Annotated in this window: 43 protein-coding genes and 1 tRNA gene; 25 read left to right on the top strand and 19 right to left on the bottom strand. The window is 44.3% G+C overall.

Annotated features, from left to right (window positions below; all coding sequences use genetic code 11):
* Positions 1-953, top strand: a 953-nt coding sequence (locus tag EJN84_RS03995) for a transposase (RefSeq protein ID WP_129594224.1), incomplete at its 5' end; no start/stop codon positions are given.
* Positions 954-1,011: 58 nt separating this feature from the next.
* Here EJN84_RS03995 and EJN84_RS03990 read toward each other — a convergent pair.
* Positions 1,012-2,283 carry a peptidase U32 family protein gene (locus EJN84_RS03990; protein ID WP_129594223.1) on the bottom strand — a complete coding sequence of 424 codons (1,272 nt, stop codon included), beginning with the start codon at positions 2,281-2,283 and terminating at the stop codon, positions 1,012-1,014.
* 300 nt (positions 2,284-2,583) lie between these two features.
* On the opposite strand from EJN84_RS03990, the gene EJN84_RS03985 reads away from it, so the two are divergent.
* Entirely contained in the window at positions 2,584-5,802 is a 3,219-nt protein-coding gene (locus tag EJN84_RS03985; RefSeq protein WP_129594222.1) for a glycoside hydrolase family 2 TIM barrel-domain containing protein, read from the top strand.
* A 107-nt stretch (positions 5,803-5,909) separates the two neighbouring features.
* On the opposite strand, the gene EJN84_RS03980 is transcribed toward EJN84_RS03985, so the two are convergent.
* From EJN84_RS03980 to dnaB, 8 genes are all read right to left on the bottom strand, one after another.
* On the bottom strand, positions 5,910-6,305 hold the full coding sequence (locus tag EJN84_RS03980) for a DUF302 domain-containing protein (protein ID WP_238943919.1): 396 nt from the start codon (positions 6,303-6,305) through the stop codon (positions 5,910-5,912).
* A gap of 6 nt (positions 6,306-6,311) precedes the next feature.
* Positions 6,312-6,821 (bottom strand): thioredoxin, encoded by a 510-nt coding sequence (gene trxA, locus EJN84_RS03975; protein ID WP_394343078.1) that lies wholly within the window; start codon positions 6,819-6,821, stop codon positions 6,312-6,314.
* Positions 6,822-6,844: 23 nt separating this feature from the next.
* Positions 6,845-7,069, bottom strand: coding sequence for a DUF6132 family protein (locus EJN84_RS03970; protein ID WP_101487537.1), 225 nt, complete (start codon positions 7,067-7,069; stop codon positions 6,845-6,847).
* A gap of 12 nt (positions 7,070-7,081) precedes the next feature.
* Positions 7,082-7,372, bottom strand: coding sequence for an ArsR/SmtB family transcription factor (locus tag EJN84_RS03965; protein ID WP_101487538.1), 291 nt, complete (start codon positions 7,370-7,372; stop codon positions 7,082-7,084).
* 92 nt (positions 7,373-7,464) lie between these two features.
* The gene (locus EJN84_RS03960) at positions 7,465-8,154 is read right to left on the bottom strand and encodes a porin family protein (protein ID WP_129594220.1); all 690 of its coding nucleotides are present in this window, start codon (positions 8,152-8,154) and stop codon (positions 7,465-7,467) included.
* Complete coding sequence (locus EJN84_RS03955) at positions 8,151-10,172, bottom strand: LysM peptidoglycan-binding domain-containing protein (RefSeq protein WP_129594219.1); 2,022 nt, start codon at positions 10,170-10,172, stop codon at positions 8,151-8,153. The genes EJN84_RS03960 and EJN84_RS03955 overlap by 4 nt, the downstream gene beginning before the upstream one ends.
* A gap of 131 nt (positions 10,173-10,303) precedes the next feature.
* Complete coding sequence (locus EJN84_RS03950; protein WP_129594218.1) at positions 10,304-10,579, bottom strand: hypothetical protein; 276 nt, start codon at positions 10,577-10,579, stop codon at positions 10,304-10,306.
* 30 nt (positions 10,580-10,609) lie between these two features.
* Positions 10,610-12,145, bottom strand: a complete 1,536-nt coding sequence (gene dnaB / locus EJN84_RS03945; RefSeq protein WP_129594217.1) for a replicative DNA helicase — start codon at positions 12,143-12,145, stop codon at positions 10,610-10,612.
* Positions 12,146-12,407: 262 nt separating this feature from the next.
* Here dnaB and EJN84_RS03940 point away from each other — a divergent pair, with 262 nt between their 5' ends.
* The 3 genes from EJN84_RS03940 (at position 12,408) to arsB (ending at position 14,368) form a co-directional block, all read left to right on the top strand.
* The gene (locus EJN84_RS03940; RefSeq protein WP_101487543.1) at positions 12,408-12,728 is read left to right on the top strand and encodes an ArsR/SmtB family transcription factor; all 321 of its coding nucleotides are present in this window, start codon (positions 12,408-12,410) and stop codon (positions 12,726-12,728) included.
* A gap of 141 nt (positions 12,729-12,869) precedes the next feature.
* Positions 12,870-13,295, top strand: coding sequence for an arsenate reductase ArsC (locus tag EJN84_RS03935; protein WP_101487544.1), 426 nt, complete (start codon positions 12,870-12,872; stop codon positions 13,293-13,295).
* Positions 13,292-14,368 carry an ACR3 family arsenite efflux transporter gene (gene arsB / locus EJN84_RS03930; RefSeq protein WP_129594216.1) on the top strand — a complete coding sequence of 359 codons (1,077 nt, stop codon included), beginning with the start codon at positions 13,292-13,294 and terminating at the stop codon, positions 14,366-14,368. Before EJN84_RS03935 ends, arsB begins: the two co-directional genes overlap by 4 nt.
* A gap of 198 nt (positions 14,369-14,566) precedes the next feature.
* Here arsB and EJN84_RS03925 read toward each other — a convergent pair whose 3' ends face one another.
* Entirely contained in the window at positions 14,567-16,603 is a 2,037-nt protein-coding gene (locus EJN84_RS03925) for a TonB-dependent receptor (RefSeq protein WP_129594215.1), read from the bottom strand.
* Between the two features lie 554 nt (positions 16,604-17,157).
* Between EJN84_RS03925 and EJN84_RS03920 the strand changes: the two genes are divergently transcribed.
* From EJN84_RS03920 to EJN84_RS03910, 3 genes are all read left to right on the top strand, one after another.
* Positions 17,158-19,182, top strand: a complete 2,025-nt coding sequence (locus EJN84_RS03920; protein ID WP_129594214.1) for a protein-disulfide reductase DsbD family protein — start codon at positions 17,158-17,160, stop codon at positions 19,180-19,182.
* A gap of 61 nt (positions 19,183-19,243) precedes the next feature.
* The gene (mazG, locus tag EJN84_RS03915) at positions 19,244-20,029 is read left to right on the top strand and encodes a nucleoside triphosphate pyrophosphohydrolase (RefSeq protein WP_129594213.1); all 786 of its coding nucleotides are present in this window, start codon (positions 19,244-19,246) and stop codon (positions 20,027-20,029) included.
* 19 nt (positions 20,030-20,048) lie between these two features.
* A complete protein-coding gene (locus EJN84_RS03910; protein WP_129594212.1) occupies positions 20,049-20,249 on the top strand; it encodes a hypothetical protein in 201 nt (66 codons plus the stop codon).
* A gap of 20 nt (positions 20,250-20,269) precedes the next feature.
* Here the strand turns inward: EJN84_RS03910 and EJN84_RS03905 are convergent, their stop codons facing one another.
* Genes EJN84_RS03905 through EJN84_RS03880 form a run of 6 tightly spaced genes read right to left on the bottom strand, consistent with a single transcriptional unit; the run spans position 20,270 to position 27,598 of the window.
* Entirely contained in the window at positions 20,270-20,833 is a 564-nt protein-coding gene (locus EJN84_RS03905) for a DUF2179 domain-containing protein (RefSeq protein WP_129594211.1), read from the bottom strand.
* A gap of 23 nt (positions 20,834-20,856) precedes the next feature.
* On the bottom strand, positions 20,857-21,888 hold the full coding sequence (locus EJN84_RS03900) for a threonine aldolase family protein (RefSeq protein WP_129594210.1): 1,032 nt from the start codon (positions 21,886-21,888) through the stop codon (positions 20,857-20,859).
* A 26-nt stretch (positions 21,889-21,914) separates the two neighbouring features.
* A complete protein-coding gene (gene metH, locus EJN84_RS03895) occupies positions 21,915-25,610 on the bottom strand; it encodes a methionine synthase (protein WP_129594209.1) in 3,696 nt (1,231 codons plus the stop codon).
* Positions 25,611-25,624: 14 nt separating this feature from the next.
* Positions 25,625-26,566 (bottom strand): nucleoside recognition domain-containing protein, encoded by a 942-nt coding sequence (locus EJN84_RS03890; RefSeq protein WP_129594208.1) that lies wholly within the window; start codon positions 26,564-26,566, stop codon positions 25,625-25,627.
* Between the two features lie 27 nt (positions 26,567-26,593).
* Positions 26,594-27,046: an SsrA-binding protein SmpB gene (gene smpB, locus EJN84_RS03885; RefSeq protein WP_101487553.1), complete on the bottom strand. Its 453-nt coding sequence runs from the start codon at positions 27,044-27,046 to the stop codon at positions 26,594-26,596.
* Positions 27,047-27,598 (bottom strand): DUF1282 family protein, encoded by a 552-nt coding sequence (locus EJN84_RS03880; RefSeq protein ID WP_165004064.1) that lies wholly within the window; start codon positions 27,596-27,598, stop codon positions 27,047-27,049.
* A 131-nt stretch (positions 27,599-27,729) separates the two neighbouring features.
* Here EJN84_RS03880 and pssA point away from each other — a divergent pair, with 131 nt between their 5' ends.
* Positions 27,730-28,440, top strand: coding sequence for a CDP-diacylglycerol--serine O-phosphatidyltransferase (pssA, locus tag EJN84_RS03875; RefSeq protein ID WP_129594206.1), 711 nt, complete (start codon positions 27,730-27,732; stop codon positions 28,438-28,440).
* 72 nt (positions 28,441-28,512) lie between these two features.
* The gene (locus tag EJN84_RS03870; RefSeq protein ID WP_101487555.1) at positions 28,513-28,752 is read left to right on the top strand and encodes a hypothetical protein; all 240 of its coding nucleotides are present in this window, start codon (positions 28,513-28,515) and stop codon (positions 28,750-28,752) included.
* A 348-nt stretch (positions 28,753-29,100) separates the two neighbouring features.
* On the opposite strand, the gene EJN84_RS03865 is transcribed toward EJN84_RS03870, so the two are convergent.
* Positions 29,101-29,382, bottom strand: coding sequence for a hypothetical protein (locus EJN84_RS03865; RefSeq protein WP_129594205.1), 282 nt, complete (start codon positions 29,380-29,382; stop codon positions 29,101-29,103).
* A gap of 611 nt (positions 29,383-29,993) precedes the next feature.
* The gene (locus EJN84_RS03860; RefSeq protein WP_129594204.1) at positions 29,994-30,788 is read right to left on the bottom strand and encodes a DUF6261 family protein; all 795 of its coding nucleotides are present in this window, start codon (positions 30,786-30,788) and stop codon (positions 29,994-29,996) included.
* A 1,412-nt stretch (positions 30,789-32,200) separates the two neighbouring features.
* Here EJN84_RS03860 and EJN84_RS03855 point away from each other — a divergent pair.
* From EJN84_RS03855 to EJN84_RS03790, 14 genes are all read left to right on the top strand, one after another.
* Positions 32,201-35,620, top strand: coding sequence for a helicase-related protein (locus EJN84_RS03855; protein ID WP_129594203.1), 3,420 nt, complete (start codon positions 32,201-32,203; stop codon positions 35,618-35,620).
* Between the two features lie 462 nt (positions 35,621-36,082).
* Positions 36,083-39,718, top strand: coding sequence for an Eco57I restriction-modification methylase domain-containing protein (locus EJN84_RS03850; RefSeq protein WP_129594202.1), 3,636 nt, complete (start codon positions 36,083-36,085; stop codon positions 39,716-39,718).
* A 38-nt stretch (positions 39,719-39,756) separates the two neighbouring features.
* Complete coding sequence (locus EJN84_RS03845) at positions 39,757-40,362, top strand: transposase (protein WP_129594201.1); 606 nt, start codon at positions 39,757-39,759, stop codon at positions 40,360-40,362.
* Between the two features lie 174 nt (positions 40,363-40,536).
* Entirely contained in the window at positions 40,537-41,331 is a 795-nt protein-coding gene (locus tag EJN84_RS03840) for a thymidylate synthase (protein ID WP_129594225.1), read from the top strand.
* Between the two features lie 544 nt (positions 41,332-41,875).
* Positions 41,876-42,385 (top strand): dihydrofolate reductase, encoded by a 510-nt coding sequence (locus EJN84_RS03835; RefSeq protein WP_129594200.1) that lies wholly within the window; start codon positions 41,876-41,878, stop codon positions 42,383-42,385.
* A gap of 23 nt (positions 42,386-42,408) precedes the next feature.
* Positions 42,409-45,444 carry a golvesin C-terminal-like domain-containing protein gene (locus EJN84_RS03830; protein ID WP_129594199.1) on the top strand — a complete coding sequence of 1,012 codons (3,036 nt, stop codon included), beginning with the start codon at positions 42,409-42,411 and terminating at the stop codon, positions 45,442-45,444.
* A gap of 36 nt (positions 45,445-45,480) precedes the next feature.
* Positions 45,481-46,932 (top strand): glycosyltransferase family 2 protein, encoded by a 1,452-nt coding sequence (locus tag EJN84_RS03825; protein ID WP_129594198.1) that lies wholly within the window; start codon positions 45,481-45,483, stop codon positions 46,930-46,932.
* A gap of 28 nt (positions 46,933-46,960) precedes the next feature.
* Positions 46,961-48,277 (top strand): SpoIID/LytB domain-containing protein, encoded by a 1,317-nt coding sequence (locus tag EJN84_RS03820; protein ID WP_129594197.1) that lies wholly within the window; start codon positions 46,961-46,963, stop codon positions 48,275-48,277.
* A 12-nt stretch (positions 48,278-48,289) separates the two neighbouring features.
* The gene (locus EJN84_RS03815; RefSeq protein ID WP_129594196.1) at positions 48,290-49,582 is read left to right on the top strand and encodes an MFS transporter; all 1,293 of its coding nucleotides are present in this window, start codon (positions 48,290-48,292) and stop codon (positions 49,580-49,582) included.
* A 7-nt stretch (positions 49,583-49,589) separates the two neighbouring features.
* A complete protein-coding gene (locus tag EJN84_RS03810) occupies positions 49,590-50,831 on the top strand; it encodes an exo-beta-N-acetylmuramidase NamZ family protein (protein ID WP_129594195.1) in 1,242 nt (413 codons plus the stop codon).
* 15 nt (positions 50,832-50,846) lie between these two features.
* Positions 50,847-52,025 (top strand): acyltransferase family protein, encoded by a 1,179-nt coding sequence (locus tag EJN84_RS03805; protein WP_129594194.1) that lies wholly within the window; start codon positions 50,847-50,849, stop codon positions 52,023-52,025.
* A gap of 20 nt (positions 52,026-52,045) precedes the next feature.
* Positions 52,046-52,882, top strand: a complete 837-nt coding sequence (locus EJN84_RS03800) for an ATPase (RefSeq protein ID WP_129594193.1) — start codon at positions 52,046-52,048, stop codon at positions 52,880-52,882.
* Between the two features lie 50 nt (positions 52,883-52,932).
* Entirely contained in the window at positions 52,933-53,760 is an 828-nt protein-coding gene (gene murQ / locus EJN84_RS03795) for an N-acetylmuramic acid 6-phosphate etherase (RefSeq protein ID WP_129594192.1), read from the top strand.
* A 5-nt stretch (positions 53,761-53,765) separates the two neighbouring features.
* A complete protein-coding gene (locus tag EJN84_RS03790) occupies positions 53,766-54,107 on the top strand; it encodes a hypothetical protein (RefSeq protein ID WP_101487782.1) in 342 nt (113 codons plus the stop codon).
* A gap of 93 nt (positions 54,108-54,200) precedes the next feature.
* Here the strand turns inward: EJN84_RS03790 and EJN84_RS03785 are convergent.
* A tRNA-Gly gene (locus EJN84_RS03785) sits at positions 54,201-54,276 on the bottom strand.
* Between the two features lie 336 nt (positions 54,277-54,612).
* Between EJN84_RS03785 and EJN84_RS12340 the strand changes: the two genes are divergently transcribed.
* Positions 54,613-54,830: hypothetical protein (locus tag EJN84_RS12340; protein WP_238943918.1), on the top strand; the 218-nt coding region annotated here is incomplete at its 3' end.

Genomic DNA, 54,830 nt, shown 5'->3' with positions numbered 1-54,830 from the left:
GTGATCGTAAGGCGATAGCCATTGACCCCGGCTACATATCCAAATCAGGAAAGTGTACTCCCTGGATTGGTTACTTCCGGTCGGGTACAGCCGGACAGGCAAAAAGAGGATTAGAGATTCTTGGTGTAGGTCTCATTGACATAGACAGTAAAGATTGTATCAGTCTTCAGGCTGTTCAGACACCGGACAGTCAAACTTTGGAAAGCAACGATATTGGCCTAATCGACTGGTACCTTCTTGTATTAAAATCAATGGAAGAGAAACTTCACAAGATAAGCCCTTATGTGGTAGCCGATGCCTATTTCTCCAAAAGCAATTTTGCAACCGGTTTAAAAGAAATGGACCTACATCTTATCAGCCGTTTCAGAGATGATGCCGTTTTATTTTATCCTACACTGGAAAAGCCAACGGGTAAAAGGGGCAGGCCTAAACTCTACGACGGCAAGATTGATATGGATAATCTTGATAAATCAAGAGCTGAGAAAATCGACATTGACAATGGAGAGCTTTATACGCTGGTAGCCTACTCTAAATCACTGAAGCAGATGGTACGACTTGCAATTTGGTATTCAAAAGACGGCAAAAAGCCTAAACTGTTTTTCTCTACCAATCCTGATATGAGTGGTAAAGATGTAATAGAATATTATCGTACTCGTTTTCAAATTGAATTTTGTTTCCGGGATGCCAAATCTTTTACAGGACTTATGCAATCACAGGCAAGGGATGTTTCGAAGCTTTCTTTTAACTTTAATGCATCTCTCACCTCGGTCAACCTTGCTAAGGTGTTGGCCAAGGAAAGAGGTATCCCTTTTTCTATGGCATCGTGTAAAACAATGATTCACAATGCCTATCTGCTTGAACGATTTATTTGCGTGTCCGGCATAAAGCCGAACAGAAGATTAAATGATAAACTTGTTAAAGAACTCGTCGAGTTTGCAGCAATTGCTGCATGATTCGTATATTAAATAATTAACGAACTATTGTGATTTGGAAAGAAATAATTTTGATTTGCTATCGTTCGTGAGCAGTACCGCGCCGCTCGGCCGCCACCATTTTATAGAGCTGGTCGTTGGGACGAATTTTTTCGGGAGTCTTGATGGAAAAGTGTTCACCTTTCGAAACGGTATCAACCGTTTTCAAATCGACGCGCATATCGTCGGCTGTCAAAAATAACGCACCGGTCGTCGGCCCGGTAATCAGCAACTCATCACCCTGTTTCAATGATTGTGTTTCGACCAAAAATTCAGCCACACCCAAATTCCCGAAATATTTGATTGCCTTTCCCACATATACTTTGCGTTTGGTGGCTCCCGAACCATACCGATGCGTCCACTCGCCCAGACGTTGTCCCAAATAATATCCGTCCCAAAATCCGCGATTGAAGACCGTAGCGAGGCGTTCGTCCCAATTTTCGATTTTCTCGTCGGTATAGTTTCCTTCGCAATAAGCCTGTACGGCTTCCTTGTAGCATTCGGTTACGATGCGCACATATTCCGGTCCTCGTGCTCGACCTTCGATCTTGAAAACGCGCACACCGGCATCCATCATTTTATTCATGAAATGAATGGTTTTCAAGTCCTTGGGCGACATGATGTATTCGTTGTCGATATCCAATTCTATTTCGCTGTCTCGGTCTTTCACCGTATAACCTCGCCGGCAGATCTGGTTGCAAGCACCCCGATTGGCGGATAAGTTTTTTTCGTGCAAACTCAGGTAGCATTTTCCCGAAACGGCCATGCACAAAGCACCGTGGGCAAACATTTCGATACGGATAAGTTCTCCCGAAGGGCCTTTGATTTGCTGTTCATCTATATCGCGGTGGATGGCAGCCACCTGATCGAGGTTAAGTTCGCGAGCAAGCACCACTACATCGGCAAACTGAGCATAAAATTTCAGCGATTCGGTGTTCGTAATATTCAGTTGCGTGGATAGATGCACTTCAACGCCAATACTTCGGGCATACATCAGTGCAGCTACGTCGGCAGCGATAATGGCCGAAAGCCGAGCTTCCTTTGCCGCATCGATGATGCGTTGCATGAGCTGCATGTCGTTGTTGTAAATAATCGTATTGACGGTGAGATAGCTTTTGATATGATGTTCACGACAGATTTGTGCTATTTGGTGTAAATCGTCGATCGTGAAGTTGTTGGACGACTTGGCGCGCATGTTCAGCCCTTCGATTCCAAAGTAGATGGAATCGGCACCGCCCTGAATGGCTGCCATCAATGACTCGTAAGAACCAACGGGCGACATGATTTCGAAATCGCTTACGGAATGTTGCATATTTTTTGCGACTGTGATTTGGCATACAAAAATACAAATTTTAGATGAGAATACCGATAAATATACGTCAACCAAAAAACAGAAAACGGCCAACGCAATTCTAATCCCGAAAAATTCTTTACGAAAAGGCAACAGAGTTGAACAGAATGAAATAAGTCGAAAAAGCCGCTTGCTCCGATAATTTTCCCATTGAACTTACTTTTCATCATTCCTACAAAAAATAAATTCCTTTTTTACACTCATTCAAGTTTTTTTCGCTTAACTTTGCGATATTTCAAAAACCAATTTAAAATAGTGCACATGAAAAAAATGTTTCTCATTACGTTGATCGCGTGCGTCGGAACAACATTCGCTCACGCGCAGAAACAAGAAAATCGTTACCGGGAAATCACCAATCCCAAACTCCTGGAGATAAACAAAGAAAAGGCCAGAGCCAGTTTCTTCTCGTATCGCAATGCCGATGAAACACTCAATGCGAATACTACTTCCAAGGGGAGCGAGTATATTATGTTAAACGGTACTTGGAAATTCACCTACACCGATGATTTTGATACCCGTCCTAAAGAGGATTTCTACGATCTGAATTTTGATGATTCGAACTGGAAAAATATTGCCGTTCCGGGCAACTGGGAAGTACAGGGATTTGGAGTCCCAATCTATGTCAATACCAGCTACGAATTCACTTCTCCCGGATTTCCCCCATACTGGGACAAACCAAATCCTCCTCTTGTTCCGCGCGAATTCAATCCTACGGGTACCTATCGCAAAATTTTTGAGATTCCTCAGGCATGGCAAGGCAAGGATATCATCCTCTCTTTCGACGGAATAAAAGGAGCTTCCTATTTCTACCTCAACGGCGAGTTTCTGGGAATGAGCAAGGACAGCAAGCTACCCGTTCGCTTCAATATCTCCGATAAAGCCAAAGCAGGCAAAAACGTACTTGCCATACAAACTCATCGATGGAGCGACGCTTCCTATCTGGAATGTCAGGATTTCTGGCGATTGAGCGGTATAGAGCGCGATGTATATGTATATGCACGGCCCAAAATTCATATCGCCGATTTTTCGTCTCTTGCAACACTCGACAAGACTTACACCAACGGTGAATTTTCACTTCAAGTCAAACTTAAAAATTCAAAAGACGGAAATCAAAATGTTACGGTGGCTTACTCGCTTTTAGACAATATGGGGAAAATAATTTCTTCGGAGAGCAAACCGGTTTCGATGGGAGATAAAGCTACAACTCAATTCGCAGCCTCTATCCCTCACGTAAAAAAATGGTCAGCCGAAGAACCCAATCTCTACTCGCTTGTCATCGAAGTGAAGGACGGCAATTCCAATGTGATCGAAGCTACCGCCATAAAGGTCGGCTTCCGCACTGCCGAAATCAGAGACAAACAATTTCTCGTCAACGGAAAACCCGTCCTGGTAAAAGGTGTAAACTTACACGAGCACAACGAACATACCGGCCACTACGTTACAGAGGAATTGATGCGAAAAGATTTCGAGCTTTTCCGCAAATACAATGTGAATACGGTTCGTACCTGTCACTATCCACAATCGGAATTATTCTATCGCTTGGCCGACGAATACGGAATTTACGTCATTGGCGAAGCCAATATCGAAAGTCACGGCATGGGTTACGACCTTCGTCAAGGAGGAACGCTCGGCAACAATCCACTGTTTCTCGAAGCCCACCTCTACAGGACAAAGAGCATGGTCGCACGCGACAAAAATCATGCCTGTATCGTCACCTGGTCGCTCGGCAACGAAGCCGGAAACGGATATAATTTTTACGAAACTTATCGCTGGATCAAAGCTCACGACTCTTCACGACCCGTACAGTACGAACGTGCCGGTCTGGAATGGAATACCGATATTTTCTGTCCCATGTATGCTTCACCGGCCGATATCGAAAGATATGCACTCAATCCTCGTTCGGACAGACCTCTCATTCAATGCGAATATGCGCATGCAATGGGCAACAGTCTGGGCAATTTCACCGAATATTGGAATCTGATCCGAAAATATCCGATTTTACAAGGCGGATGTATCTGGGACTGGGTTGATCAGGGATTGGCCGAAAAAGATGCCGATGGCAATGATTATTGGGCATTTGGTGGTGATTATGGACCGAAGGGAACGCCCTCGTCCGGCGATTTCAATTGCAACGGAGTTGTATTGCCCGACCGAAGTCCCAAAGCTCATGCCGAAGAAATGAGAAAAGTTTATCAGAATATCTGGTTTAAAAATTTCGATGCTCAAAAAGGCACGATCGACATTTACAACGAAAATTTCTTTATCGACCTCAGTCAATACAATTTCGAATATGAGGTGAAATCGAACGGAAAAGTTATTGCTTCAGGCAAATTTGCAGCAAATGCCGAGCCTCAACAGCATACTACCATTACAATACCTGGAATCTCGAAATACCTACAGGGAGGAATGCAAAAAACCATTCAGTTTTATGCAAAGCAAAAATCGGACACTCGGCTGATTCCTTCAGGTTGGGTTGTAGCTCGCGACCAATTCATCATTCACGATTATCCTGCACTGAAACTGAAAAATACCCAACCTGCAAAACTGACGCAAGACGATAATAAAATTATTGTTAGCGGTAATCGGTTCGAAACAGTTTTCGATAAAGCTTCAGGCACCATGGTTTCCTACAAATTCGACGGAACGGAATACATCAGTGATGGATTCGGTTTTAGGCCTTTCTTCTGGCGCGCTCCCATCGATAACGATTACGGAGCACGTTTGCCTCAAAAATTGAAAGCTTGGGAAAATTGCAGCTATCAGGACTTGAAAGCCGAAAACCTGAAAATCGAAAAAGGAGAACAAACCGTGATCAGCTGTCAATACAACTATCCCGAAACAAATGCTGTATGGGAAGTTAAATATACCATATTTCAGGATGGAAAAGTAAAAATAGACAACCATTTCGATGCTACCCGCAACAATACGCTGCCTCTGATTTTCCGTGTAGGCATGCGTATGCAGATGCCGGGCACTTTCGTAAATGCTGAATATTATGGGAGAGGACCTCTCGGAAACTATTGCGACAGAAAAACAGCATCCTTCGTCGATCGATATCGCTCTCCGATAATAGATATGGTGGATAAATATGTTCTCACGCAAGAAAATGCTCATCACACCGACGCTCATTGGTTGGCAATAACCAATAAATCGGGAAAAGGCTTTGTTTTTGCTGCCGACCAAACTTTCGAATTTAATGTTTCGAACTATCTGCTCGAAACCCTTAGCAACGGGGATGATTTGCTCAACGATGCACCTGTGGGATTAGCACCCGAAAGAAAGCACGTGAATGCTTACAAAGCATCGGACAAGGTAGATGTTTTTATCGATTATCGTATGCAAGGTGTAGGTGGCAACAACAGTTGGGGCGCTTGGCCTGAAGAGCCTTATCGGATTGTTCCCGCGAACACCAATATCGACTACGGGTTCTTGATGATCCCTATTAAACAAGTATCGGACGTAGATGCGCTTTTCAAATAAAGCGAAGAACTCATTATCACAATCTCCATAAAACACGAAAACGGTCAGATTCATAACGAATCTGACCGTTTCATTTTATTTACGAAGAATAAAAACGGTAGTCGATTCTATTCGGAGATTGCTTTTACAAATGTTTCGGCATCGCCGAAGGAATTGGTCATCACCTCCTCTACTACACCTCCTATTTGCGAAGCAAGCATTGCAGTATTCAGTCTCGAAATATATGTAAATCCGTCGGCCTTGCGATAGATCGAAATACGGCAAGGCATCATGTTTGAGTAAATTCGTTGTTCGTCATCCGAAAGAATTCTGTAGGCATAATCGGGTTTGCACAATTCGATTACCTTGACGGGTAAAACTTCAAATCCGTTTTTCCTCATTGTTTCCTCCAGATCATGCGTGTAAATAACTTTCCATCCACCCGAAACAATTATTTCGGAAAGTTTCGAGACAGTCTCTTCAAAATCGAATCGACTCTTGCTTTCGAAAAAAAATTCGTTCATATCCATTTAGGATTTTTTGAGTAAAACTTCGTTGATCGCTTGTTTAAATGCATCTTTGGGAAGCGCACCCTGTGCCATTTGAGGAGCTTCACCCATCGGGCAAAACAAAAGAGTCGGGATACTGCGAATTCCAAAATCGGAAGCAAGTTCCATTTCTGCTTCGGTATCTACTTTATAAATATAGATTTGACCATCGTATTCTTGTGCCAGTTCTTCGAGAATTGGAGCTACCATTTTGCATGGACCGCACCAGTCGGCATAAAAATCGATGATACAGGGTTTGTCTCCCAGATAAACCCATTTGTCAGGATTGGCCTCGTAATTGGCCACCTTTTGTAAAAATTCTGCTTTTGTTAAATGAATTGGTTTTGCCATTTTTTTATCTGATTTTTGAATGTTGTTTTCAGTTTCCAAACTCTCGGTCTTTTGTTGAGAGCTTTGCTTCTGATCTTTGCTACTGCATGCAGTGATCGACAAAACTGCCGAGATTGTCAAAACAAGAAGGTTAATTTTCATTTTTATGAGATTTTTTGAGTGAGTTATTTATTCGAGTTGATATCATCTTTCGATTTTTGAGGTTCTTTTCTGAACATGTCGAACAGCAACATTCCCAATAACGATCCGTAAAGTGTCATACGCCAAGGGTTGGAGGTGATGGGACATGTGCCCGTCGAGCATCCGACGAAATAATAATAAAGGTATCCACCGACGGCCCCCACGAGAAAACCGATAACGGTCAAACGATATTTTTTGAGTATTGTCATTTTTCTATATTTTTAGTTTTGCTGAAAGAGACAATGAAGAAGTTGCAGCACTTGTTTGTTGCGAATGGAGTAAAAACAATTTTTACCACTTTTGCGGCAATTCAAAATTCCTTTTGCCCGCATGTCGGTAAGATGATGTGATAATAGCGACTGTTCACACTGCATATCTTCCATCAATTCGGTTACCGATTTTTCTTCTTTCTTCGAAAGCTGCATAATTATTCCCAAACGTGTTTCGTTTGCAACCGCTTTCAAGAGATAAGCAGCTTCTTCGAATTGTTGTCGTGTCTCTTCCTGCTCCATTTTCAATAAATATCAATACATGAACATGTATTCATATATTTTTGTTCAAAAGTACAGTATTTTTTTTGATCCGAAATCAAAAAAATCGTTATTTAAAATATTTTAATATAATAGGTAAGTTTGGCTTCAATCACACGATGAGCAGAGCGAGAGTAGTAATCGCTTACGGTGTTGTTGAAAACATCACCCAATCCGAAATAATATCGGCCTTCAAGATCGAAATCACCAATTCCCGTTTTAAATTGGAGTCCTGTTCCGGCGATGATTCCGTAATCGAATTTTTTATTTGCTTCGTCATATCTTTGCTCGGGAATCGGTTCCCCTTCTTCGGCTGAAGCTGTTTGTGCATCCACATATTCTTTCAAAGCCTGACTCATATCCGAGCTGCTGCCAAGCAAAATGCCGATTTGAGGACCAATATTGAAGATAAACCGCACTTTGTTGCCTGCATAGACATGCGTCATAAGCGGAATTTCCAGATAATTAAGCGTACGTGTATAAGCATAGTCGGAATTGGCATCAAAACTCTCTTTCCATCCACGCTGAGCAAAATTAACTTCGACGAGTAATCCCAAATACTTTTCCGATATATATTTAGCCGATATGCCACCCGCAACTCCATTTTTCATGACTTGCGACACTTTAGGCTGAAAATCTACTTTTGAAAACATATATCCGCCACCGGCCCCAATATACAATTCTGGTTTAAAGGTATTTTTCTGCGCATCCGCCCACAGAACAACCACGAAAAAGATTGTGAAAAAAACAAATATTCGTTTCATCGACTCTTATTGATTTTTATCACGCGCTGATCGGGCCCGTAATAAACAAGAAATAAACTGTTGTTGACGAATCCGCCCCAGTTGGATACGCGCTCGAACTGAAATGCATACTGAATAGTGCTTGCCCTGACTCGATTGATATTGGGTTCGAAATTTTTCCCGTACTGGTGCAGTGCACTGATGAAGTAAAGACCTGTGTCATATCCCCATAAACCATAACGGGGATAAAGGTTGATTGGATCGCGCTTATACCATTTGCGGAAGTTTGCCAAAAATTCATTAGTTTCCAAGTCGTCTTCGTCCACGAAAAACGGAGTGAAAAAATAGGTTCCAAATTGATGGTAATCTGTTTTGAATTTCGAATCATACGTCTGCCATTCGGGATATCCGAATAATCGGATAGTGTATTTACCATTTTCTTGTGGCAATCTTTTCACGATGTCGAGTAACATACGTAGTGATGCCATATCTCCGGAAGTGGGCACAATAATATTTTCTTTGGTTTGAACCATTACATTCGGCAAATTATCTTCGAACGATGTATCCAGCGTAAGTGTCCGGAAAGAAACTTTTGCTTTCTTCAGATCATTTTGAAGCGTGTTTACGAAATCGGTTTTGTCTGATTTTGAGGGTATGTTTACCAAAATGATATTTTGATCTCGAAACATTTCCACAAATACTTCAGATGCGCGCGAATACGTATTCGATAATGGCGGATTGACCTGGAAAAGCATCGGATTGTTCAATACTTCGCGATTGCTTTGCGAAAAAGGAACAACGTATTTTATGTTGTTTTTTGAAGCAAAACTCGAAATGGTTTTAATTTGTGCATCGCTGATACCTCCAACAATCAGGTCGAGTGCCTGCATTTCCATTGTTCCGAGCAAACTATTTAGTTTTCGTGTATCGCTTCCACTGCCAATATCGAATGCATAGAGTTCTATATTCGCGCCCTGATCTTTCAGCTTGAGTATGGCGAGTAAAAAACCTTCATAATATTCTTGCAAACGCACATGGCCGTTATTGGTCTTATCAAGAAAAGGAAGCAATAGGCCCACACGTATTACTTGCAATTTCTCCGAAGGCCGATTTGACCGAAGCAGTTGATTGGCTCGAGCTTCTGCAACTTTCGGATCTTCAACTTCGGTAGCATTCGTGCGAACAGGAATGTTAATTTCCTGATTTCTTTTCAGATTTGTTGAAAGACCGGGATTGGCTTTGAGGATATCGTCCTGCAATATATTGTATTTCCGGGCTATGCTGTAAAGGGTTTCCCCTTTTTCAACCCTGTGGACGATATTTTTCACCGCTTCACGACCTGTTGCCGACCGCGATGTGGTTGACAAATCCGTCGGAATGCGAATCGTTTTCCCTGCCTGAAAAGTGTCGGCCGACAAGCCGGGGTTCACGGCGATGACATCTTCGGGGTGCATATTGTAATATCGTGATACGGAGTAAAGTGTTTCTTTGGGAAGAATCGTATGAAAACGAAAATTCTCCCCATCGTTTTCACTCTGTGTTTGCCTTTGAGGAATCGTGAGCGTATCTCCTACATATATTCCATTCTGTGCTGAAGCATTGAGTCGATAGATTTCTTCAACGGTAGTATCGTAGATATTCGCAATCGAGTACACAGTTTCACCACGTGCCACTATATGTTGGAAAGATGTTTTTCGATTATCGTCGGCAAAAGATTGTCGTTCAGAAAACGTTTGAATATTGGAACGAGCCGCCACCGAAGCATCGGATTGACTTTTTGCAGGTACGTTAAGCGTTTGTCCCGCTTTAAGACCACTTTCACATCCGGGATTTGATTTGATGAGTTCGTCCACCGAAACCGAGAAAGTTCGAGCGATGGAATATAACCCCTCTCCTGCCCTGACGGTATAAACATAATAGGGCTTACCTTCGATATATATTTTGGCATACGATGACTCCTGACACGAGGCACGAAGCGACGAAACTGAGAGTAACAGAATCAATGCCGTTAACTTGCAAATGAAGAGAGAATGGCGCATGAATCGTTTTGGTGTTTAATAGTTTGTATGAGGCAAAATTACGAAAAAATCAAATACGCTTCTTCTTCCAACAGGATTATACTTTGTTTATTTTGTTTTGAGCTGTTGGATAAGCGTCATGAAAAGAGCGGTTACTGATGAATGTACTTACCTTCGTCCCTATACTTTCGGTATAAGGGCATGAATTCATCCGCTTTCCCTTTTTCCTCATATTTTCGAATAATATCCTGTGCTTTTTTGTAGGAAATTTGTGCTTTGTCGAGCTTGAGTGTGGCCATCTCTTCGATGGATTGATTGGTGAGCTGCGCTGCTTTTTTCGCATCGCTGTCCATCGAATTGCACGAGACAAGAAAAATAAAAATGACTGCTATCGAAAGCGAAGCGTAAAAATTGTAAACGAATTTCATATACACATGTATTATAGTTGACATTCTGAATCAAAAAGGCAATGGTTCTTTGTCATTTGCCAATAAATCGGAAGAACCATTTGACGGCATGGTCGCATGATTTTTTTTGTTCATCTTTGATGAAAATTCTACATATCCTTTTCCGGAAGTTGAAGTAACTACATTATCGTCAATGTTCATAAATTTGGCATATTCGTTGTCGAATTTCATGCGCACCAAGTCGGTAGGTCCATTTCGATGTTTTGCCACAATAATTTCCGCAATACCGTTGGTTGGATTTCCGTATTCGTCCTCTGTAATTTTATAATATTCAGGTCTGTGAATAAAACAAACAATGTCGGCATCCTGTTCGATTGCCCCCGATTCGCGAAGGTCTGCCAGTTGAGGTCGCTTTCCTTCGGTTCCTTGTCGGTTTTCCACGCCACGATTCAACTGCGAGAGTGCAATGATCGGGATGTTTAGCTCTTTTGCCAAGCCTTTGAGCGAACGAGAAATGGTGCTCACCTCCTGTTCGCGACTGCCAAAAGACATTCCGCTTGCGTTCATCAATTGCAAATAATCGATGATGAGGGCCTTCACTCCATGCTCGCGAACCAAACGGCGAGCTTTGGTTCGAAGTTCAAAAACCGACAGGCTGGGTGTATCGTCTATAAAAATTGGTGCGTCGTATAGATCTTTGATATTTTTATCCAAACGCTCCCATTCATCGTCAGACAATCGACCACTTTTGATACTTTCGCCTCTGATTTGGCACACATTCACGATCAGCCGGTTTACCAATTGAACATTCGACATTTCGAGCGAAAAAATGGCTACCGGCGTGTGGTAATTAAGAGCCATGTTTTTGGCCATCGACAACACGAATGCCGTTTTACCCATTGCCGGGCGTGCTGCTATTATAATCAGATCAGAATTCTGCCAACCCGATGTAATTCGGTCCAATTCTTTGAAACCACTCGGCAATCCACTCATGCCGTCTTTTCGATTGGCGGCTGCCTGAATGTTATTCATAGCCTCCTTGATGATCGGATTTATTTGAATAACATCCTTTTTTACGTTACGTTGCGAAATTTCAAACAAACGACCTTCGGTTTCCTGCATCAAATCATCCACGTCCACTGTTTCGTCGAAAGCCTGTTGAACAACTTCCGACGAAAAAGATATGAGCTGTCGTGCCAGATATTTTTGAGCGATAATTCGGGCATGGTATTCGATATGAGCGGCCGAAGCTACCTTTTCGGTCAGCTCGGCAATAAAAACGGTTCCTCCGGCTGACTCCAATTCGCCTCGTCGCTTGAGTTCTTCCACCACAGTCAGTACATCTACGGGCTTTTGCTGCAGAGCCAAACCCTGAATGGCTGCGTAAATCATCTGGTGAACGGGATCGTAAAAACTTTCCGGAGTCAAAATATCACTCACAATGGAATAAGCATCTTTTTCGAGCATCAATCCACCCAGCACGGCTTCCTCGAGTTCCTTTGCCTGCGGGGGCAACTTTCCGATATCCGGCACGAGTACCGTTTTTTCAACTATTTTTACCTTGGGTTGACGTTTTTGTTTTTCCATGTCAAATCGTTTTTCGCTAAAAAGATTGTAAAGGTAATTCGATATTTCGAGAGAAAAGAATTTCGACCGGATTTGTTATCCACAATCTTTAAAAATCGGTTGTTGAAAACTTTTTTTTTGAATTTTACCCTATCGGCACAAAGACATTAGTTTGCATGAAAGAGTATTTCATACTTAAACGAATGCTGCCCGAATAAAAATCCAAAAAAATTTGTTTGGAAGAAATATTGTTCGTAATTTTGCGAACATAAATAATTACGGAATGATCAAAGAAACAGAGAAAACCATCGAACGACAAAAGCAGCTGGCTCTCTTTGCCAAAGCATTAGGGCATCCTACTCGTGTGGCCATCATGGAATTTTTGTTGGCACAGGAATCCTGCTACTTCGGCGATATTCACGAAGTTTTTCCAAATGCTAAGGCTACGATTTCACAACATCTGAAAGAATTAAAAAATGCAGGACTAATCCACTGCGAAATTGAGACGCCAAAAGTAAAATATTGTATCGATCAGAAACAATGGGAAAAAGCAAGACAATTATTTAATGATTTTTTTGCCACAGAAATCATTAAGACTTGCTAAAAATTTTTCCTGATATGTTCGTTGTTTAACGAAAAACAAACAATATAATATTTCTTTACACCAAACGAACATATAAATCAATCGTATAACAACATAATTATCTCGAGTTCAATACATTCTAACCAATATAAAAAGATTTGTATGAAAATTCTAATTCTTTGTACCGGAAACAGTTGTCGAAGCCAAATGGCTGAAGGATTTCTGCAATCGTTGGACAATCGAATCACCGTTCGGTCGGCAGGAACGAATGCCACAGGGAAGCTCAATCCCAAAGCCGTAGAAGTGATGAAAGAAGCAGGCATCGACATCAGCCATCATACTTCCAAAAACGTTGATTTGTTCCTCAACGAAGCGTGGGACTACGTAATTACCGTGTGCGGCGGAGCAAAAGAAACCTGTCCGATGTTTACCGGCAGAGTAAACCACCGTGTGCACATTGGTTTTGAAGACCCTAGCGAAGTCGTGGGAACGCCCGAATTTATCGACAGCGAATATCGGCGTATAAGAGATGAGATTAAAACGGCTTTTCAAAAATTTTATGACGAAGAAATAAAACCACAATTATGAAGACCCAACTTAAAACTACAGACAGATATCTGACGTTGTGGATTTTTCTTGCAATGGCGGTAGGCGTTTTTTCCGGATGGTTGTATCCCGAAATCGCCCAATTCTGGAACTCGATGTCGGTCGGGACAACCAACCTTCCCATCGCGATCGGATTGATTTTGATGATGTATCCCCCATTGGCGAAAGTAAAATACGAGAAATTGGGCGAAGTTTTCAAAAATACGAAGATTCTGACTTTATCGCTCGTTCAAAACTGGATCATAGGACCGGTTCTCATGTTTATTCTGGCGGTAATTTTTCTGAGATTGCATCTCGATTACATGTACGGACTTATCCTCATCGGGATTGCCCGTTGCATTGCGATGGTCATCGTATGGAACGATTTGGCACATGGCGACCGACAGTATGCCGCAGGCCTGGTTGCGCTCAATTCTTTGTTTCAAATTTTGTTTTTTTCGGTTTATGCTTATTTCTTTATTGCCGTTCTTCCGGGATGGTTCGGATTGCCTACCAACGACGCCGTATCTAACATAACGATGGGTGAAATTGCCAAAACCGTACTTATATATTTAGGTATTCCCATGCTCGCCGGTTTTTTCACCCGATTCGTTTTTCTGAAAACCAAAGGCGAAAGTTGGTACAATCGAAATGTGCTTCCGAAAATCAGTCCTTTGACACTGATCGCACTGCTCTTCACGATCATCGTCATGTTTTCCCTCAAGGGAGAATACATCGTTAAACTTCCACTCGATGTCGTCAGGATAGCCATCCCTCTTATTCTGTATTTCGTAATCATGTTCGTGGCATCGTTTTTTATGAGCAAAAAGGCCGGCGCAAATTACGAACAATCTACCACGCTGTCTTTTACGGCCGCAAGCAACAATTTTGAGCTTGCCATTGCCGTAGCGATTGCCATTTTCGGCATCAATTCGGGCGAAGCCTTTGCGGCCGTCATTGGTCCTTTGGTTGAAGTTCCCGTAATGATCGGTTTGGTGAACGTCGCTTTCCGCTTCAAAAAGAAATGGTTTTCGGGCGTGAAAAAAAATGATTCTCAGCTTTCAACCAATTCATAATAAACTAATCGGACGTGATTACACTCATGCTCACCGATTCGGAACGTTTGGGCATCATTGTGCACACGGTTTTTCGTGCGAAAAAAATTATAACCTTGCCATTCAAGGGGTGAAGAAAATAGCAGTCATTAGATGTATCCTAAAATCAGTAAATGCTGTTTGTTTGTCGGAAAACGTTTTAAAGACCATTTTTGTCGTTTAAAAATGCCAACTGATCCCGGCGAAATAATGTCTGGGCATGCCCGGATAATAATAACGCGGTTCAGCATCGCCAAAAGCCACAGCATTGACCGTGAGCATAGGCGAATAGTGTATGTCGGCAACATTATTGATACCGGCGAAAAGTTTAAAATCGCCCATTCGATTGGTCTTTATGCGGTAAGACGTTCTCAAATTGGTTAGAAAATAGGCATCATTCTCGAGACTGTTAGCATCATCGATATATTGCGAACCAACATATTGAAATTGAGCATCCAAATTCAAGGGAGCAACAGGTTCCCATCGAAAATCGGCCTGAGCAATATGGGAAGGAATACCCGGAAGTATATTTCCATCGTAGGTTTGACCGTCGTCCGTAAAATCAATAAACTGGTTATGAGAAAAGGTATAGTTGGCATTCAGTTGCAGCTTTCCGGGAAAAGAAGGAAGTTGGAAGATACGTTGTTTGAGCAGAAGTTCCACTCCCGCATGACGGGTCTTGCCGGCATTAATTCCCGTAAAAATATCTTCAGTTAATCGTTTGGTGACGAGAAGATTATTCAGATCGATCAGATAGATGGATGCTTCCAGATGGGTGGCATTTCCAAATAAGTTCCATCGTATTCCCGTTTCATATTGTATCCCCTGTTCCGGTTTCAATGCTTCGTTGATATCCCCTTCGGGCATGAGGGTTTCTTCGGGAGAGGGCATGGAAAATCCCTTCCCAATGGAGAAGTAGAGGGCAAAACGAGAAGAGGGTGCATAATTGATTCCCATCCTTGGAGAAAAAATAGACGGAAAATTCCGCTTCCCGCTCTGATCACCATTGTCGGAGAACTGGTCTGTCAGCTCGTAATGAATTTTATTTACCGCTCCACCCAACGAAATATTCCACAAAGGTGAAGGCCGCCAGTAAATCATCCCTGACAGATTGATATCATCTCGACGTTCGCTGTTTTTGTTGATCAGTTCTCCATCCAGATCCAATTGCCATCGGTAATAGTCTGTAATCCATTCAACACCAAGCAGGGCATCCCAATGCGAAGCATGAAACGTAAGCTTATTGCGAATGCCTCCTCCCGATGTGCCATCGTCAAGGTTGTTAAATGGACGTAACTCATAGCTGTCCGTCCATCTTCCGAATAGGGTTAATCGGTTGTTCCACTGCTCCGCGAAACGATTTGCCAATGTTACTCCGGCAATAGCCCGCTGATACTCCTTGAAACCGTTCACCGCCTTCCAGCTTTCCGCTGCTGCCTTGGGGTTGGTTTCGTAGAGTGTTTTTCCGATGGAACTCGGAATTTGGGCATATATATCCATCAAAAGCAGTGTATATTCTAAAGAAAAATTGGGTTGTCGCCACATCCCGGAAGATAAAAGCGAACTTCGTTTATATTGATTATTTTCACGGAATCCGTCGGATTCCAGATGGGCTAAATTTCCGAAAAGCGTGAAGTTTTCCTGATGATAATTGCCTGCTGCTGCTACTTTCAACGTATTGAAACTCTCAAATTGCAACAACGCGTCCACGCCTTGGTGTGTAGAAACAGGTGTGAAAAGATGAATGTTACCTCCCAGTCCGGAACCATAGAGTGCTGAAGCCGGACCTTTTATCACCTCTATCCGCCCGATACCCGTCAGGTCGATATCTTCCGGCGAGGAAATACCATCGGAAGAGCTAATGGGAATATCGTTCAGATAAGATTTGATGCGATTGGTATTATAGGGAGTGCGGCTGCCCACACCACGAATTACGATGCGGCTCGTGGCATAGGTACCGCTGTGCATGTATATCCCCGGCATGGAATGCAGCGTATTGGCAAAATTATTGCCGTCGGCTTTTTGAATTTCTTCGCCCGAAAGCACGGAAATACTTCCCGGAATTTGGTGCTGCAGAGTGTTAATCTGATAGGCATTTACCATCACTTCATTGAGATGAATGGTTGAATCGACTCCGTTTTCGAAACTCTGCTGAGATTTTATATCCACAGAAAACAGACCGCCGATAATCCAAAGGAGTAGTTTTTGTTTATTCATTTTTCACGTAACTATGGATCGCATGAGAATCAATCATCCTATTTCATACATTCGAAATAATCTTCATAAATAACACCGAATATGCCTTTTGGTTTTCCCTTGAGTTATTCACGTTCCTATGTTTCTTGTCAGATTGTTCTTTGATAAATCTTTCAAAAAACTGCTCGAGTTAAATTGAAAAAGATAGCCTTGATTTTTTTTGCGAGAAAATTTTTGAATTCTCTCATCTATCGTCATGGAGATTTAACATCCAAAGTCATTTAAACTGTGGATTTCAAGTCCAACATGGAAGTTCCTTTAATTTTTTGGCGTTTTCTTTGTGTCCTATAGTCTTAGTGGCTATTTTCTCCTACACGAAGACACAAAAACACAAAGGTCTCTGCACTGCAGCGCTACCTGAGAGCGGCTATCATCTATTTTCATCATCAAATCTCCAATATCCAACTATAGGGTGTTCGGTCGGGAAAAAGAAAAGATTTTTATTCCTCCGTGTGATCAGTAAAAATTATTATGTAAATTTGCCTCTCACAAAATTTCATTGTAAAAATCACATAATGAAAAGAAACAGATTTATTCCGCTTCTATTTTTTTATTTGCTTATCGCAACAAGTTCGAGTATTGCACAAAATCCGGTTTCGTGGAAATTTCTGCTCGAAAATGCCGGTAACGGCGAAGTAAACCTCATAGCCAGAGCCACCATTCAGCAAGGATGGCATTTGTACGACACCAATATTCCCGATGGAGGACCAACGCCTACGTCCATCAGCTTCGATCACATTGCCGGTGCTCAACCGATCGGTAAATTTCATGCCGAAAATGCAACACCGCATGTGGCATACGACGAAGTCTTTCAAATGAAGATCGGAACATTCGATGGAACAGTGCGTTTTGTTCAAAAATTAAAAATTACCGATAAAGCCGCTTTTGCCGTAACGGGAGATGTACGGGCTCAGGCATGCGACGACAAGACCTGTACTCCACCACTGCCGGTAGAGTTTTCGTTCAAATCAAGTGATTTGCCATCAGGCTTAGTCGTGACTGAATCTGAAGATAACACTTCCGAAATCACGTCGATAAACGGAACAGAAAGTCCCGCTGCCGACTCCGTTTCCTCTATATCTTCAACGAATGTAAGCGTGGACAAAGATTTGCTTTGGCAACCGGTAATAGAAGAATTAAAAACCTTCGGTTCGGAAAACGACAATTCCACAGCATCGCTCTGGAGCATTTTCATCAAAGGACTGATTTGGGGATTTGCTGCCTTACTCACTCCGTGCGTTTGGCCAATGATTCCCATCACGGTGAGCTTTTTCCTCAACCGCAACAAGCGAAGTCGCCGCAAGGCAACTCAAGATGCCATTGTTTACGGCATATCCATCATCATCATTTATCTTGCCCTTGGATTGATCATCACCTCGATCTTTGGAGCAAGTGCACTCAACAACATCGCCACCAGCGCCGTATTCAATCTCATTTTCTTTGCACTTCTCATCGTGTTTGCCGCATCTTTTCTGGGAGCTTTCGAATTGTTGCTTCCGGCCTCGTGGACAAACAAAATGGATAGTAAAGTGGACAGTACGACGGGTATGATCAGTATATTTTTCATGGCTTTTACGCTTGCGCTGGTTTCGTTTTCGTGCACCGGTCCTATTATCGGGTGGCTTCTTGTGGATGCGGCAACTCAAGGCAACTATCTGGCTCCCACCATCGGGATGTTCGGATTCGCACTTGCTCTTTCCATTCCGTTTGCGCTGTTTGCCGTTTTTCCGACGTGGCTCAAAAACTTGCCAAAATCCGGAAGCTGGCTCAATTCGGTGAAAGTAGTGCTGGGATTTATCGTACTGGCCTTATCTTTCAAATTTTTGTCGGTAGCCGATCTTTCGAACGGTTGGGGATTACTCAATAGAGATATATTCCTTTCGATCTGGATCGTGATCGCCGTCTTTTTGGGAATGTATTTGCTTGGAAAAATCAAATTGGCACATGACGACGAATTACAGCATGTTTCACTTACCCGCATGTTCCTCTCCATGGCCTCGTTCGCCTTTGCCATCTACATGATTCCCGGCCTTTGGGGTGCTCCGCTCAAACCGATCAGTGCCATTCTTCCTCCGATGGAAACGCAAGATTTCAAACTGAATGATGCTTCGATCACCCAAAAATTCACCGATTACGAAACCGGCATGGCTTATGCAGCACAAACCGGAAAACCGGTGCTGCTCGATTTTGCCGGTCACGGATGCGTGAACTGTCATAAGATGGATGCCGCCGTCCTCACCGATCCACACGTCAAGGAAATTATTGACAACCAATACGTCCTGATCACACTGATGGTGGACGAAAAAGACAAACTTCCGTCCACTCTGGAAGTTGATGAAAATGGCCGCAAAACCAAGCTGAAAACCGTTGGCGACAAATGGAGCTACCTGCAACGACATAAATTCGGTACGCAATCGCAGCCTTATTACGTGATTTTGAACCACGAGGGCAAACCGCTTTCGCCGGGATACGGTTTCAACGATAACGTAGCCGATTTCATCGAATTTCTGGAAAACGGATTGAAGAATTTCAACGACTAAACTAACAAACATCATAGACGCCGCCCTTCCATGCGGCGTCTCTTTTATTTATAGGGAGAAAATGCACAATAAAAAAGAAAAGATGGAGGCTTTCGGTCGATTGCTCGACATCATGGATGAGCTTCGCCTGAAATGCCCGTGGGATCGCGAACAAACCAATGAAAGTCTTCGTGCCAACACGATCGAAGAAACGTACGAATTGGCCGAAGCCATCATCAAAAACGATAACGAAGACATCAAAAAAGAGCTTGGGGATGTGTTACTGCACGTGGTTTTTTATTCGAAGATTGGCGAAGAAAAAGAAGCATTCGATATAGCCGACGTATGCAACACGTTATGCGACAAGCTGATTTTTCGTCATCCACACGTTTTTGGCGATGCACAAGCCGATTCTGCACATTCGGTAGAGAAATCGTGGGAACAAATCAAACTGAAAGAAAAGGGTGGCAACAAAACCGTTCTCGAAGGTGTTCCTTCGTCGTTGCCATCGCTCATCAAAGCGCTGCGAATCCAGGACAAGGCGAGGAATTCCGGATTCGACTGGAATAAACGACATGACGTGTGGGACAAAGTGAAAGAAGAAATCGGCGAGTTGGAAGCGGAAATCGAACAACTGAATCCCGACGAAATGGAAGGCGAATTTGGCGATGTGCTTTTCAGCATCATCAATGCTGCACGTTTATATGGGGTAAATCCCGACAATGCACTCGAGCGCACCAACCAAAAGTTCATTTATCGCTTCAATTACATGGAACAAAAAGTTCGCGAGCAAGGTAAATCGCTCAAGGATATGCCTCTCGACGAAATGGAAGATTTGTGGCAAGAAGCCAAGCAAAATGGTTTTTGAGAGAAGAAACGAAACAAAAATGAAAAATCTCCTCTGTCCCCAATGCAAAATTCGACGGTTTTATCTGTTGAATGCCGCCGGCGAACGACTCGTCGTTACTGTAACCGAAGATAAACAAATCCACCCGATTCACGAGAACGAATCGCTCGATGGATTCGATACTTCACTATTGTATTGTTTGGGTTGTTCATGGAAAGGATCGGTAAACAACCTAACTTAATGACAATCTTTTTCGGGAGATTATTTTCCCAATCTCCAACGAGACAGGATATTTTCACGCTTGTTGAAAATGCCGTTTTGTTTGGTTCGCACATCTTCCACTACATAAAAAATATTCGGGTCGAAATCTGTGAGAATTTTTGCGACTTTTTTCATGTGTTTGCGATCGATCACCGTTTCGATAATATCCACCTTATCAACAGAACCCGTTCCATGCAACAACGTAGCTCCGAAATTCAGTTCATTGAGCTGTTGTATTAAATCATTGCCATTTTTATGCGTATAAACCCTACACACAACAATGCCGTAGGCAATGCGCTGTTCCAAAAGAATCCCCACATAATTACCCGTAGCATAACCGGCAGCATAAGATACATAAGCTACCAGATCATTTGCTCGCGAAAGAATTTGAGAGATAACGACTACCCATATAAACACTTCAAAAAATCCGATTAGCGGAGCTTTGTATTTTTCTCCTTTCGAAACGAAAATGATGCGCATCGTACCGAGCGTTACGTCGCAAATTCGTCCAAAGAAAATCAGTATCGGCAATGCCCAAGGATAAACGTCTAAAAAGTCGAACATAGGATTAGGATAATAATTAGAAGTCAGAAGTTGGAAGTTAAGAAATTAAGATATTCAATGAAATCGTGAATATCTTCGTCTGAGGTATCCCACGAACAAACCAGCCGCATCTCGTTTCGTTCTTCATCCCACGGATAAAAGAAATAGCGTTCGAGCAACCGATCGGTAAGTGGTTTGGGAGCAATGAAAAAAACGGCATTCGCATCCACCGACTGCGTAATTTCTATTTCCCGAATCTTGCGCATTTCGTCGGCCAACTTCTGCGCTGCCTCATTGGAATGAGCGGCATTTTGCAACCAAATTCCTTCTTCGAGATAAGGAATAAATTGAGCCGATACAAAACGCATTTTCGAATAAAGTTGTGTGGTCTGCTTGCGATGATATTTGATGTTTCGAGCCAACTCTTCCCGCATCGGCACGAGCGCTTCGCCGAATAGCAATCCGTTTTTGGTGCCGCCAATCGTAAAGATATCCACCCCGCAATCCACGGTCATCGTTTTCAGCGATACATTGAGCGAGGCGCAGGCATTTGCCATCCGAGTTCCATCGACAAACAAATACATTTCGTATTCGTGAGCCAAATCGGCAAGTGCTCTCACCTCTTCAGGCGTGTACACGGTGCCCATTTCGGTGGTTTGCGAAATGGCAATGACCTTGGGTTGAGAATGATGTTCGAACCCGAATCCATGCAATTGCGTCCTCACCAATTCAGGCGTGAGTTTACCATCGGGTGTCGGAATTTCCTTCAACGGACTGCCGGTGAATTTGACCGGTGCACCACATTCGTCGGTAGCAATGTGTGCCGTGGCGGCACAAATCACAGACTGAAAAGGTTGAAGACAGGCCGACAGCGCCACCACATTTGCTCCAGTTCCGTTGAACACGAAAACCGGATCGATGTCGTTTCTGTCCAACATTTTTCGAATGACGTTTTCGGCACGTCGTGTCCAATCATCGTCGCCATAAGCGATGGCATGATCGACATTGGCTTCTGCAATTGCCGCAAGCATCCTCGGATGAGCTCCGGAGTTGTTGTCGCTTCCAAAACTTCGCATATTCTTCGTTTATATTTCTGATTGTTTTATTGATTTTCCAAATGCAAATTAGCCAGCAAAAATTTCCGAATATCGTCTGTATTTCGGCCTTTGCGTCGGGCATAATCCGAAAGTTGTTCTTCCGATATCTCGCCTACGGCGAAATATTTGGCTTGTGGATGAGCAAAAAACAAACCACTCACCGAGGCGTTGGGATACATCACCCCGTTTTCGGTAAGCGAAATGCCGATTTCTTCGGAATGGAGCATCTCGTGCAAGGCAAAGTTTACCGATTGATCGGGAATGGACGGATAACCGACGGCCGGCCGAATTCCTCGATATTTCACGGCAAACATTTCGGCAACCGTCAAGGATTCATCTGCTGCATAGCCCCAAAATTCCCGACGCACTTTGGCGTGAAGCCACTCGGTTGCCGCTTCGGCAAGGCGGTCGAGCAGCGATTTCATGAGTAAGGCTGCATATTCGTCGCCTTCGTTTTCATATTTCTGCAACTGCGATTCGGCTCCTGCACCCGCCGTTACGGCAAATGCGCCGATATAATCTTTCTTCCCCGACTCGACGGGAGCTATGAAATCGCTCAGACAAAGATACTCGTCTCTTTCGTTTTTTCGTTGCTGACGCAACATCGGAAAAGGTCGATCGGCAATAAAAATGGTGTCGGATTCGCTCTGTGCTTCATAGAAGCCAAAAACGGCATGGATATAAGGAACATCGTTTTCGATGAAAGACCGCAGCATCTCGCGTGCATCGTCATACAATCGGCCAGCCTCCTGTGCTTTGTCTCTCTCGTCGTCTCTGAACGTGGCGAGCCATTGCGAACGACAATTTCCGCACGAATCCACATTCTTCACCGTAGCAAATTTGGCCGACAGATTCCAAGTGTGAAAGAAAAATTTCCAGTCGATGAAAGGTACGATTTCCGAAACCGGAATGTGCCGAAGCACACTTCGCCCCAACTGACGCGGGACGTCAGGCTCGAAACCCGACCAATCCACTTTGAATTTCTTTTGACGGGCTTCTGCCGGCGAAACAAGTTCTGTTCTCTTCTCACGCCCGCTTTCGCGAAGGATTCGATATTCGTTGCGAACATTTTCCACGAAATCGTTTTTGCCTTCAGCATTCAGCAGATTGGCTACCGCTGCCGGACTTTGCGAAGCATCCTTCACATACAACACGGCTCCCTGACTGTATTTCGGCTCGATCTTCAGGGCTGTGTGCAATTTTGATGTCGTGGCTCCTCCGATGAGCAGCGGAATGCTGAATCCGGCTTTCTCCATCTCGGCCGCCACAATGGACATCTCTTCGAGTGACGGAGTGATCAATCCGCTCAAGCCCACAATATCGGGCTGTTCGCGATGCACCGCTTCGATGATTTTCTCGGGAGGCACCATCACACCCAAATCCACAATTTCGTAATTGTTGCAGGCCAGCACAATCGAAACAATATTTTTTCCAATATCGTGCACATCACCTTTCACCGTGGCAAGCAATATTTTTCCGGCTTTCTGCGATCCTCCGCCGGAAGATTTTTCGGCTTCGATGGTCGGTTGCAGGATGGCAACCGCCTTCTTCATCGTGCGTGCAGCCTTCACCACCTGCGGGAGGAACATTTTTCCCGATCCGAACAGATCGCCCACTTTGTTCATGCCTGCCATCAGCGGTTTGTCGATGATATCCACCGCACGGGGATAATTCTTCAATGCTTCGGCAATGTCTTCTTCCAGAAAATCGCCGATTCCTTTCACCAAAGCATAACTCAAACGTTCGTCCACCGGCAGAGAGCGCCATTCGGGCGTTTCGGAATGATTGGTTTCGGAAGGTTGTTCGTTTTTATTCTGCTGGGCATACTCGGTCAGTCGCTCACCTGCATCGGGACGACGATTGAGAACCACATCCTCGATAAGCGTCCTCACATCGTCGGGGATGTCCTCATAAATCACCGATTGTGCCGGATTCACAATACCCATATCCAATCCGGCCTGAATGGCGTGATACAGAAAAACCGAATGCATCGCTTCGCGAATATAATTGTTGCCTCTGAACGAAAAAGAGAGATTGCTCACTCCGCCGCTCACCTTGGCATGGGGCAGATGTGCCTTGATCCAGCGAACCGTGTCGATGAAATCGACCGCATAGTTGTTGTGCTCATCCATGCCGGTGGCAATGGCAAGCACATTCGGATCGAAAATAATATCTTTCGGATCGAATCCGTGTTCTGTTAGCAGTTTGTAGGCACGGCTGCATACCTCGATACGCCGCTCGAAAGTGTCGGCCTGTCCCTTTTCGTCGAAAGCCATCACCACTACGGCTGCACCATATTTCCGAACGAGATCGGCATGACGAAGAAATTCGCTTTCGCCGTTTTTCAGCGAGATGGAATTAACGATGCTTTTGCCCTGTGTACATTTCAATCCGGCTTCAATCACTTCCCATTTCGAAGAATCGATCATCACCGGCACACGTGCCACGTCGGGATCGGATGCCAGCAAGTTGAGAAAATGGGTCATTTCCTGCACGCCATCGAGCAAACCGTCGTCCATATTGATATCGAGTACCTGCGCACCATCTTCCACCTGCTTGCGGGCAATATCGAGTGCCTCATCGTATTTTTTCTCCTGAATGAGCCGCAAAAACTTGCGCGATCCGGCTACATTGCATCGTTCGCCGATATTCAGGAAATTGATGTCGGGCGAAACTTCCAGATCCTCCAACCCCGACAAATGCAGATATGCAGGCGCAGGTGCAGGCCGATGGGGTTTCTTGCCCGCGACTAATCTGACGTATTCGGCAATGTGTGCAGGAGTTGTTCCGCAACAGCCACCTACGATATTCACCAATCCCTCGTCGATGTATTCGTTGATTTGCACCGCCATCCGTTCGGGCGTTTCGTCGTATTCGCCCAACTGATTGGGCAATCCGGCATTGGGATAAGCACTGATGTAGAACGGAGCGATACGCCCCAATTCTTTCACATAGGGTTTCATGTCGGCTGCGCCGAAGGAGCAGTTCAACCCGATAGCCAGCGGCCCGGCATGACTTACCGACGTAACAAAAGCCGAAAGAGTTTGTCCCGAAAGGGTTCTTCCTGCCTTATCGGACAGGGTTACCGAAAGAATGAGGGGAATATCTTTATCGCACATCGCTTCTTTGGCGGCAAAAACAGCCGCTTTGGCATTGAGCGTGTCAAAAATGGTTTCAACCAAAAGCAAATCCACTCCGCCTTCCATCAAGGCTTCGATTTGTTCCCTGTAAGCCGCCTTCAATTCGTCGAAAGTCAATGCCCGATACATCGGATCTTCCACATTGGGACTCATCGAAGTGGTTTTGTTGGTCGGACCGATCGATCCCGCCACAAAGCGGGACTTATCGGGTGTTTTGGCCGTATATTCGTCGGCTGCTTCGCGAGCAAGCCGTGCAGCGGCAAAATTCATCTCGCGCACATACTCCTGCATGTGATAGTCGCTCATCGAAACACGTGTGGCATTAAACGTATTGGTTTCGATGATATCGGCACCTGCTTCGAGGTAGGCGCGATGAATTTCGCCAATGATGTCGGGGCGGGTTAGCGAAAGCAAATCGTTGTTGCCTTTCAGCAAAACCGAAAAGTCTTTGAAGCGCTCGCCCCGATAATCGGCTTCGGTGAGCTTGTAACGCTGAATCATCGTTCCCATAGCTCCATCGAGGATGAGGATGCGCGAGGGTAAGATATCCTGAATGTTCATTTTTCTTTTTCTCTTTAAATTTCAACCGAAGCAAGCGACATTTTTTTTCGCAATTCGAGGTAGCCTTTTCTAATCCATACCACCGCCCATGCGGCCGTGAGTCTGACGGCCAAAATCCACCACAGAGAAACACCCAGCGCAACAAACAAAAGATTGTCCTCGATGATGGAATGCGAAACGGCCAAGTGATAGTTCAACAAACCTGCGTCGGATTTTGTTACTTTTCCCTCACTCATCTGATCGAGCATCATGGCGCCACCGTAAGAAAGTCCGACGATATAGCCGATCAACCAAAGAAAAGCTGTTTCGACGGGCAAGCCGAAAAATTTGAGAATCGGCTCTATTCCTTTGCTCAACTTGTCGATGAGATGATATTTTGCCATGATGCCATAGAGCACGTTGAGCGAAGTAACAATTACGATGATGAGCAACGAAATCTGAAGCGAACTCTTCAACCAAATCAACAAAACTTCGGCCACAGAATTAAGCACAACGGCGTCGGTGCGGGCAAATACGGGCATGCCCATTTGTTGTGGCAAAATCAGGTTGAGTATAACCCCGACGATGATGCTCATCACTACGCGTAGCGCAACCATCGACCAAAACGATGTGCCCGTTTTGCCCTGAATGGCACATTCTACCGGCAAGTTATGCGATATTTGGCACATCAGCGCCAAAATGGTCAATTCGCGCAGCGTGATGGACATGGAAGTGATGATGGCCAGCGGCGCATAAAGCGGCAGAAAAACGCTTGTGATGAAAACAATTGCCGTGCTTCCGGGCAGTCCCAAGTGCATGAAAACCGGATTGAGCCATCCGGCTAAAACGGCCAGCACACCAAAATAATCCAAAAACCGCACGATCAACGATATCGGGAGAATGATTTTGAGCAGCCATACCAGCATGCGTCCCGATTTTTGAAGGCTTGGCAGCAAAATATATCTATAGAAACTCATAAATCGACAATTCCCTCTCTTCTGAAACTACTTCTTGAATGCCCTGTCCATCGCCCGCTTGTCTTCCTTCTCGCGAATGGACTGTCGCTTGTCGTATTGTTTTTTTCCTCTTGCCAACGCAATGTTGAGTTTGGCCAGCCCTTTTTCATTTATGAATAGTTTGGTGGGAACGATGGTGTATCCGGGCTCTTTGGTTGCCCGCATCAATTTTCGCAATTCGCTTTTATTGAGCAGCAATTTCCGGTCACGACGCGGATTGTGATTGTTGTAGGTGCCATAAAAATATTCGGCAATATACATATTCCGTACCCAAAGTTCTCCGTTTTCGAACAAGCAATAACTGTCCACCAAACTCGCCTTTCCCAATCGCACCGACTTGATTTCGGTTCCGGTCAGGACGATGCCGGCGGTATAGGTTTCCACCAGTTCGAAGTCGAACGTGGCACGTTTGTTTCTGATATTTACGGGATTTTGTTTCATTTATCTGATCAATAAACCGAGAATTCCATAGATTGACAACGGAGCAAGTATAAGAAGTGAAGAAGCCGTCACTGTAAAATTCATCGTACTGCCATCGGGAATATCCCAAAAAGCATCTGCTCCGGCAAATACGATATAAACCGTATAAAACACAAGCAACCGGGCGATCACAAATTCGGGGGCGAAAGCCAGTATCACGAACAACAAATACACGACAATCGACGCATAACCCGCAAACCGTTGCCAGTCGAGTAAACTTTTTACCAGATTTAACCGCGGAGCCAATTCGTTCAACACATATGCCGAAAGATAGAATCCGCCAAAAACCGTCACCGTGTTCACGATCGTTTGCTTTAATGCCGATTGCAAACTACCATCGGGTACAAACCACAACCCGCCGACAAATGAAGCGAGTGCAACGACACCAAAAACGGGATACAAAAATCCGTTCAGAAACTCCTGATGGTTTTCCTCCCGCCCGGCTATCGATTGCCATGCAGCTTTTGGCGAAACGATCAATCGAAAAACGGTTCGGATAATTGTTTTATACATTGCAATCTCGATTTGGACTGCAAAGATAATGATTTCTCGTCTAACTTTTACATACAGAGGTTTTAAATGATGAATGAAAGCCATGCGATGAAAATTTGCTACTTTTGTAACCGAACAAAATGCGTGAAACGATGAAGAAACATATCCCCAATGCCATCACCATGATGAACCTCTTTTCGGGGTGCGTTGCCGTTGCAATGGCTTTTTCCGGCAATTTCGGTGCCGTTGTTGTGTGGGTGTTGATGGCAGCGGTATTCGATTTTTTCGACGGCTTTGCCGCACGACTATTGGGCGTTTCGTCCAAGATGGGTGTCGAGCTCGATTCGCTGGCCGACGTGGTCAGCTTCGGGGTAGCACCTGCGACTGCCGTTTTCATACTGCTTCGCGATTTTTCGGCCTATCCCGATTTTCTGCTGCCCATGTCAACCATCCTGCCTTATACGGCGTTTCTGCTTCCCGTATTTTCGGCTTTGCGACTGGCCAAATTCAATCTCGACGACCGGCAGACCTCATCGTTCTTGGGATTACCCACGCCGGCCGACGCCCTTTTCTGGATCAGTTACTGCTATGGCGTGCAATATCTTTCCCCGCTCAACGAAAAAATCTGCTATTCGACGCTCGGCTTCATTGTCATTTTCTCGCTACTTATGGTTTCCGAAATACCGATGTTTTCACTCAAAATCAAAAAAATTCAATTCGCGGGCAACGAAAAGCAGGCACTACTCGTGGTTTCGATGATTGCTTTTGTGGCACTTTGGGGAATTATAGGTGTTGCATGGGGCATTTTGTTTTATATCGCTCTTTCTATTTTCGGAAATTCTTTCGGTAAAACAAAGCGTTAATTTTTTTAAAAGTGATTGATTCATATCGCCTATTATCGTAACTTTACATCACATTAAAGCAATTACTTACTTATGGGTTTATTCAGATTTATACTGTTTTTTCTTGCATTCTTTCTCCTTTTTCGATTCCTGGGTATTTTCTTTCGCATCAAATCAAGTGGGAGGAAACAACGAAACTACACCCGGCAACAATCGGCTCAACAACCAAATCCTCAACCCGAATCGCAGGAAGATCGCATCCTCGAATATCAAAAAAAGAACTTTGAAGCCACCGACGTCGAAGATGCCGACTTCGAAGAACTTAAAAATTAGCACACTTTCCCCAACAACAGCTTTTGCATCATCGATTCAACCGAAAACATTCTTTATTATGCGAAATCGATAATTGCTAAAGTCAAACAATTAAAGGCAGTTAGAAAAACGAAAAACGTTCAAAACAAGGTTTTGGACGTTTTTTTATGGTGTGCCGTGCATGGTACTCAGCTTGGTGGTGAAAGTCCAATATGGGGGGGGTAATCGCCAACCATTAGCCGAAGACAAGGCTTCGGCCGTGAGCTCAGCCGAACGGGTGTCCGTCGTGAAGCAGAATCTGTTGGAATAGAAAACCTAACAGGTCTCGGAGACCTGTTAGGTTTTGGGTTTTGGAGATTTTATTCGGTTTTATTCCATCGGTGTAATCATACTTTCGATAAAGGCTATTCCTTTATCCGTCAGACCGTATTTGGCATCGAGTTTGAGGTTGTATGCTATCACGCCTACACCCACATAATTCTCAAAATTTCTATAGCCTCTGTCCTTACATCTGTTGAGTCCACGGTGCTCTGCTTCGTTAATGTCGGATTCAACAGCACTGTGTGCGTAATGTAATTTTTTTAAAACCGGCGATAATTCAATTTCTTTTTCCCCTGCCGATAGTTTGCCTTTTTTTGGAATGGCTGCCAATTGTATAAACCGGGCAATAAGGTCTCCGTATTTTTTTTTTAAAATTGACTATGCAGGAGGCAAGGGATTATTTGTTACAAATTCATTTAACTGCTCGCCACACGACGCAATCGTGCAGCAGCATTGGACTCAAAACGTACAATTATTGTTCGCCGAAAAAATACATCTCGAGAAAAAACTTTATCATAATGCATTATAACAAAAACTTTTAAACGAATATGATTGTTTATCATAGACATTGGAGTTCTTTAAAAGAATTTATAGTGTTAAATAACTCGGATCTTGGAACAACGTATATAGAATTATGTACATTTGTCGTGTCTTTCGAATCAGAAAGATCCGTTAAGCAAGAAGACGGCTGTATTGAGTGTATGAAAGTGAGTGTATAATAAAGTGTATGAATGATCGACGTGAGAGTCTCTTTTATGAATGCATGCATTCGTTATGAAAAAATATACAGCATTTGGAATCCAATCGTAATAAAAGAGAAGTAAAGCAAGTTTCGAAGATTTTATATAAAAAAAGAATTGAGGGGCTACAATCCATAAAAAAAGCCCCGATAATAGGCATACGGGGCTTTTCCACTACGGATTAAAAGCTAACGTCATGCGTCAGGCAGTCGCGGAAGTTTTAGCAGACGTCGCGACTGCTTCCTTTTTCTGTATTTCGTTCTCTTTTAATTTCAACGCCTCGGCATTATTGCTCTGACGGGTTACACGTGCCTTCGCTAACGATTGATAGGGTAAAATCCATTCGGTCAATTCGTTCATCAAAGGCCGATAATCTATCGCAGGATTTTCGAGCATAGCCAATTCAATTCTGTTGAACAAATTTTCTATTGCTTCCCGAACCGATCGCTTGATTTCGGGAGTCCTCATTTTCGGACGTTCCGCCAACGAAGTTACCCGATCTTTCAGCAACTGATCCATCTCATCCTGAATAGCTTTCAACTCACCGACATACACGCCAAATCCCAAAACGGTCAACGCTTCGTTCAATGCCGTGTCGGCACTAATACCCGAAAGAAACTGATGAATGCGTTCGGCATACTCCTTTTGATTTGCCTTTTTCAGACCGTCGAAATGGCGATGCACAAAAGGTGCCACCAAATCCAACTGCATCTTTGTGGAACCGATGGAAGCGGTCTGCACAGAGGAGAGATGATCGACGATTGCCGATACAATCTTATCCCGGTCATTTCGCCTGACCCCGATTTTTTCCGTCAAAGGATGTTTGCCGTAAGCAACAACCAGTTCTTCTACTTCGGCTTGCTTTGCCAATAATTGGTTAGCAATACCCTCAATTTTAAGGGCTTCCAAATCATATTTTCCTACGATTCGAATAACGCCCTTAGCATAATCTGCAAACTCCAATTTGCGTAATTTATTAAAATTTAAATCAATCATACAATTTATTTTATTATTACTTAATATTTAATCGATTACGTCCTACGATTTGCTGCGGGCTTACCAACACCAATGGCTTAGCCTATGTCACCAATATGTAAATAAAACCGGCAACGCCTCTGCGTAACCTTTTGTATTCACCAATAAAAAATTATTGATCAATACGATGCAAGTTTAATGCTTTTTTCTGAATTGACCAAAAAAACAAACATTTTTTTCCATAAATGTTGATAAGTTTTCGTTTTTAATTTCTATTTTATTCATATTCAATAATATACAATTATATAAATCGGGAATAATTTTCAAAAAATAAATTATTCTAATAAGATTCGGTTGATTGAATTCGACGTTTTGTGAAACCTAACCGATTTTCAAAAACCGGTTAGGCGTTTTTCGTTAAGTTGTATTTACTCGAAAAAACATAGTTAATTACTGAAAATAACCATCAATATTTATTTAATATTACATTCTTTTCAATTCGTAAATATGTTCACATTAGTTTACATTTAGATACAGTCGTTAAGTTGAAACGGCCGTTTTATATCACTTTTTACACTTTCTAACGCGACGAGTAGGTTTTGACCGGAGATAAAGGTCACTCCTCATTTTGCGGACCGACCTTTGACCACGAACAAAATGTACTTTCCGAAATGACGAACGGCATTTGACCGCTGATAAAGGTCACTTTTCACCTTGAGGTACGACCTTTTACCCTCTTTGTCGTTCACTTCGTTAACAAATTATGGGATATTTCTCCATTTTTGATAACTATTTTTAAGGTGGAGTGGCTTTTGACCGCGGTCAAAAGCCGTTCCTCGCGGCGACGAGTGAGTTTTGTCTGCGAACAAAGGTCGTTGCTTTTAACGCCGAATAACCTTTTTCGGGTGACAAAGGTCGTTCCTCATTTTGCGGAGTGAGCTGTTTCGATAGTAAAAGGTCGTTCCGCGCAATGCGGAGTGGCAAAACGGTAAAAACAGGTCACTCCGCATCCTGCGGAAGGGGTGTTTTACCGATAAAAAGTCGTTCCTCAGCGTGGAAAGTAGGTTTTGTCTGTGCACAAAAGCCGTTCCTCGTGATAACAAGTCGTAATTTTCGGCGGAAAATTATCGTTCCTTTAACAGTCCGGTAACCTTTTCGAATAGCGATTGGTCGTTCCGCAAAAGGGAGACCATATAATGCAGCGGCGAAATGGTCGTTCGGCACGAAGAGGAGCAGGAAAATAGACAAAACACCAGAAGCATAAAAAGTTTTCCGACAAGAAGTTGGTTCTCAAACGATCAAATTCTTCCTGTTCGTTTGACTTCAATAAATGCAATGCCGACAAAATCCAAAAACAGAACGTGCATCGTTTGAAAATTATTTTCGACATATTTTTGTACATTTGCAAAATACCTTCAAAAAATACAAAAGAAATGATTTTAGACAACGAAAATAGTAACCTCAAAGTCCACGAATGGATAACAAAATATACCGAAAACGGCACTTTTGATGTGGTTACCGGGTATTTTACCATCGGAGCACTCGCCTACCTTTCACGCAACATCAACGAAAAGATTCATCGCTTCAGAATGGTATTGGGCGATATCGTCAACAAAGATGCTGTTGAAAACAAACCACTCGATTTACTTAATGAAAATATCACGATCGAAGCAGCTTTCAAACTAAATGGTGTGGCACAGGAAGCCGTTAACTTTCTGAGACAGGAGAAAGTGATGGCAAAAACCCTTGAACCCAATTTTTGTCACGCCAAGTGTTATCTTTTCAATCCCTCGGAAGATGACGATCGCGACAAATATTTCATTTCGGGAAGTTCCAACCTGACAGAAGCAGGAATCGGTTTAAAATTAACCAGCAATGCCGAACTCAACATTGCCGAAACAGGTAACAACAATCAGTACAAAGAATTGGCCGACTGGTTCGAAAGTTTGTGGAATAAACCACAGGCACATCTCGAAAAAACATTGATCGATGTCAACGGCAAGCAAACAAAGATCAACTTCAAAGACTACCTGATTGGCGAAATCGAACGTATTTTCATCAAATACACGCCGAAAGACATTTACTATAAAATTCTGTTTGAACTTTTTGGGGATCAAATCATCGACGATCTCTCCAATCCCGAATTTAACCGCAAAATAGGCCGTCTCGAAAACAGTGTCATTTACAATTCGCTGTATGAGTTTCAGAAAAAAGGGGTTTTGAGTCTCATCAAAATGCTTCAAAAGTATAATGGAGCTATTCTTGCCGACGCCGTAGGGCTCGGCAAAACTTGGAGTGCTCTGGCCGTCATCAAATATTTTCAGCTGGAAGGACGAGAAGTAATGGTACTTTGCCCTAAAAAGCTGGAATACAATTGGCGTCAATACCAAAAAAATCAGGATTCACGATTCGAAAAGGATAAGTTCGATTATTTTATCCGTTTTCATACCGATTTGTGCGAAGACCGACTGGAAAAATACACCGATCGTGCCGATAAATTTTTCACGAACGACCAACCCAAATTGATTGTCATCGACGAAAGCCACAACTTAAGAAATGACAAATCGAACCGTTACCGTTTTTTGATGGAGCAAATTTTGAAGAAAAATGAGGATATCAAAGTACTCTTGCTATCGGCTACACCCATCAACAATTCGCTCATCGATATCCGAAATCAATTTAAGCTGCTGATAAAAGGGAATGTTGCCGGATTTGATGAAACGCTCGGCGTTCGCAACATCGACTATTCCTTCCGCACGGCTCAAAAGGTTTTCAACGAATGGAGAAAAGAGAGCGATCCGACTATCGGTGAATTTGTGAAAAAATTACCTTCCGGATTTTTCACCCTTACCGATGCACTTACCGTGGCACGCACTCGAAAAATGATTGCCTCCTATGAACACGTGTTGTCATTCCCCAAGAAAGGAAAACCTATCAATCATTTTGTTACTCCGGACAAAATCGGCAATTTCGATACATTCGAAGAATTGTTCGAACATTTTCCCCCTTACCTTTCCGGTTATCAGCCTGCTTTTTATGCCGAAACAAAAGAAATGCGAAAAAAACGAGAAAAAGCACTGATTGAAGGGGAAAATATCGTACCTGTATTGGAGGACGAAGTATTACGTCAACATTTTTTGGTGAAAATGATGTATATCCTCATGGTTAAACGCTTGGAATCGTCATGGTCATCGTTTTCGAAAACGGTGGACAACATTCGGAATCATCATCAACATGCACTCGACAAAATAAAAGCCTACGAAGAAAACAAAACCAATGCAGTAATCGATGCCGATTTCGACGATATCATAACCGAAGAAGAAGAGGAAAGTGAACAAATAGAATTTTCGCTGGGGAAGAAAAATCCTGTTAATCTGCATGATATCGATCAGGCCGGAAATCTTAATGCATACAAGAAAGATTTGAAAAAAGACCTCGAAGCATTAGATCTGCTCCAAACCAATCTATCGAAATTCGCTACGACTATTGAAAAAGAGACAACCATCCCCGACAATCATCATTCTGCAGATATCAAACTCGAAACGCTTATCGCCGATATTCAGAAGAAAAGGACCTCGGGAAACAATCACAACAATCAGAAAGTAATCATTTTTACGGTATATCGAGATACGGCCGATTATCTGTTCACGCAACTGAAGTCGAGGGGATTCAAACGTCTGGCAATGGTTTCCGGCAGCGGCTCCCGCACCTCTGACAGCGATGTGGAATATAAAAATTTCGAACCGATTCTTGAACGTTTTGCTCCCTACACAAAATTATATAAGGAAAAAGAATGGGATTTGGACACAAAGGAAAACTCCTATGAACAATGGATAGAATGGATTTCGGAGAAACATCCGAAAACATATGAAAAAATTAAACATCCGATTGATATTCTGATTGCTACTGACACGCTGAGCGAAGGACAAAACCTGCAGGATGCCGATATGGTAATCAATTACGATATCCATTGGAATCCGGTACGTATTGTCCAACGCATGGGACGTATCGATCGATTGGGCTCGCCTAACGAAACAATCTATGGCGTAAACTTCTGGCCTTCGGACAACATCAATAATTATCTCGACTTGCAAGGACGTATCGAACAACGTATGGCCGCCATGACATTGGCAGGGTCGGAAGTGGATATCGAATTTTCCGATTCGTTCAGACATATTGCCGAAGACGAAAATCTCGAAAGCAGAATGAATGCCCGCATGCTGCAGCAGATGCAAACTACCTGGGAGGATATCGAAGTGAACGATCATACGCTGGGATTCGACGATCTCTCGCTCGAGCAGTTCCGTCAGGATTTACTCGAGGAATTTTCGAAAAATATGGAAAAATTCCGTCGTATGCCTCAGGCTGTTTATTCCGGATTCCGCTCGACCAATGCCATTTGCAGCGAGGACGGCATCATCGCGCTTCTCGGTTATCCGGCCAAATCAAAAAATCATTCCAATCCGAATTATAAGTTGTTCGAGTTGATTTATATCGATTACAATGGTCGACTGGTATTGCTCAATCAGCGAGAAGTGCTCAATGCGCTCACCCTGCATAAGGATTGCGACAGATATGTTCCGGCAGACATCGATCGGGGCAACGAAGAGGCCATTCAGCAGCTCGTCAAAGCAATGAAGGGGTATATGGAAAGTCAGGCACACGAAGTAGAAATCCTTAACGACGGGACATCGAAAAAAACAATCGGTAAGGAGGTGAAGGACTTGCTTGCCAAACTGAAACGGGGAGATAAACCGGCAGTTGAACGCATGAAGGAAAATATTTCGGTTGATGAAAAATATCAAATCGACAATTTCGATTTAATTACGTGGTTGTTGGTCACAAAATCGTAATTTTTTTATTTCTGTGGCTACAAAGATTACGGTGCTACGCACCTAAATCAATGTGTAATTATGCCGATGCGAACAATGTGCAAATGTTCCGATACACAAAAATGCCAATACGAATGATGCGCAAATGACCATCAACATTTTAGCTGCGTAGCAGCGACAATATTTGTAGAAGAAACAAAAAAACAAACACAAGGTGCAGCGCACCGAAACAAAGAATTGAAATAAAAAACGAAGGCCATTTCACGCAGATTGACGCAGATAACAATGTCGCAGATATACGCAGATAATCAGCAAGAAAAATTTTTCGAATGTCATCAATGAATTACAACGTGCAAATGAATTTAGATATGCCAATAATTTTCAATCTTCCGATTTTGATAGATCGTTCGAAAGGTAATTTCCCTTCTAACCGAGATTACATGAATCGATCAAACATATAAACTATTATTTTTCAAACGAAATATGAATTTATCCAATTTCACAACAAAGCCTTTTGTTGAGGCGGTTAAAGATTTATTTACCGATCTCAACGTACCGGTCAACTACATTTCCGACGATCCTGCGCGACCGCAAGACATCCTCAAAGACACGTTCAAGGACAATGCCGTTTTCCGACTGATGGACGACGTTTATTTTGTCGGCATGGTGGACGATGCGGCTTTTCAGGGAAACAAAAGCACCTCTATCGACGATATTCGTTCCGATTACGACGGCATTCTCATCTTTGGCGTAACCCTTCACCTACGCGAAAACGGCTTATTGCCCAAACGTTCGCAATTGGCCGAAATAGCACGTGCTTTCAATCGCGAATTTTGCTACACGCCGGTGGTGGTGATATTTCGTTATTCCGACGGACAAAAACATTACATCGCCTTTGCCAATACACAACGTTTGGCTTATGCACAAAGCTGGCGTGAAGGTGAAAAAACCGGTAAGGTCGCTCTCCTCCGCAATATTGATGTGGAACATCCCCATCGCGGGCATCTCGATATTCTCAATCAGCTTCGGATACAAACTACCGGCCCTAAAGCCGTTAACTCATTCACGAAACTGTATGAGTTTTGGCAAGAGGTATTCAGCATCGAAGTGCTTAACCGAAAATTCTATGAGGAACTGTCCAATTGGTATTTCTGGGCAATGGATCAGGTAAAATTTCCGGACGATGAAGACCGGGACCGAAAGAGCCGGAATGCAAAAAACCTCATCCGTATGATTACGCGCATCATCTTCATCTGGTTTATGAAGGAGAAGCGGCTCATTCCTGCCAACCTCTTCGACAAATCGTATGTCGATACGCTGCTGAACTACGGCGATGCGACCGGCAGCACCTACTACAAAGCCATCTTGCAAAACCTCTTCTTTGCCACGCTCAACACCCCCATGCGGAAAGATAATCCCCAAAGTAGAATTTTTATCGATGATGCCAAAAAATTCGGTTTCGTCAACGACGGTTATCTGCAACAGGGTTACTATCGCTACAGCCGCTTTATCACCGATAAGGAGGCTTTTCTGAAGGAATTCGACAACATTCCGTTTCTGAACGGCGGATTGTTCGAATCGCTCGACAAGAAAGTCGATGACAAGGTAATTCGCATCGATTGCTTTTCGGACCATCCGAAGAATGAAACACGACTCAAAGTGCCCGATTATCTGTTTTTCTCCCGTGAAGAACAGGAGACCGACCTTTCCGCCTATCTGGAAAACGGCAATCATAAAAAGGTACGCGGACTGATTACCATCCTCGATAGCTATAATTTCACCGTCGAAGAAAATACGCCGCTCGACGAAGAAGTAGCTCTCGACCCTGAACTGCTGGGCAACGTATTCGAAAACCTGCTGGCAAGTTACAACCCGGAAACGGCTACAACCGCCCGAAAATCAACCGGCAGCTTCTACACGCCTCCCGAGATTGTGGACTACATGGTGAAAGAATCCCTCATTCAACATTTTTCCGCCCTACTTGGCAACGACGAAAATCATCGCGAAAAACTCCGCAGCCTTTTTTCGTACACCGACAATGGCAATCCGTTCGACGACGAGGAAGATACCCGCAAAATGCTCGTCGGCATCGAAAAGATAAAAATACTCGACCCCGCTTGCGGAAGCGGCGCTTTCCCCATGGGCATCCTGCACAATCTGGTGCTCGCCCTGCATAAGCTCGATCCCGAAAACCAAAAATGGAAAGCCAATTTGCTGGCAAAAGTCCCCGTCGAATTAAAAGCGGAAGTAGAGCAATCGCTCGAAAACAAATCGCTCGACTATATCCGCAAGCTCGGACTCATCGAAAACTGCATCTTCGGGGTAGATATTCAGGAAATAGCCATTCAGATAAGTAAGCTGCGCTTTTTCATCTCGCTGCTCATCGAGCAGGAAGTGGACGATAACAAGCCAAACCGCGATATCAGGGCATTGCCCAATCTCGAAACCAAATTTGTGGCGGCCAATTCGCTCATCAATTTGGAAACCGATTCGGAGAAATCGTTTTCACACTTTAAAAATGCCGAAGTGGAAGCGTTGGAAAAAAAACTATTTGACATCCGCGAAAAGATATTCTATACCAACAGCCGAAGCGAAAAAATCAGATTGGAAAAACAACTCACCGAACTTCGATCCCGGTTGAAAGACGAATTTACCAATCTTGGTTATCCCAACGATAAAACGGACAAGATAACGTCGTGGGATCCGTTCGACCAAAACACCCACGCCGACTGGTTCGACCCCGAATGGATGTTCGGCATCCGGGACGGCTTCGACATCGTCATCGGCAATCCGCCGTACATTCAATTGCAGAAAGCATGCAACGACAAGCTCAAATATGCCGACCTGTACAAAAATCAGTCCTTCGCCACTTTCGAAAGAACAGGGGATATCTATTGCCTATTTTACGAAAAGGGAATGTCGTTCCTCCGCGAGGGCGGACATCTTGCCTTCATCACTTCCAACAAATGGATGCGGGCAGGTTACGGCGAAAAGTTGAGACGTTTTTTCACACAATACAACCCTGTGATATTGATTGATTTGGGCCCCGATGTGTTCGACAATGCAACGGTGGATACCAACATCCTCATCGTGCAGAAAGCGAAAAACCAACATTGCCTGCGTGCCATTACCGTGAACGAAAAGAATAAAAATCAACTCGATTTCGCTGCATTACTGGAAAAAAACGGGACGCTTCTCTCCAATCTTTCGGCTGATGCGTGGTTCATTGGCAGCAACGCCGAGCAGCAACTCAAAGAGAAAATCGAACGCATCGGCAAACCGCTGAAAGATTGGAATGTAAATATTTATTATGGTATAAAAACCGGATTGAACGAAGCCTTTATCATCGACAGCGACAAACGGCAGGAGATATTGGATCATTGCCGGGACGAAGAGGAACGACGCCGCACCGAGGCTATCATCAAGCCTATATTGCGCGGTCGAGATATAAAGCGGTATCATTATGAGTGGGCTGGGCTGTGGGTGATAATAGCAAAATTTAATTTTTATAAAGAATCACATTTATATCCTTCTATAGTTCAACATTTAACAAGATATGAAGAACAATTAAAAAATAGGGGTCAGTGTAAATATGATAGACAAAGTAAAGTGTATATTAATAAAGATTATACGGGACAACATCATTGGCTTGAATTAGATAATAACCCTAAAGAAAATTATTTAAAAGAATTTGAGAAGGAGAAGGTGGTGTATTCTGAAATTGTTAGAAGTCCACAATTTTATTATGATACTGACTATTTTTATGTGGAAGCAACTAGTTTTTTGATGACAGGGGAAAAAGTTAAATTCATTTGTGGCTTATTAAATTCACAACCAGTAAATTATTTTTTTAAACAATGGTATGCAGGAGGTGGTTTAGGTAAAGAAGGATATAGATATAAAAAAGCATTTTTGGAAAATCTTCCCATTCCGCCCATCACATCATCCAATCAGCCAATAGTATCACAAATCGAATCGCTGGTCGATCAAATCCTCGCCGCAAAAAAAGATAACCCACATTCAGACACCAGCGAATGGGAAAAGGAAATCGACCAATTGGTGTACAAATTATATGAGCTGACAGACGAGGAGATAAAAATTGTAGAAGGAGAAAAATGAAAAAGGATAAGATTTATAATCGGTAAGAATAAAAAATAATGGATTACCCGAAACACAACCGACATTCCATTCGTTTGCAGGGATACGATTACGCCCAACCGGGTGTCTATTTCATCACCATCGTGGCGCACGATCGCAAATGTTTGTTTGGCGAAATTGTCAATGGGGATATGCGGATGAATGAATGTGGCGAAATGGCACGACAATGTTGGTTGGAAATTCCCAATCATTTTCCGCAAACCCAATTGGACGAATACATCATTATGCCGGATCATATTCACGGAATAATTATTATCAACGATTTCCCGATCGTAGGGGCGAAAAATTTTTCGCCCCTACCATTCGAACCATCCCCCCGATCGTGCCAACCATCGCCCCAACCGTCCGAACCGTCACCCAATAATATGGGGACGAAAATTTTTTCGCCCCGACCAAATACCACGCCGTTCCGTTCGCCATCCCAAACCATTGGTTCCATCGTTCGCGGATTTAAAATTGGGGTAACCAAATGGATGCATCAAAATACCGACATCCAAAACGTTTGGCAACGCAATTATTACGAACATATCGTCCGCAACGCCGACGAATTGCACCGCATCCGCCAATATATTCGCAATAATCCCCGAAATTGGCGGGAATCGTAAATGATTAGGGCGAAAAATTTTTCGCCCCAACGTAGGGATTTCCAAATCATCGAGGCAATAAATATTTCGCCCCCAAATTTATCCGCAACAATCCCCCGATAATTTCGCATCCACAATCGGTGGGTTGAAACGGAAAATTGGTTATTTTTGTTTTTTACTAGTACAAAACGAAAAATGAAACAATATCTCGATTTATTGCAACGCGTGTTGGATGAAGGCATTCGGAAAGACGACCGCACCGGAACCGGCACCATCAGCATTTTCGGTCATCAAAGCCGATACCCGATGAGCGAGGGATTTCCGCTGCTCACGACTAAAAAACTTCACGTGAAATCGATCATCTACGAACTGCTGTGGTTTTTGCGTGGCGACACCAACATCCGCTATCTGCACGATCACAAAGTAACCATCTGGGACGAATGGGCGGACGCCAACGGCGATCTCGGCCCCATTTACGGCCGTCAGTGGCGATCGTGGCCCGACTACAAGGGCGGCACCATCGATCAGATTTCGCAAGCGGTGGAGGCGATCAAGAACAATCCCGATTCGCGCCGCATTGTCGTCAGTGCATGGAACGTGGCCGAATTGCCCGAAATGCATCTGGCTCCCTGCCACGCCCTGTTTCAGTTTTATGTAGCCGACGGCAAACTGAGCTTGCAGCTCTATCAGCGCAGCGCCGACATTTTTTTGGGCGTACCGTTCAACATTGCTTCGTATGCACTGCTGCTGAAAATGATGGCGCAGGTTACGGGTTTGCAGGAAGGCGATTTCGTTCACACGCTCGGCGATGCACACATCTATCTGAATCACCTGGAGCAGGTGAAGCTGCAGCTCACTCGCGATCCGCGCCCACTGCCAACGATGAAACTAAATCCCGATGTGAAAAATATTTTCGACTTCACGTTCGAAGATTTCGAACTGATCGGTTACGATCCGCACCCGGCCATCAAGGGGGAAGTGAGTGTGTAAGGTTGGAGGTTGGAGACTGGTGGTGATTTGAGAATTTAACGATTTGTTGATTCATTGATGGATACAGTGGATAGCGAATCACTCTCGCAAGTATTTGGTTTTGAAATCTTTGCATGAAATGACTTGAGCGCACCAAGACGGAACTGCAGTGCAGCGATCTTTGTTGTTTTTCTGCGAACATCTGCGAGGAAATTTGCGAAAATCTGCGTGAAATCTTTTTCCGAACTTTTTCTCGCTGATTAACGCTGATTGAATATCTCGCTGATTAACGCTGATTTTTTCTGCGAAAATCTGCGAGAACTTTTCAGGAACATTGTTTCAACGCGGGAAGAGAAATGAGGAGTTAGAAATGAGAAATGAGAAGTCGGAAGTTGGAAACAGGAGCTTCGAATTCGGAATTGTAAATTTACCGCCACAATTTCCACAAAATTATCTGCGAAAATCTGCGGGGAAATCTGCGAAGATCTGCGAGAACTTTTCAGGAACATTGTTTCAACGCGGGAAGAGAAATGAGAAATGAGAAGTCGGAAATGAGAAATAAGAAATGATGAATAAAGAAATAGCCATTGTGGTGGCATTGGACGAAAAAAATGCTATCGGCAAAAACGGGAACTTGTTGTGCCATTTGCCCAACGATTTGAAACACTTCAAACGTATCACCGAAAACTATACGGTGGTGATGGGACGAAAAACTTTTGAATCGTTGCCCAAAGGGGCATTGCCCAATCGCAAAAATATCGTGTTGACTTCGGGGAAGGCAGAAGATTTTCCGGGATGCATGGTCTGTCGTACGCCTGAAAAAATAAGGATGGCCACGATCGACGACGAGAAAATTTTCATTATCGGCGGAGCACACTTGTACAGAACCGCCCTACCCTGCGTAAATCGGTTGTATATCACCCGCATTCATCACACCTTCGGCGATGCCGATACGTTTTTCCCCGATATCGACTGGACGAATTGGAAACAGTTGGATGCCGAAAAACATCCGTCGGACGAGAAACATGCCTACGACTATTCCTTCGAAACCTATGAACTAAACCCGGCAGGGTAGCAAATCCAAAACAATCCGAATCAATGAAAAAAACCACGCTCGTCACCACATTCATATTTCTGTGTTCGATTTCGATATTCGGTCAACAAGCCATCGACAATACCTACCGGATAAAGATAAATGCCTTCTTGACAAACGTTTATTACGAAACGCTTCACAGCAAAGCAACCGTGCAGATTGACAGCACTGCCGTGAACAATCGCAAAAAAACCGTGGAACTCTACGTCAATCCGGCACTTTCGTACCTTCCCATGCGCGAAAACACGGTTCGGCACATCTATGACAGTGTGCGACAATACTTGCCCGGACAAATAAAAAAATATCGTCTCGCTATTTATAGCGACAAGCAGGAAATCAGCAATCTCATCCCAAACTTCTACAGAACCGCTCACAAGGACAAAAGCCGCATCATCGCTCCGAAAGTGAAAACGCCGCTCGTTACCAACCTTTCCGATCCGGCCGGTAAAGCGGGCAAAGGATTGGCTAACAATCACATCGCTTTGTGGCAAAGTCACGGATATTACTACGAACAGAAACTCGGCCGATGGGAATGGCAACGCGCCCGCATTTTCCAAACGGTGGAAGACCTTTATACGCAAAGTTATGTCGTTCCTTTTTTGGTGCCCATGCTCGAAAATGCCGGCGCCAACGTGTTGCTCCCTCGCGAACGCGACTACAACAAAACGGAATTGATTATCGATAACGACGGAAGTTCGCCGGCAACGGCCTACCGCGAAACATCAGGCAGCGAAGCATGGCGGAATACGGAAAATCCCGGCTTTGCCAATCCGAAAAAAGTATATCTCGACGGCGAAAATCCTTTCGGGATGGGATCGGCCCGTCAGGTAAAAACCGTTGCAAAAGGAAAAGAAAGCGTCGTGGAATGGTCGTTTGATGTTCCCCAAAAAGGTACTTACGGCGTGTATGTGGCCTATCAAAGCACGAAAAACAGTGCCGACGATGCATGCTACACCGTGCACCATGCCGGTGGTGAGACCCGTTTTGCGGTAAACCAGCAAATGGGCGGCGGAACATGGATTTTTCTCGGATACTTCCCTTTCGAACCGGGCAAAGAAAACAAAGTGGTGCTATCCAACAAATCGCGAAAAGCGGGAAGAACCATCGTTGCCGATGCCGTGAAGGTTGGCGGAGGAATGGGAAACATCGCCCGAATGCCGAATGTCCGGGGATTTGAAAGCGTCAACGCCAAAAGTTCGGAATCGGCAACACGCACGCAAACCTCGGTTACGGCTATCCCCTACTCGCCCGAAACAAGCGGCTATCCCCGCTATGCGGAAGGATCGCGCTACTGGCAGCAATGGGCCGGAATCCCCGACAGCATTTACAACCGCTCGGAAGGGAAAAACGATTACACCGACGACTATGCGAGTCGCGGCGTTTGGGTAAATTATCTGGCAGGCGGATCTCCGGTGCTGCCCAAAGCCGAAGGGCTGAAAATACCGATCGATCTGGCATTTGCTTTTCACAGCGATGCGGGCACACTATGGGGCGACAGCATCGTAGGCACGCTCGGCATTTACATGACGCACTTCAACGACGAACGTTTCGAAAACGGAACTTCGCGTCAGGCCTCACGCGACCTCACCGAATTGATCATGCAACAGATTACCGACGACGTTCGCCGCAACTTCGAACCCGACTGGACGCGTCGCCCGATGTGGAACCGATCGTATGCCGAAGCACGCACACCCAACGTGCCGACCATGCTGCTCGAACTGCTTTCGCACCAAAATTTTGCCGACATGCGCTACGGACTCGATCCTGCGTTTCGTTTCACAGTCAGCCGCGCCGTTTACAAGGGAATGCTCAAATTCATTGCTTCGCAATACAATCGCCCCTATGTGGTGCAACCCTTGCCGGTAAAAGATTTTGCAGCTGCCTTTTCGGGCGATACCGAAGTGGAACTGTCGTGGCAGCCCACGCCCGATCCTTCCGAACCGTCGGCACAACCTGCGAAATACATCGTTTATACACGCATCGACGGAGGCGGTTTCGATAATGGCATCGTCGTAACATCCGCGCAGTGCAAACTGCCTATCGAAAAAGACAAGATATACAGCTATCGAGTGGTAGCTGCGAATGACGGCGGTAAGAGTTTCCCTTCGGAAATCCTGTCGGTGTGCCGCCGTTCGAATCAGAAAAGTGAAGCACTCATTGTCAATGGATTCACCCGAGTCTCCGCACCCTTCAGTTTTACGACTACCAACGACAGCATAGCCGGCTTTGCGGGAATCGTTGACAATGGAGTTCCCTATATTTCCGATCACCATTTTACGGGACAAATGCACGAATTTCGTCGCGTGATTCCCTGGATGGACGACGATGCAGCGGGGTTTGGCGACAGCAATGCCGATTACGAAACTACCGAAATTGCCGGCAACACGTTCGATTATCCTTACGTTCACGGACAGGGTTTTGCCGAAGCGGGATATTCGTTCGTCTCGTGCTCGGCCGCTGCGGTGGAAAACGGAACGGTGAGTTTGTCGAAATACCGCCTTGTGGACTGGATCTTGGGCAAACAGCGCGAGTGGAGCGTTGCACGCGGCGCCATGCCGCCGAAATACAAAACATTTTCGCCCGAGATTCAGGAAATCGTTACGGACTATTGCAACGGAGGTGGAAATATTCTCATAAGCGGAGCCTTTGTGGGAAGCGACTTTTGGGACAATCCTCGTGCCACCGATCGCGATCGCAATTGGGCGGAGCAAACGCTGAAATTTAAATTGAGAAACAGCAACGGCGCCGTTGCCGGAAAAATAAAATCCGCAGCCTCGCCTTTTGCATCCATTGTCGGCAACTACGAATACTATAATACGCCGAACAGCGAAAGCTATGCCGTGGAACATCCCGAAGCGATAGAACCGGCCGGCAACAATGCCTACACCGTTTTTCGCTATGCGGAAAACAACAGGAGTGCCGGCATAATCTTTAAAGGAGAAAAATACCGTTCGTGCGTTTTGGGTTTCCCGATCGAAGCCATAAAAGATCAGCATAAAAAAAACGAGCTGATTGGCGGTATTCTCAAGGCAATGGAATAACTTTATCGAAAATTTTAAAACATCATTTCCCATAACATGAAAAAAATCGATGCCTTCATTCTGTATTCTCAACCCGAGCAAGCAGCGACCACCGTTGCCGAGTTGAAACAATCGAAATCGATACGCAATATTTTTCTGTTGACGCCGCCGGATGTGAAAGAAACCCTCAAAGGCTGCAAGAATATCGAAATCGATTCGCTCTACAGTTGCGAAACCGTCAGGAAAATTGCACGGAAGTGCACATCCGACTTTGCGTTGCTCTATCAAAAATCTACCGTTCTCCGACCGGGATATTTTGCAATGGAGCGCATGGTGCAAATCGCCGAAGACACAAAGGCCGGAATGGTTTATTCGGATTACTACGCGACAACAGATGGCGAAAAGAAAAATCATCCGGTGATCGACTATCAGGAAGGCAGTTTGCGCGACGATTTCGATTTTGGTTCGCTCATCCTCTACCGCACGAAAGCTTTGAAAGATGCTGCACGAAAAATGCGAGCAGAAAAATATCTGTTTGCGGGGCTTTACAGCCTTCGGCTGAAAATATCGCAACAGCACTTGCCGGTCCACATCAACGAATACCTTTACACCGAAGCGGAAGAAGATACCCGATTGTCGGGACAGAAGATTTTCGATTACGTCGATCCCAAAAACCGGCAGCTCCAAATAGAAATGGAAGCCGCCTGCACGCAACACCTCAAGGAAATCGGCGCCTATCTGAAACCCAAATTCGAAAAAATCGAATTCGACAAGGGAACATTCGAATACGAAGCCTCCGTAATCATCCCCGTTCGCAATCGGGTAAAAACCATTAAGGATGCCATCGCCTCGGTGCTTGCACAGCAAACCGATTTCAAGTTCAACCTCATCGTGATCGACAACCATTCCACCGACGGCACCACGCAAGCAATCGACGAGTTTTCGGCCGACGAAAGGCTGATTCATCTCATTCCCGATCGCGACGATTTGGGCATCGGCGGTTGCTGGAATTTCGGCATACACCATCCCAAATGTGGAAAATTTGCCGTTCAGCTCGACAGCGACGATGTGTACAGTGGCAACGACACGCTGCAAAAAATCGTGAATGCCTTTTATGAGCAGAACTGCGCAATGGTGGTAGGTACGTATCAAATGACGAATTTCGACATGCAGATGATTCCGCCCGGCATCATCGATCATCGCGAATGGACCCCCGAGAACGGACGCAACAATGCCCTGCGCATCAACGGACTCGGTGCGCCGAGAGCATTTTATACCCCCGTTCTTCGCGAAATGAAACTGCCTAACACCAGTTATGGCGAAGATTATGCACTGGGACTGAATATTTCGCGCCGATTTCAAATCGGTCGCATTTACGATGTGCTTTATTTGTGTCGTCGTTGGGAAGGCAATTCGGATGCCGCATTAAGCATCGAAAAAACGAACGCCTACAATTTCTACAAAGACCGGATCCGCACTTGGGAATTACAAGCGCGAAAGAATTTATAAACGACAACTATCCAATATATTGCAAACGATGAATGAACCATTTATTCAGGTAGGCATTTTGCTCGAAAAACCGGCGATAAGGTTTTCGCTACTTTCGGATTACCGGCTTGGCGATGCTTTAGTGGAAGCAGGCACCTATTCGGTGGAAGGATCGGAGGAAAAGATGGTGTTTCGGGGCGAGCGTTACGACGAAATTGTCTTTCAACCGGTCGATCCGCACAAAAACGCATTCGAGTTGAAGGATGTGACTATCGGCGTGAACTTCCATTGGGAACGGAAGGAAGATCAGCGCTTTTTGGGCGGATTGAAATTCATTGTCGAAAACGATGCGGTGACGGCCATCAACATTGTTGCGCTCGAAGATTACCTCACCAGCGTGATTTCGTCCGAAATGAGCGCAACGAGTTCGAAACAGTTACTCAAGGCGCATGCCGTCATTTCGCGCAGTTGGCTGTTGGCTCAAACCGCGAAAAACAAATCGATAGCCAACGATTATCGAACCGAATATCGGACGTCCACCGAACTCATTCGCTGGTACGACCGCGAAGATCATCTTCACTTCGACGTATGCGCCGACGATCATTGTCAACGCTATCAGGGAATTACCAAAGAATCGACGGCCTTGGTGAAAACCGTGATTGAAGAAACGCGCGGCGAAACGCTCGTGTATGACGGATCGATTTGCGATGCCCGCTTTTCGAAATGTTGTGGCGGAGCAATGGAAACGTTCGAAAACGTGTGGGAACCGATAGCCTATCCCTACCTGCAAGGGAAAGCCGATACGTTGGATACGTCGTTTGTCCTGCCCGATCTCACCATCGAAGAAAATGCCGACGAATGGATTCGCAGTGCGCCTCCGGCATTTTGCAACACGCACGATCCCCGGGTTCTGAAGCAAGTGCTGAACGATTACGATCAGGAAACGTCCGATTTCTTTCGTTGGAAAGTCGTTTATTCTCAAGAAGAACTTTCGAATTTGATTCGCGAACGTTCCGGCATCGATTTCGGCGAGATCATCAGCCTCGAACCACTCGAACGTGGAACGTCGGGGCGCATCGTCCGTCTGAAGATCATCGGCACAGAACGCGTGATGACCATCAGCAAAGAGCTCGAGATAAGGCGTACCCTGTCGAAATCGCACCTTTACAGCTCGGCGTTTGTGGTGGATGCCGAGGGCGAAAACGATGAAGGCATTCCGCAACAATTCACCCTCACCGGCGCCGGTTGGGGGCACGGCGTAGGCCTTTGTCAGATTGGTGCAGCCATCATGGCGGAGCAGGGATACGACTATGAAGAGATACTGCAACACTATTTTCCGGAGACGCAGATAGACAAGAAATATTAAAACAGACGACAAATGAATAAACCAACTCGCTCACCCTGGACTTGGGTGCCCACGCTATATTTTGCCGAAGGCTTGCCCTACGTTATGGTTATGACCGTATCGGTAATTATGTATAAGCGCTTTGGACTGTCGAACACCGAAATAGCACTCTACACGAGTTGGCTTTATCTACCATGGGTGATAAAACCTTTCTGGAGCCCGTTTGTAGATATTTTGAAAACCAAACGATGGTGGATCATTGCTATGCAATTATTAATTGGAGGAGGTTTGGCAGGAGTAGCTCTCACGTTACCCACACCTTTTTATCTACAGGCATCACTCGCCTTCTTCTGGTTGCTGGCATTTAGCTCTGCCACACACGATATAGCTGCGGACGGGTTTTACATGCTTGCACTGGATGATTCGCAACAATCGTTTTTCGTAGGTATTCGAAGCACGTTTTATCGACTGGCCATGATCACGGGACAAGGATTATTGATTATTTTGGCAGGATTTCTCGAACAGTCAACCGGAAAAATATCCTTATCGTGGAGCATTACGTTTTTTGTATTATCGGGCTTGTTTGTAGCATTTTTTGCGTATCACAACTTTATACTGCCCTATCCGGCCGGTGATGTGGAAAGAAAAGATCAGACACCAAAGAAGATTCTTGCCGAATTTGTCAACACATTCGCATCTTTCTTCAGTAAAAAAGGAATTATATTGGCTATCGCGTTCATGTTTCTCTACCGACTTGCGGAGGCAATGCTGGTAAAACTTGCCTCTCCATTTCTGCTCGACGCGCGCGAAGAGGGAGGTTTAGCTCTTTCGACACAAGAAGTTGGGTTGGTATATGGCACTGTGGGCGTTATCGCCTTAACGATAGGAGGCATCATCGGTGGGATTGTTGCGTCGCAAAAGGGATTGAAATTTTGGTTATGGCCGATGGCATTGGCAATCACTTTACCCAATGTAGCTTATGTATTTTTATCGATGACACAGCCCGACAACATCTGGTGGGTGAACATGGCGGTTGCAATCGAGCAATTCGGCTACGGGTTCGGGTTTACGGCCTATATGCTCTATCTGATTTATTTTTCGGAAGGAGAACACAAAACGGCATACTATTCCATTTGTACGGGATTCATGGCTTTGGGAATGATGTTGCCCGGCATGGCTGCCGGCTGGATTCAGGAACAATTGGGATATCAACACTTTTTCATTTTCATCATGATTTGCACCATTCCAACACTACTGCTTGTTCCGTTCATGAAAATCGATCCGGAATTCGGGAAGAAAAAAATCAACGATCAAACAGGAAATTAAAGAAAAGATGAAATACAAAATTATTTTTTGTTTGCTCGCCGGCTTCTGGCTAAATGGGAACGCATTGTTTGCACAGAAAATAAGGATCAAAACCGGCATCGAAATATTGAAAGAAACCAATTTCGGCGTGCTGAAAGGAAAACGCATCGGACTGATCACCAATCCGACAGGAGTTGACAATCAATTGAAATCGACCATCGACATTCTGCACGAAGCTCCTTCGGTGCAACTTGTAGCTCTTTACGGGCCGGAACATGGGGTGCGAGGCGATGTTTACGCCGGAGACAAAGTGGATACTTTCGTCGATTCGAATACCGGGCTGCCCGTTTATTCTCTTTATGGAAAGACGAGAAAGCCCACCAAAGAAATGATCGCCAACATCGACGCGTTGGTTTACGACATCCAGGATATCGGTACAAGATCCTATACCTATATATCCACTATGTATTTGGCAATGCAGGCTGCGGCAGAGAACGGAATTGAATTTATCGTACTCGATAGACCCAATCCACTGACCGGCACCAAAGTGGAAGGTTGTTTGACGGAAGACAATTTTATATCGTTTGTCAGCCAATTGAAAATCCCTTACGTCTATGGGTTGACTTGCGGGGAACTGGCCAAATTGATCAACGGAGAATTCATGCACGAAAATCCTTGCAAACTCACCGTAGTGAAAATGAAAAAATGGAAACGAAAAATGTCGTTTGATGACACAGGATTGGCTTGGGTGCCGGCGTCGCCTCACATTCCGTTTGCTCATTCGGCCAATTACTATCCCGTGTCGGGAATTCTCGGCGAATTGGGATATATGTCGATAGGCGTTGGATACACACTGCCTTTCGAACTGTTTGCCGCCGAATGGATTGATGCGGAGGAGTTTGCAAAAGCTCTCAATGCGAAAAAATTACCCGGAATCATTTTTCGCCCCATTCATATCAAACCCTATTATTCTGTAGGACAAGGAAAAAACCTGCAAGGTGTGCAGGTGTATATTACCGATTTTCAAAAAGCGCGTCTATCGGACATACAGTTCCGGGTGATGGAAGTTGCCGCACAACTCTATCCCGATCAGAAAGTTTTTGAACATGCCGACGCAAAACGATTCGACATGTTCGACAAAGTATGTGGAACAGACTTTATCCGTAGAGAATTTTCTAAAAATTATCGTTTCTCGGATATCCAATCTTATTGGACAAAAGACGAAGCATCGTTTAAAGCACTCTCGAAAAAATATTACCTCTATCGCTAAAATTGATTTTAGACAATGAATACGAATACCATTGCAACCTTCGGGACGAACAAACGACTGCTTTCGCTCGACATTTTACGTGGAATCACCATATCCGGAATGATTTTGGTAAACAACCCCGGATCGTGGAGCTTTGTGTATGCACCTTTGCGGCACGCCGAATGGAACGGTTTGACACCTACCGATCTGGTATTCCCTTTTTTCATGTTCATCATGGGAATATCCACATTTTTCTCTCTCCAAAAATTTGAATTTCGGCCGACAAAAAAATGTATTTCGAAAATTGTTCGAAGAACATTCCTGATTTTCATTATTGGTCTTGCCCTCAACTGGTTTGGAACTTTTTGTCGAGGCCTTTCTTCCGGCGAGAATTTGATAGTGGCTGCAACCCATTTCGATTCGTTGCGCATCATGGGAGTTCTGCAACGACTGGCACTTGCCTACGGATTTGCCGCAATGATTGCGGTGCTGACAAATCACAAAAAACTGATAGGGATAATAATCGGGCTACTGAGTGGATATCTTCTGATCTTACTGTTGGGAAACGGTTTCGACCGATCGGAAAACAACATAATAGCGATTGTGGATAAAGCCATACTCGGAGTAACACATATGTATAACGATGTGGATGCGGCAGGAAATCGAATTGCGTTCGACCCGGAAGGGTTGTTAAGTACGATCCCCTCCATTGCACATGTGCTTATCGGAGTGTTATTCGGAAAAATGATAATGGAAAATAAGGACAATCATTCGAAAGTTGAGAAAATCATGATTGGGGGAACCATCCTTGTCTTTGCCGGATTGTTGTTGCAATACGGATGTCCCATCAACAAAAAAATTTGGAGTCCGACCTTTGTTCTCACCACAACAGGCTTTGCCGCGCAACTACTGGCTCTGTTGATTTGGATTATCGATATCGAAGAAAAGGCGAAATGGAGCAAATTTTTTCACGCTTTCGGTGTAAATCCTTTATTTATCTATGTATTGTCCGGCGTGTTGGCAAATGTGATTGGAAACTTGCATGTGATGCACAACGGTGCAACGACGAACCTGAAAACATATGTGTATGAAGTGCTTCTTCGATCATGGGCAGGAAATTATTTCGGATCACTGCTCTACGCATTGGCATTCGTGTCAATATGTTGGTTATTTGGTTACCGGCTCCACAAAAAAAATATCTATATAAAAATTTAAGCATTTATCGTCCGACAAATATGAACGAAATTTTAATTGCCGACAGCGGCGCTACAAAAACCGATTGGTGTGTATCCAAACAGGGCGAAATCGTGCATCGATTCACCGGAAAGGGCATCAGTCCGATATATCAAACCGAGGATGAAATCGCACGGGAAATCGGGCAAAATGTTTATCCCCTGCTCAACGATCGTCCGATAAGTGCCGTTTATTTTTACGGATCGGGATGCATTCCCGAAAAGGAAGATATCGTTCGCCGTGCAATTCATCGATATTTCACGGTACAACCTATTAAGGTTTACAGCGATTTGATTGCTGCAGCTCACGCATTGTGCGGTCATAACGCCGGAATCGCCTGCATTCTGGGTACAGGCAGCAATTCGTGTGAATGGGACGGCGAACGGATTGTAAATCATATACCGCCGTTGGGTTTTATTTTAGGGGACGAAGGCAGCGGTGCCGTTCTGGGAAAACGATTGATAAGTGATGCGCTGAAAAATCGATTATCGGCCGGGTTAAAGGAAAAATTACTCGATCGTTACGGCCTCGAACAGGCAACCATCATCGACAACGTTTACAGGCAACCTTTCCCAAGCCGATTTTTAGCAGGTTTTTCGCCATTTATTCTCGAACATATTCACGACGAAAGTATCCGAAACATTGTTGACAGCTGTTTTTCCGATTTCTTCGAAAGAAATGTCATGCACTACGATTTTCGCAAAAATAAAGTTAATTTTGTAGGCTCAATTGCCTTTCACTATGCGCCCTATCTGAAAGAAGTCGCTGCAAAAAAAGGAGCAACGATCGGAAAAATCATTGCTTCGCCAATGGAGGGGTTGATTGAATATTATGCTTAAAATGGCTGTTTCGAAAAGGAATTACGAAATCGGATCAATAAAACAAGAATATGACTTTTATCAAAATAACTGAGCAACCGTCGTTGTATGACAATCTGGAAAAGAAATCGGTTGGAGAAATTCTGACCGAAATCAATCGCGAAGATCAGAAAGTTGCATTGGCAGTGGAAAAAACCATTCCCGAAATCGAAAAACTCGTAACGGGCATTGTTGCACGCATGAAGCGTGGCGGACGATTGTTCTACATCGGTGCAGGTACGAGTGGCAGATTGGGGGTACTGGATGCATCCGAAATTCCTCCAACCTATGGGATGCCCAACACCTACGTTATCGGATTGATTGCCGGAGGTGATGTTGCTCTGCGAAATCCGGTAGAATCGGCCGAGGACGATTTAGAAAAAGGTTGGGAAGAACTGCTTGCTCACCACATCAACGAAAACGATACGGTTGTCGGTATTGCTGCTTCCGGGACAACACCTTATGTGATCGGTGCACTTCGACATGCCCGTGAACATCATATCCTGACAGGCGCGATCTGCTGCAACCCTGACTCGCCGGTTGCTGCGGAAGCCGACATCAAAATAGAACCGATCGTCGGGCCGGAGTATGTAACCGGTAGCACTCGTATGAAAGCGGGAACTGCACAAAAACTTGTGCTAAATATGATTAGCACGACCACTATGATTAAACTCGGTCGTGTGAAGGGTAACAAAATGGTGAACATGCAACTAACAAACAAAAAGTTGGTCGATCGAGGCGCAAACATGATCGTGGACGAATTGGGATTGCCGTATGAGCAGGCTAAAAACCTGCTGCTACTGCACGGATCGGTAAAGAAAGCCATCGATGCCTTCCTCAGCGAACAAGCAAAATTATAATCATTATGGCTATTATCATTCATACGAATCAACCCAACTTGCTTCTTGACAAGATCTACGATGCCATCGATGCGAAAAAAGCAGACAAATGGGAACGTACAACAGACGGACGGCTCACATACGGCGCCCTTCTTTGGAAAAACGAAGCTTTTTTCAAACCTCAAATTTGGGTCGATGAACAGGAATTGCGCTTTGGTTTGTTGAAGAGAAAGGATCGAAAACATATTTCATCCAAATTATACACGGTTTTTCACACCAAACTGGTGGAAATGTTACTTTCGCATTTCGATACTTCATTTAGCGAAGTCACCATAACTGCAGTAAGAGCGGAGCCCGACGATTTTTAGGGAAAATACACTGGGTTGATTTGTCTAATATCATTTTGCGAGGTTATAAAAAATAAACGCTTCAAGAATCTCTTCGATCTTGAAGCGTTTGTTTGGAGCGGAAGACGGGACTCGAACCCGCGACCCTAACCTTGGCAAGGTTATGCTCTACCAACTGAGCTACTTCCGCATTCGTTTATTTTATTCTTATCGTTCTCTTACGACTTTTTGTTGGATGTTCCTTGCCAAGGTTTGTTTTCATTTTATTTCCTTGGGGCAAGGTTATGCTCTACCAACTGAGCTACTTCCGCATTCGTTTATTTTATTTTTATCGTTCTCTTACGACTTTTTGTTGGATGTTCCTTGCCAAGGTTTGTTTTCATTTTATTTCCTTGGGGCAAGGTTATGCTCTACCAACTGAGCTACTTCCGCATTCGTTTATTTTATTCTTATCGTTCTCTTACGACTTTTTGTTGGATGTTCCTTGCCAAGGTTTGTTTTCATTTTATTTCCTTGAGGCAAGGTTATGCTCTACCAACTGAGCTACTTCCGCATTCGTTTATTTTATTTTTATCGTTCTCTTACGACTTTTTGTTGGATGTTCCTTGCCAAGGTTTGTTTTCATTTTATTCCTTGGGGCAAGGTTATGCTCTACCAACTGAGCTACTTCCGCATTCGTTTATTTTATTCTTATCGTTCTCTTACGACTTTTTGTTGGATGTTCCTTGCCAAGGTTAGTTTTCA

Source organism: Seramator thermalis (genome assembly GCF_004138125.1).
GTDB lineage: Bacteria > Bacteroidota > Bacteroidia > Bacteroidales > Dysgonomonadaceae > Seramator > Seramator thermalis.
This window is presented reverse-complemented; position numbering and strand designations above follow the sequence as displayed.

Bases quoted from the DNA above. Each gene is read 5' to 3' on its own strand.
- EJN84_RS03805 (WP_129594194.1), top strand. From the start codon at position 50,847: ATGAATACGAATACCATTGCAACCTTCGGGACGAACAAACGACTGCTT.
- smpB (WP_101487553.1), bottom strand. From the start codon at position 27,046: ATGAAACAAAATCCCGTAAATATCAGAAACAAACGTGCCACGTTCGAC.
- EJN84_RS03860 (WP_129594204.1), bottom strand. From the start codon at position 30,788: ATGATTGATTTAAATTTTAATAAATTACGCAAATTGGAGTTTGCAGAT.
- EJN84_RS03960 (WP_129594220.1), bottom strand. From the start codon at position 8,154: ATGAAACGAATATTTGTTTTTTTCACAATCTTTTTCGTGGTTGTTCTG.
- pssA (WP_129594206.1), top strand. From the start codon at position 27,730: ATGAAGAAACATATCCCCAATGCCATCACCATGATGAACCTCTTTTCG.
- EJN84_RS03990 (WP_129594223.1), bottom strand. From the start codon at position 2,283: ATGCAACATTCCGTAAGCGATTTCGAAATCATGTCGCCCGTTGGTTCT.
- EJN84_RS03810 (WP_129594195.1), top strand. From the start codon at position 49,590: ATGAAATACAAAATTATTTTTTGTTTGCTCGCCGGCTTCTGGCTAAAT.
- EJN84_RS03935 (WP_101487544.1), top strand. From the start codon at position 12,870: ATGAAAATTCTAATTCTTTGTACCGGAAACAGTTGTCGAAGCCAAATG.
- EJN84_RS03900 (WP_129594210.1), bottom strand. From the start codon at position 21,888: ATGCGAAGTTTTGGAAGCGACAACAACTCCGGAGCTCATCCGAGGATG.
- EJN84_RS03940 (WP_101487543.1), top strand. From the start codon at position 12,408: ATGATCAAAGAAACAGAGAAAACCATCGAACGACAAAAGCAGCTGGCT.
- arsB (WP_129594216.1), top strand. From the start codon at position 13,292: ATGAAGACCCAACTTAAAACTACAGACAGATATCTGACGTTGTGGATT.
- dnaB (WP_129594217.1), bottom strand. From the start codon at position 12,145: ATGGAAAAACAAAAACGTCAACCCAAGGTAAAAATAGTTGAAAAAACG.
- EJN84_RS03835 (WP_129594200.1), top strand. From the start codon at position 41,876: ATGATGAATAAAGAAATAGCCATTGTGGTGGCATTGGACGAAAAAAAT.
- trxA (WP_394343078.1), bottom strand. From the start codon at position 6,821: ATGAAAATTAACCTTCTTGTTTTGACAATCTCGGCAGTTTTGTCGATC.
- EJN84_RS03815 (WP_129594196.1), top strand. From the start codon at position 48,290: ATGAATAAACCAACTCGCTCACCCTGGACTTGGGTGCCCACGCTATAT.
- EJN84_RS03850 (WP_129594202.1), top strand. From the start codon at position 36,083: ATGAATTTATCCAATTTCACAACAAAGCCTTTTGTTGAGGCGGTTAAA.
- EJN84_RS03905 (WP_129594211.1), bottom strand. From the start codon at position 20,833: ATGTTCGACTTTTTAGACGTTTATCCTTGGGCATTGCCGATACTGATT.
- EJN84_RS03920 (WP_129594214.1), top strand. From the start codon at position 17,158: ATGAAAAGAAACAGATTTATTCCGCTTCTATTTTTTTATTTGCTTATC.
- EJN84_RS03845 (WP_129594201.1), top strand. From the start codon at position 39,757: ATGGATTACCCGAAACACAACCGACATTCCATTCGTTTGCAGGGATAC.
- EJN84_RS03925 (WP_129594215.1), bottom strand. From the start codon at position 16,603: ATGAATAAACAAAAACTACTCCTTTGGATTATCGGCGGTCTGTTTTCT.
- EJN84_RS03980 (WP_238943919.1), bottom strand. From the start codon at position 6,305: ATGAACGAATTTTTTTTCGAAAGCAAGAGTCGATTCGATTTTGAAGAG.
- EJN84_RS03950 (WP_129594218.1), bottom strand. From the start codon at position 10,579: ATGAAATTCGTTTACAATTTTTACGCTTCGCTTTCGATAGCAGTCATT.
- EJN84_RS03790 (WP_101487782.1), top strand. From the start codon at position 53,766: ATGGCTATTATCATTCATACGAATCAACCCAACTTGCTTCTTGACAAG.
- murQ (WP_129594192.1), top strand. From the start codon at position 52,933: ATGACTTTTATCAAAATAACTGAGCAACCGTCGTTGTATGACAATCTG.
- EJN84_RS03880 (WP_165004064.1), bottom strand. From the start codon at position 27,598: ATGTATAAAACAATTATCCGAACCGTTTTTCGATTGATCGTTTCGCCA.
- EJN84_RS03955 (WP_129594219.1), bottom strand. From the start codon at position 10,172: ATGCGCCATTCTCTCTTCATTTGCAAGTTAACGGCATTGATTCTGTTA.
- EJN84_RS03855 (WP_129594203.1), top strand. From the start codon at position 32,201: ATGATTTTAGACAACGAAAATAGTAACCTCAAAGTCCACGAATGGATA.
- EJN84_RS03910 (WP_129594212.1), top strand. From the start codon at position 20,049: ATGAAAAATCTCCTCTGTCCCCAATGCAAAATTCGACGGTTTTATCTG.
- mazG (WP_129594213.1), top strand. From the start codon at position 19,244: ATGCACAATAAAAAAGAAAAGATGGAGGCTTTCGGTCGATTGCTCGAC.
- EJN84_RS03985 (WP_129594222.1), top strand. From the start codon at position 2,584: ATGAAAAAAATGTTTCTCATTACGTTGATCGCGTGCGTCGGAACAACA.
- metH (WP_129594209.1), bottom strand. From the start codon at position 25,610: ATGAACATTCAGGATATCTTACCCTCGCGCATCCTCATCCTCGATGGA.
- EJN84_RS03870 (WP_101487555.1), top strand. From the start codon at position 28,513: ATGGGTTTATTCAGATTTATACTGTTTTTTCTTGCATTCTTTCTCCTT.
- EJN84_RS03890 (WP_129594208.1), bottom strand. From the start codon at position 26,566: ATGAGTTTCTATAGATATATTTTGCTGCCAAGCCTTCAAAAATCGGGA.
- EJN84_RS03830 (WP_129594199.1), top strand. From the start codon at position 42,409: ATGAAAAAAACCACGCTCGTCACCACATTCATATTTCTGTGTTCGATT.
- EJN84_RS03965 (WP_101487538.1), bottom strand. From the start codon at position 7,372: ATGGAGCAGGAAGAGACACGACAACAATTCGAAGAAGCTGCTTATCTC.
- EJN84_RS03970 (WP_101487537.1), bottom strand. From the start codon at position 7,069: ATGACAATACTCAAAAAATATCGTTTGACCGTTATCGGTTTTCTCGTG.
- EJN84_RS03825 (WP_129594198.1), top strand. From the start codon at position 45,481: ATGAAAAAAATCGATGCCTTCATTCTGTATTCTCAACCCGAGCAAGCA.
- EJN84_RS03840 (WP_129594225.1), top strand. From the start codon at position 40,537: ATGAAACAATATCTCGATTTATTGCAACGCGTGTTGGATGAAGGCATT.
- EJN84_RS03820 (WP_129594197.1), top strand. From the start codon at position 46,961: ATGAATGAACCATTTATTCAGGTAGGCATTTTGCTCGAAAAACCGGCG.
- EJN84_RS03800 (WP_129594193.1), top strand. From the start codon at position 52,046: ATGAACGAAATTTTAATTGCCGACAGCGGCGCTACAAAAACCGATTGG.